Annotated in this window: 54 protein-coding genes, 1 tRNA gene and 6 pseudogenes (1 of these 61 running past the window's edge); 27 read left to right on the top strand and 34 right to left on the bottom strand. The window is 39.1% G+C overall.

The features are described from left to right. Positions 1–37: 37 nt before the first annotated feature. The 4 genes from V8V91_RS26220 to V8V91_RS26235 all read left to right on the top strand — a co-directional run bounded on the left by V8V91_RS26220 (position 38) and on the right by V8V91_RS26235 (position 6,162). On the top strand, positions 38–319 hold the full coding sequence (locus V8V91_RS26220) for a type IIL restriction-modification enzyme MmeI (RefSeq protein WP_373400819.1): 282 nt from the start codon (positions 38–40) through the stop codon (positions 317–319). A 29-nt stretch (positions 320–348) separates the two neighbouring features. Then, positions 349–2,286 carry a DEAD/DEAH box helicase gene (locus V8V91_RS26225; RefSeq protein WP_373397964.1) on the top strand — a complete coding sequence of 646 codons (1,938 nt, stop codon included), beginning with the start codon at positions 349–351 and terminating at the stop codon, positions 2,284–2,286. Next, the gene (locus tag V8V91_RS26230) at positions 2,279–3,514 is read left to right on the top strand and encodes a GIY-YIG nuclease family protein (protein WP_373397965.1); all 1,236 of its coding nucleotides are present in this window, start codon (positions 2,279–2,281) and stop codon (positions 3,512–3,514) included. The genes V8V91_RS26225 and V8V91_RS26230 overlap by 8 nt, the downstream gene beginning before the upstream one ends. A 71-nt stretch (positions 3,515–3,585) precedes the next feature. Further along, a complete protein-coding gene (locus V8V91_RS26235) occupies positions 3,586–6,162 on the top strand; it encodes a UvrD-helicase domain-containing protein (protein ID WP_373397966.1) in 2,577 nt (858 codons plus the stop codon). 146 nt (positions 6,163–6,308) lie between these two features. Here the strand turns inward: V8V91_RS26235 and V8V91_RS26240 are convergent, their stop codons facing one another. Then, positions 6,309–7,115 carry a DUF2971 domain-containing protein gene (locus tag V8V91_RS26240; RefSeq protein ID WP_373397967.1) on the bottom strand — a complete coding sequence of 269 codons (807 nt, stop codon included), beginning with the start codon at positions 7,113–7,115 and terminating at the stop codon, positions 6,309–6,311. A 235-nt stretch (positions 7,116–7,350) separates the two neighbouring features. Then, positions 7,351–7,424, bottom strand: a tRNA-Ile gene (locus V8V91_RS26245). Between the two features lie 173 nt (positions 7,425–7,597). On the opposite strand from V8V91_RS26245, the gene V8V91_RS26250 reads away from it, so the two are divergent. Continuing rightward, on the top strand, positions 7,598–8,227 hold the full coding sequence (locus V8V91_RS26250; RefSeq protein WP_074223641.1) for an HAD family phosphatase: 630 nt from the start codon (positions 7,598–7,600) through the stop codon (positions 8,225–8,227). Between the two features lie 78 nt (positions 8,228–8,305). Next, on the top strand, positions 8,306–9,328 hold the full coding sequence (locus tag V8V91_RS26255) for a site-2 protease family protein (protein ID WP_373397968.1): 1,023 nt from the start codon (positions 8,306–8,308) through the stop codon (positions 9,326–9,328). A 26-nt stretch (positions 9,329–9,354) separates the two neighbouring features. Here V8V91_RS26255 and V8V91_RS26260 read toward each other — a convergent pair whose 3' ends face one another. The 6 genes and pseudogenes from V8V91_RS26260 to V8V91_RS26285 all read right to left on the bottom strand — a co-directional run bounded on the left by V8V91_RS26260 (position 9,355) and on the right by V8V91_RS26285 (position 16,816). Next, positions 9,355–9,651 carry a rhodanese-like domain-containing protein gene (locus V8V91_RS26260; RefSeq protein ID WP_373397969.1) on the bottom strand — a complete coding sequence of 99 codons (297 nt, stop codon included), beginning with the start codon at positions 9,649–9,651 and terminating at the stop codon, positions 9,355–9,357. 4 nt (positions 9,652–9,655) lie between these two features. Beyond that, positions 9,656–11,431, bottom strand: coding sequence for a T9SS type A sorting domain-containing protein (locus V8V91_RS26265; RefSeq protein ID WP_373397970.1), 1,776 nt, complete (start codon positions 11,429–11,431; stop codon positions 9,656–9,658). Positions 11,432–11,489: 58 nt separating this feature from the next. After that, positions 11,490–12,251 (bottom strand): PASTA domain-containing protein, encoded by a 762-nt coding sequence (locus tag V8V91_RS26270; RefSeq protein ID WP_074223645.1) that lies wholly within the window; start codon positions 12,249–12,251, stop codon positions 11,490–11,492. Between the two features lie 125 nt (positions 12,252–12,376). Next, positions 12,377–15,307, bottom strand: coding sequence for a choice-of-anchor J domain-containing protein (locus V8V91_RS26275; RefSeq protein WP_373397971.1), 2,931 nt, complete (start codon positions 15,305–15,307; stop codon positions 12,377–12,379). A 162-nt stretch (positions 15,308–15,469) separates the two neighbouring features. Further along, a complete protein-coding gene (locus V8V91_RS26280) occupies positions 15,470–15,718 on the bottom strand; it encodes a NifU family protein (RefSeq protein ID WP_074223647.1) in 249 nt (82 codons plus the stop codon). 4 nt (positions 15,719–15,722) lie between these two features. Beyond that, positions 15,723–16,816: pseudogene (locus V8V91_RS26285) on the bottom strand (Mrp/NBP35 family ATP-binding protein). A 162-nt stretch (positions 16,817–16,978) separates the two neighbouring features. On the opposite strand from V8V91_RS26285, the pseudogene dnaG reads away from it, so the two are divergent. From dnaG to V8V91_RS26315, 6 genes and pseudogenes are all read left to right on the top strand, one after another. Then, positions 16,979–18,914: pseudogene (dnaG, locus tag V8V91_RS26290) on the top strand (DNA primase). A 63-nt stretch (positions 18,915–18,977) separates the two neighbouring features. Beyond that, positions 18,978–20,210 carry a bifunctional 3,4-dihydroxy-2-butanone-4-phosphate synthase/GTP cyclohydrolase II gene (locus tag V8V91_RS26295; RefSeq protein WP_373397972.1) on the top strand — a complete coding sequence of 411 codons (1,233 nt, stop codon included), beginning with the start codon at positions 18,978–18,980 and terminating at the stop codon, positions 20,208–20,210. An 83-nt stretch (positions 20,211–20,293) separates the two neighbouring features. After that, positions 20,294–20,791, top strand: coding sequence for a hypothetical protein (locus V8V91_RS26300; RefSeq protein WP_373397973.1), 498 nt, complete (start codon positions 20,294–20,296; stop codon positions 20,789–20,791). A 10-nt stretch (positions 20,792–20,801) separates the two neighbouring features. Next, entirely contained in the window at positions 20,802–20,930 is a 129-nt protein-coding gene (locus V8V91_RS26305) for a hypothetical protein (RefSeq protein WP_373397974.1), read from the top strand. Next, positions 20,930–21,709 (top strand): 5'/3'-nucleotidase SurE, encoded by a 780-nt coding sequence (surE, locus tag V8V91_RS26310; RefSeq protein ID WP_074223652.1) that lies wholly within the window; start codon positions 20,930–20,932, stop codon positions 21,707–21,709. The genes V8V91_RS26305 and surE overlap by 1 nt, the downstream gene beginning before the upstream one ends. 212 nt (positions 21,710–21,921) lie before the next feature. Next, positions 21,922–23,877: an ATP-binding protein gene (locus V8V91_RS26315; RefSeq protein ID WP_373397975.1), complete on the top strand. Its 1,956-nt coding sequence runs from the start codon at positions 21,922–21,924 to the stop codon at positions 23,875–23,877. Here the strand turns inward: V8V91_RS26315 and V8V91_RS26320 are convergent. Both V8V91_RS26320 and V8V91_RS26325 read right to left on the bottom strand, forming a co-directional pair. Then, positions 23,827–24,699 (bottom strand): ABC transporter substrate-binding protein, encoded by an 873-nt coding sequence (locus tag V8V91_RS26320; protein ID WP_373397976.1) that lies wholly within the window; start codon positions 24,697–24,699, stop codon positions 23,827–23,829. The two genes, V8V91_RS26315 and V8V91_RS26320, sit on opposite strands and share 51 nt — an antisense overlap. A 137-nt stretch (positions 24,700–24,836) precedes the next feature. Continuing rightward, positions 24,837–24,959 (bottom strand): hypothetical protein, encoded by a 123-nt coding sequence (locus V8V91_RS26325; RefSeq protein WP_373397977.1) that lies wholly within the window; start codon positions 24,957–24,959, stop codon positions 24,837–24,839. A 254-nt stretch (positions 24,960–25,213) separates the two neighbouring features. Here V8V91_RS26325 and fbaA point away from each other — a divergent pair, with 254 nt between their 5' ends. Further along, positions 25,214–26,275: a class II fructose-bisphosphate aldolase gene (gene fbaA, locus V8V91_RS26330; protein ID WP_074223655.1), complete on the top strand. Its 1,062-nt coding sequence runs from the start codon at positions 25,214–25,216 to the stop codon at positions 26,273–26,275. A gap of 56 nt (positions 26,276–26,331) precedes the next feature. Further along, positions 26,332–27,879 (top strand): annotated as a pseudogene (locus tag V8V91_RS26335) (alpha-amylase family glycosyl hydrolase). A gap of 33 nt (positions 27,880–27,912) precedes the next feature. Here the strand turns inward: V8V91_RS26335 and pfkA are convergent. The 4 genes and pseudogenes from pfkA to V8V91_RS26355 form a co-directional block, all read right to left on the bottom strand. After that, positions 27,913–28,898, bottom strand: a pseudogene (gene pfkA / locus V8V91_RS26340) (6-phosphofructokinase). 12 nt (positions 28,899–28,910) lie between these two features. Further along, positions 28,911–29,272 (bottom strand): annotated as a pseudogene (locus tag V8V91_RS26345) (methylglyoxal synthase). Positions 29,273–29,396: 124 nt separating this feature from the next. Beyond that, positions 29,397–30,029 carry a prolyl oligopeptidase family serine peptidase gene (locus V8V91_RS26350; protein WP_373397978.1) on the bottom strand — a complete coding sequence of 211 codons (633 nt, stop codon included), beginning with the start codon at positions 30,027–30,029 and terminating at the stop codon, positions 29,397–29,399. Positions 30,030–30,034: 5 nt separating this feature from the next. Continuing rightward, entirely contained in the window at positions 30,035–31,441 is a 1,407-nt protein-coding gene (locus V8V91_RS26355; protein WP_373397979.1) for a hypothetical protein, read from the bottom strand. 184 nt (positions 31,442–31,625) lie between these two features. On the opposite strand from V8V91_RS26355, the gene mscL reads away from it, so the two are divergent. Beyond that, positions 31,626–32,054 (top strand): large-conductance mechanosensitive channel protein MscL, encoded by a 429-nt coding sequence (gene mscL / locus V8V91_RS26360; RefSeq protein WP_074223661.1) that lies wholly within the window; start codon positions 31,626–31,628, stop codon positions 32,052–32,054. Positions 32,055–32,108: 54 nt separating this feature from the next. On the opposite strand, the gene V8V91_RS26365 is transcribed toward mscL, so the two are convergent. The 17 genes from V8V91_RS26365 to V8V91_RS26445 form a co-directional block, all read right to left on the bottom strand. Next, the gene (locus V8V91_RS26365; protein ID WP_373397980.1) at positions 32,109–32,543 is read right to left on the bottom strand and encodes a hypothetical protein; all 435 of its coding nucleotides are present in this window, start codon (positions 32,541–32,543) and stop codon (positions 32,109–32,111) included. Positions 32,544–32,545: 2 nt separating this feature from the next. Beyond that, on the bottom strand, positions 32,546–32,902 hold the full coding sequence (locus tag V8V91_RS26370; protein WP_373397981.1) for a hypothetical protein: 357 nt from the start codon (positions 32,900–32,902) through the stop codon (positions 32,546–32,548). A gap of 55 nt (positions 32,903–32,957) precedes the next feature. Beyond that, positions 32,958–33,188 (bottom strand): RNA polymerase sigma factor, encoded by a 231-nt coding sequence (locus tag V8V91_RS26375; protein ID WP_373397982.1) that lies wholly within the window; start codon positions 33,186–33,188, stop codon positions 32,958–32,960. Next, the gene (locus tag V8V91_RS26380) at positions 33,164–33,481 is read right to left on the bottom strand and encodes an RNA polymerase sigma factor (RefSeq protein ID WP_373397983.1); all 318 of its coding nucleotides are present in this window, start codon (positions 33,479–33,481) and stop codon (positions 33,164–33,166) included. The genes V8V91_RS26375 and V8V91_RS26380 overlap by 25 nt, the downstream gene beginning before the upstream one ends. A gap of 142 nt (positions 33,482–33,623) precedes the next feature. After that, positions 33,624–34,550: a universal stress protein gene (locus tag V8V91_RS26385; RefSeq protein ID WP_373397984.1), complete on the bottom strand. Its 927-nt coding sequence runs from the start codon at positions 34,548–34,550 to the stop codon at positions 33,624–33,626. 448 nt (positions 34,551–34,998) lie between these two features. Continuing rightward, a complete protein-coding gene (locus V8V91_RS26390; RefSeq protein ID WP_373397985.1) occupies positions 34,999–35,799 on the bottom strand; it encodes a lipopolysaccharide biosynthesis protein in 801 nt (266 codons plus the stop codon). 211 nt (positions 35,800–36,010) lie between these two features. Beyond that, the gene (locus V8V91_RS26395) at positions 36,011–36,478 is read right to left on the bottom strand and encodes a hypothetical protein (RefSeq protein WP_373397986.1); all 468 of its coding nucleotides are present in this window, start codon (positions 36,476–36,478) and stop codon (positions 36,011–36,013) included. A gap of 169 nt (positions 36,479–36,647) precedes the next feature. Beyond that, positions 36,648–37,076, bottom strand: coding sequence for a nucleoside recognition domain-containing protein (locus V8V91_RS26400; RefSeq protein ID WP_373400820.1), 429 nt, complete (start codon positions 37,074–37,076; stop codon positions 36,648–36,650). After that, positions 36,995–37,555, bottom strand: coding sequence for a hypothetical protein (locus tag V8V91_RS26405; protein WP_373397987.1), 561 nt, complete (start codon positions 37,553–37,555; stop codon positions 36,995–36,997). Before V8V91_RS26405 ends, V8V91_RS26400 begins: the two co-directional genes overlap by 82 nt. Beyond that, on the bottom strand, positions 37,555–38,136 hold the full coding sequence (locus V8V91_RS26410) for a nucleoside recognition domain-containing protein (RefSeq protein WP_373397988.1): 582 nt from the start codon (positions 38,134–38,136) through the stop codon (positions 37,555–37,557). The genes V8V91_RS26405 and V8V91_RS26410 overlap by 1 nt, the downstream gene beginning before the upstream one ends. A gap of 202 nt (positions 38,137–38,338) precedes the next feature. After that, a complete protein-coding gene (locus tag V8V91_RS26415; protein WP_373397989.1) occupies positions 38,339–38,770 on the bottom strand; it encodes a FeoB small GTPase domain-containing protein in 432 nt (143 codons plus the stop codon). Between the two features lie 5 nt (positions 38,771–38,775). Further along, positions 38,776–39,003, bottom strand: a complete 228-nt coding sequence (locus V8V91_RS26420) for a ferrous iron transport protein A (protein WP_373397990.1) — start codon at positions 39,001–39,003, stop codon at positions 38,776–38,778. Positions 39,004–39,104: 101 nt separating this feature from the next. Continuing rightward, positions 39,105–39,758 carry a hypothetical protein gene (locus V8V91_RS26425; protein WP_373397991.1) on the bottom strand — a complete coding sequence of 218 codons (654 nt, stop codon included), beginning with the start codon at positions 39,756–39,758 and terminating at the stop codon, positions 39,105–39,107. 45 nt (positions 39,759–39,803) lie between these two features. Beyond that, positions 39,804–40,934: a TonB-dependent receptor gene (locus tag V8V91_RS26430; protein ID WP_373397992.1), complete on the bottom strand. Its 1,131-nt coding sequence runs from the start codon at positions 40,932–40,934 to the stop codon at positions 39,804–39,806. Continuing rightward, complete coding sequence (locus tag V8V91_RS26435) at positions 40,883–41,740, bottom strand: TonB-dependent receptor plug domain-containing protein (protein WP_373397993.1); 858 nt, start codon at positions 41,738–41,740, stop codon at positions 40,883–40,885. Before V8V91_RS26435 ends, V8V91_RS26430 begins: the two co-directional genes overlap by 52 nt. Next, the gene (locus V8V91_RS26440) at positions 41,737–41,919 is read right to left on the bottom strand and encodes a hypothetical protein (protein WP_373397994.1); all 183 of its coding nucleotides are present in this window, start codon (positions 41,917–41,919) and stop codon (positions 41,737–41,739) included. The genes V8V91_RS26435 and V8V91_RS26440 overlap by 4 nt, the downstream gene beginning before the upstream one ends. 432 nt (positions 41,920–42,351) lie before the next feature. Continuing rightward, a complete protein-coding gene (locus V8V91_RS26445; RefSeq protein WP_373397995.1) occupies positions 42,352–43,614 on the bottom strand; it encodes an FAD/NAD(P)-binding oxidoreductase in 1,263 nt (420 codons plus the stop codon). Between the two features lie 264 nt (positions 43,615–43,878). On the opposite strand from V8V91_RS26445, the gene V8V91_RS26450 reads away from it, so the two are divergent. The 9 genes from V8V91_RS26450 (at position 43,879) to V8V91_RS26490 (ending at position 54,114) form a co-directional block, all read left to right on the top strand. Beyond that, positions 43,879–44,124 (top strand): hypothetical protein, encoded by a 246-nt coding sequence (locus tag V8V91_RS26450; protein WP_373397996.1) that lies wholly within the window; start codon positions 43,879–43,881, stop codon positions 44,122–44,124. Positions 44,125–44,141: 17 nt separating this feature from the next. Next, positions 44,142–44,300 carry a hypothetical protein gene (locus V8V91_RS26455; RefSeq protein WP_373397997.1) on the top strand — a complete coding sequence of 53 codons (159 nt, stop codon included), beginning with the start codon at positions 44,142–44,144 and terminating at the stop codon, positions 44,298–44,300. A 137-nt stretch (positions 44,301–44,437) separates the two neighbouring features. Continuing rightward, complete coding sequence (locus V8V91_RS26460) at positions 44,438–46,513, top strand: hypothetical protein (protein ID WP_373397998.1); 2,076 nt, start codon at positions 44,438–44,440, stop codon at positions 46,511–46,513. Continuing rightward, positions 46,510–48,615 carry a hypothetical protein gene (locus V8V91_RS26465; protein ID WP_373397999.1) on the top strand — a complete coding sequence of 702 codons (2,106 nt, stop codon included), beginning with the start codon at positions 46,510–46,512 and terminating at the stop codon, positions 48,613–48,615. Before V8V91_RS26460 ends, V8V91_RS26465 begins: the two co-directional genes overlap by 4 nt. Before the next feature lie 22 nt (positions 48,616–48,637). Beyond that, entirely contained in the window at positions 48,638–49,180 is a 543-nt protein-coding gene (locus tag V8V91_RS26470; RefSeq protein ID WP_373398000.1) for a hypothetical protein, read from the top strand. 22 nt (positions 49,181–49,202) lie between these two features. Next, positions 49,203–50,729, top strand: coding sequence for a hypothetical protein (locus tag V8V91_RS26475; RefSeq protein ID WP_373398001.1), 1,527 nt, complete (start codon positions 49,203–49,205; stop codon positions 50,727–50,729). Beyond that, positions 50,707–52,878 (top strand): hypothetical protein, encoded by a 2,172-nt coding sequence (locus V8V91_RS26480; protein ID WP_373398002.1) that lies wholly within the window; start codon positions 50,707–50,709, stop codon positions 52,876–52,878. The genes V8V91_RS26475 and V8V91_RS26480 overlap by 23 nt, the downstream gene beginning before the upstream one ends. A gap of 5 nt (positions 52,879–52,883) precedes the next feature. Beyond that, positions 52,884–53,321, top strand: coding sequence for a hypothetical protein (locus tag V8V91_RS26485; RefSeq protein ID WP_373398003.1), 438 nt, complete (start codon positions 52,884–52,886; stop codon positions 53,319–53,321). Positions 53,322–53,457: 136 nt separating this feature from the next. Then, on the top strand, positions 53,458–54,114 hold the full coding sequence (locus tag V8V91_RS26490) for a Crp/Fnr family transcriptional regulator (protein ID WP_074223675.1): 657 nt from the start codon (positions 53,458–53,460) through the stop codon (positions 54,112–54,114). Here V8V91_RS26490 and V8V91_RS26495 read toward each other — a convergent pair whose 3' ends face one another. Next, positions 54,115–54,693, bottom strand: coding sequence for a universal stress protein (locus V8V91_RS26495; RefSeq protein ID WP_373398004.1), 579 nt, complete (start codon positions 54,691–54,693; stop codon positions 54,115–54,117). Beyond that, positions 54,584–54,916 carry a universal stress protein gene (locus V8V91_RS26500; RefSeq protein ID WP_373398005.1) on the bottom strand — a complete coding sequence of 111 codons (333 nt, stop codon included), beginning with the start codon at positions 54,914–54,916 and terminating at the stop codon, positions 54,584–54,586. Before V8V91_RS26500 ends, V8V91_RS26495 begins: the two co-directional genes overlap by 110 nt. A 210-nt stretch (positions 54,917–55,126) precedes the next feature. On the opposite strand from V8V91_RS26500, the gene V8V91_RS26505 reads away from it, so the two are divergent. Further along, positions 55,127–55,933 (top strand): sulfite exporter TauE/SafE family protein, encoded by an 807-nt coding sequence (locus V8V91_RS26505; RefSeq protein ID WP_373398006.1) that lies wholly within the window; start codon positions 55,127–55,129, stop codon positions 55,931–55,933. A gap of 71 nt (positions 55,934–56,004) precedes the next feature. Continuing rightward, positions 56,005–56,340, top strand: a complete 336-nt coding sequence (locus V8V91_RS26510; RefSeq protein WP_373398007.1) for a rhodanese-like domain-containing protein — start codon at positions 56,005–56,007, stop codon at positions 56,338–56,340. A gap of 191 nt (positions 56,341–56,531) precedes the next feature. Here V8V91_RS26510 and V8V91_RS26515 read toward each other — a convergent pair whose 3' ends face one another. After that, on the bottom strand, positions 56,532–56,972 hold the full coding sequence (locus tag V8V91_RS26515; protein WP_373398008.1) for a hypothetical protein: 441 nt from the start codon (positions 56,970–56,972) through the stop codon (positions 56,532–56,534). Between the two features lie 284 nt (positions 56,973–57,256). Between V8V91_RS26515 and V8V91_RS26520 the strand changes: the two are divergent. Next, a pseudogene (locus V8V91_RS26520) lies at positions 57,257–57,671 on the top strand (tol-pal system YbgF family protein) (it continues 784 nt past the right edge of the window).

Raw genomic sequence — 57,671 nt, forward strand, 5'->3', positions numbered from 1 at the left:
TTATAACAATTTCCCTTTCCCTAAGATTTCGGAGGAAATGAAAAAAGAAATAACACAATCATCATTAAGAATATTGGAAGAGCGAGAAAAGCACTCTGAAAAAACTCTTGCCCAGCTTTATGACCCTAGTAAAATGCCTGAAGGATTGCTGGGAGCACACAAAGCAAATGATGAAGTGATCGAGCGTTGTTACCGAAGCAAACCATTTGAATCAGATGAGGAGCGACTGGGATATTTATTCAAGCTCTATGAGAAGATGATTGCTGAAGAGCAGACAAGAGGAAGTCTATTCGAAAAGAAGAATAAACGAAAAAAATAAAATATCAGTAAGAAATAAATAATTTTTAAATGCCCAATATTGTAGAAGTTCAATACCATCAAACAGGGAAAAGTACAGTTACAAATACTTACGGAATGCGTGATATGCAAGCCAAAGCATTTGAAGCCCGTGATGCTCAATATCTCCTTTTGAAAGCTCCTCCTGCTTCAGGTAAGTCCCGTGCATTAATGTTTTTGGGATTAGATAAGTTGACTAATCAAGGAATTAAAAAAATCATTGTAGCTGTACCAGAACGATCCATTGGTGGTTCATTTGAACAAACCGATCTAAAGACACACGGTTTTTTTGCTGATTGGGAACCGAATGATCAATACAACCTCTGTACTCCAGGAAGCGATGGCAGCAAAGGAAAAGTAGAGGCATTTCATAATTTCATGAATAAACCCCATGAAAAAATTCTAATCTGTACCCATGCAACCTTGCGTTTCGCTTGTGAAACACTTGATGAATCAGTATTCAATAATACGCTTATTGCAATTGATGAATTTCACCATGTTTCTGCTGATGGTAATAACCGTCTGGGGGATCTTCTTCGGGCAATCATGGATAAATCGACTGCGCATATTGTTGCTATGACAGGATCCTATTTCAGAGGAGATTCTGTCCCGATTTTGACACCTGAGGATGAAGCAAGGTTCACTAAAGTCACCTACAACTATTATCAGCAACTCAATGGATATAAGTATCTGAAATCATTGGGAATAGGCTATCACTTTTACCAAGGTCGATACACTACTGCTATCAGTGAAATCCTTGATACAGATAAAAAAACCATCCTCCACATTCCAAATGTAAACTCCGGAGAATCAACGAAGATGAAACATGACGAGGTTGGTTTTATTTTAGATTCTATTGGAGAGGTGATCAAACAGGATCGAGAAACAGGAGTGATTTTTCTCAAAAGGGCAAAAGATGGGAAAATCCTTAAAGTGGCTGATTTGGTTGAGGACCAGCCCAAGGACCGAGATAAGATTGTAAACTATCTGCGCAATATCAAATCCGTTGATGATATGGATTTAATCATTGCATTAGGTATGGCTAAGGAAGGGTTTGACTGGCCATATTGCGAACACGCACTAACAGTCGGTTATCGGGGATCCTTAACAGAGATCATACAGATTATAGGCCGAGCTACCCGTGACAGTGAAAACAAGTCACATGCACAGTTCACAAACTTGATTGCACAGCCAGATGCTGCAGATGATTTGGTAAAACTATCAGTTAATAATATGCTGAAAGCGATAACAGCGTCTCTATTAATGGAACAGGTTCTAGCACCCAATTGGTCCTTTAAAACAAAACGCTCAGATACTGACAAAGCAAAGCCAGGAGAATTAAAAATCCGTGGGTTAAAGGAGCCCAGTAGTAAGAGGGTAAAGGAAATCATTGAATCAGATTTGAACGACTTGAAAGCTGCAATCTTACAGGATGATCAAATCATGAAGGCAATCTCTGGGCAGGTAGTAGAGCCAGAAGTGATCAACAAGGTACTTACTCCTAAAATCATTCGAATTAAATATCCCGAATTATCTGAAGAAGAGGTGGAGGAAGTAAGACAGCATGTTGTTACTGATTCAGTAATTAAGAAAGCAGAGATTAAAGAACAAGGTGATCAAAGATTTATCAGGATGGCTGATCAGTTCGTTAATCTAGACGATTTGCACATTGACTTGATTGATCAAGTTAACCCATTCCAAAAAGCGTTTGAAGTTCTATCAAAGTCTGTAACCAGCAAGGTGTTGAAAGTTATTCAAGAAACAATTCATGCAACACGGATCAAGATGGATTTTGAAGAAGCCAAGATACTATGGCCGAAAATTCAGGCCTTTGTAAAGACTTATGAAAGGGAACCTCATATCCATTCCAATGATCCCATGGAGAAAAGAATGGCCGAATGCATAATTTATCTCAAAGAGGAAAAGCGTAAAAGAATGGCTAATGGATAAGGATAAGACATTAGATGAAATATTTGAGAATGACCCCTTAGGTCTTTTGAATTTCAAACCCAGGTCTCAATCAATTAGAACATCCGATGAGCGAATGAAATCTTCATTTGATGAGATTAATCAATTTTATAAAACTCATCATAGGGAGCCGCTTCCTAATACAAGCGATATTTCTGAATATCAGTTGTATTCAAGATTGAAAGGGTTCAGAGAAGATCCTTTAAAAGCTGAAATGCTTAAAGAATTGGATGAGTTTGGGTTGTTGCAAGACTCTGAAGAACCAATGGTAGCAGAGCCTAGAGAAACCTTTTTTAAACCTAAGAAGATTAAGTCTATTGATGACATCTTTTCTGACGATCAATTAGACTTATTGGGAGATGATTCTGGTCTATTTGAATTCAATCATACACCCAAGGACTACGAACGAGCCCAGACGGATTATGTAGCAAAGAGAAGGCCATGTAAAGATTTTCAGAACTACGAGGAATTATTCAAATCTGTCCAGGTAGATCTTTCTCATGGTAGAAGGAAACTAGTTCCTTTCAAGCAAGATAATCTGAGAGCTGGAGACTTCTATGTCAATAATGGAATCTTGCTTTATTTGGAGAGTGTAGATTTGGATGAAGGTGTTCAGGAATTCAGTAGCGGGCCAAGATATCGTAAGGATGGAAGAACAAGAACAATTTTTGAAAACGGAACAGAATCAAGTATGCTTTACAGATCCTTGTATAAGGTACTATTGATGAATGGGAAAGCAGTGACCCAGAACTTCGAGAAGGTGAACGAAGGTTTTTCAGAAAACTTCGGTCAAATATCTGGAGAGGATCAAGATGCTGGGTATATCTATGTTTTAAGGTCCCTAAGTCAAGATGAACAAATAAAATCCGTAAGGAACCTCTATAAAATAGGCTTTTCAAAGAATGATGTGAATGAGCGGATAAAAAATGCAGAACAAGAACCAACATATCTGATGGCAAAGGTTGACTATGTAGCTGGTTGGAAATGTTTCAACATGAACACTCAGAAGTTCGAACAATTGATACATACCTTCTTTGGTTCTTCATGCTTGAATGTTGACGTGTTTGATGAAAGAGGCAGGCGATTCACACCAAGGGAGTGGTTTATTGCACCACTACCGGTAATAGAACAAGCAATTGAATTGATTATCAATGGCAAGATTGTGAATTATAGGTATGATGTTGAGAGCGAAATGATTGTAGGGAGATGAACAATAATTTCGGATTTATAACAAAGAAAAAGATTTTTCTCAAAATAATGTTAATCGAATAAATTAAGAAGATGGATTTTATTATTGATAAAAAAGTTAAAACGCAGTTGGCTGGTTTAATGAAAAGAGGAGGACATTATCAGAAAGCAGCAGAAACTGTAAAAAGAGTATTTGGTGATATCGCCCTGAAATCTGAAAATCCATTAGCTAGTTTGAAAACCACGAATCATGGTGAAACTAGAATTAAAAACGTTGTAAAATATGATTTAAATGGGTTTTGCCGGTTAATCACGGTTCAAAAAGATAATACTTGTTTTATCAAATTTTTAGGAGACCACAACGAGTGCCATAGTTGGCTTGAAGGTCACAAAGGTTTCAATATTGGGGTTGATGAAGGTGGAGAACTAAAAGATTTTTATGTCTCAGACGATATAACAAGTCCAGATACAAGAGTAAATAATGAATCTGATTATTCAAATGGTCTTTTAGTATCCAAATTAGGAAACCAATATTTAGAAATCTTATTTGAAGGGTTACCAAACCTTTTAAAGAAAATCTTTGAAGGGTTTGATTCGCTAGTAGAGGAAGATGATATTTTAGAAACATGTGAATTGGCAAGTGACAAGAAAAGATCGGAGTTGCTATTTGATACATTTATTCAATTGAGAGCAGGTGATGTAGATAGCGCCAAAAATCGTATCCTTTATTTTAGAGATGAAATTAAAGTTTTAGATAGCCTTCCCAATGAGGATCTTGGCAAAATCAAGTCAAATGATGAGTATCTAAGATTTGATGATATGGAGCCTGAGGATCTTAAAATATTAATGGATAACAAGAGTTGGCATGAATGGATGTTATTTATGCATCCAGCACAGAGAAGGGTGGTAGAAATGGATTTTTCAGGTCCTGCGAGATTACTGGGAGTTAGTGGTTCAGGCAAAACAGCTATAATAGTGAAAAGAGCTTTAAGGTTGGCTAAGAAATATCCTGGGGAAAAAATATTAGTACTTACATTAAACAGATCCTTAGCAAGCCTAATAAATAATCTAGTAAGTATTTTGTTAGATTGTCAACCAGACAAGGAAGAATTAGAATCACAAATTAAAGTCACTTCTTTTTGGGAATATTGCCGTTTTTTTTTAATAGAAAATGCAGATAGTGAAATGAATAAAAAGATTTATGATGATTTTGTTCATAAGCACAACGATTCTATCGAAGATGAATGGGAAGCCTTTTATCAATGTAAGAACAATAATAATGATGCGGAAGTCCTTTTTAACCTTCATAAATCATTACTAAGTAGGGGTGTTTACCCTCAGTCGTATATAAAGCAGGAATTTGACTGGATAAGAAGTGCATTTTCTCTTGAAGATAGAATAAAGTATTTAGAGATTGAAAGAGAGGGCAGACATATTCCATTAGGAAAAGATAGTAGGGAAGATATTTTAAAAGCTTTAGCTTCTTGGGAAGAATACATGAGTTTTGTAGGTGTGACAGATTATTTAGGCCTTTCACAATCAATTCTTAAACATCTCGATAAAATAAACTCTACTTATAGATGTGTTCTTGTTGATGAAATGCAAGATTTTGGGACAATTGAGTTATTAGTCATTAGAAAACTTTGTGAAGAGAATGAAAATGATCTGTTTTTAAGCGGAGATATAGCTCAGGTGGTCCATACTAAGCATCATAAAATCACCCTAGCGGGAATTAAAATTGCTGGCCAGAACTATTTAAAAATAACTAAAAATTATAGGAATAGTAGAGAGATTCTTGCAGCAGCTTATGATGTTTTTAATAAGAGTGTCGATATTGACTCATACACTACTGGGGATTTTGAAATTCTTCATCCCGAATATGCTAACTTTTCTTCTCCTAAACCTTTTTTACGTAAAACCTCATCCCTTTCAAATGGATTTAATTTTTCATTAACCTACCTCAAAGGTATTTTAGATGAGAAAAAGGATGAAAAAGGTTGTATTGCAATTTGTGGATATTCTTATTATGATGTGTTGGAAATTGGAAGTGCATTAAATATTCCAGTTTTGGATGGTAAAATGGATTTGAGTATGAATTCAATATTTTTATCTGATCTTGAAAATACAAAGGGTTTTGAATTTGATAGAATGATTTTGATTAATTGTAATGAAGGCATAATTCCTAACCCAGACCAGCCAAAAGAGGAATGGTTCAGAGATATATCGAAGCTTTATGTTGCGATGACAAGAGCTAAAAGGGAATTAGTTGTATCTTTTAATGAAAAGGTTTCTTCGGTATTTGATAGGTCGCTGGACTTTTTTACCTCTGACTCCTGGACAGATCACGTAGAAATTAATGCTATTGGAGATTTCGAAATCCCAGAGCCAAAGATTGATATTGGAAGTAATGGGTATCAAAAATTACTTGGCAAAGAGTTTTTATACACGCATAAAGCAATCGGTCTTTCTTCTGAAGCTCAACAGAAACTTATAGATGTTGTTAATGGAACCCATACTACTGATCAAAAGAATAAAATTTTGGCATTCAGATCTATTGGGAATTTAAAAGTTCAAATTGAATCAAGAGCTCGTGACCTACCTCAATTAACGAAGTTATTTGGGCCAGTCGTTTTTCCTGAAATTGAGGATAGATTAAAAGAAGAGTTTTAAGATGAAGATAGAATGTGTTAATTTTAATATGATAATTTACTTTAACTTCTTTTGAAACTCAGAATTTGAAAATTCATTGATTTTATCCTTTTGGACAAGTCCATGAGAAGAAAGGCAGGAGAAAGCAAATAGTTCCTAAATAGTATTCACAAATCAATTCTTTCTTTAACTAATTTTTTTGAACTGTACTCCATCTTTAATTGATAAACCTCTATAGTTGGGTGGTAGGATTTAATTGCAGCTATTATTTGATCTTTATCGTAATCTGATATGTGCGTCCCTAGAATCACTTCCTTTAAACAATCGTTTTTATATAAATGGGGTTTTCCAGCCATTCCTACTTTCGCAATTCTAATTTCAGACTCAAAATTAAGTTGTGGCGATTTTAACATCAACGCAACTATTAACCCATTAGGGCCTTCATCAAATAAGTCAACAATATTTTCATTGTCAGAATAAATTACATTTCCCATCAAACCTCCAGTTGAATTATACAGGTTGTTACTATCGAAGCCTAAACAGAAGCCTTTATGACAATTCCCATAATGAGTCCATAATCCATGATTATTGTATTGACTTGCCAAAGAACAGATCCCAATGTTTTCATTTACCATTTTTTTAAAGGTTGGGATTGCCTCAATCCAATAATCACTATTATGAAAATTAACTTCTTCCATTCTTTTTGAAACTAAAATATTAAGATCAGCTCTAGAAATATTCGGTTTTAGGTTCATAATAGTCTGTTCTAATTTTAGCTTTACATTTTCCTCAGTCATTTGGTCTTCATGATAATGAAATGGAAAAAGGGCATCAAATGGATCGTTTAGCTTTTCTTGCTTTGAAAAAAATAATTGATCATGTGTTAGGATTTTTTTGTGGTATGGGTCAGACCATATTCTATACTTGTAAACTCTTTCTGGTAATATTCCTTCAAAATCAGTATTCTTTGTCATAAGTACCCAATATAAACGTATCTATAAATTTAGTCATAAAATAAGACTTCAGCCTAATCTCTATAAACAGAATAACTAGACAAAGAAAAATAGGAGTTTATTTTACAAAGTATTTTTTATAACAGGTAAGCCTTTCTAATATCTAAAAATAACTCTAAGATGCTGAAATGATGCAAATCGTGTGCAAATAAAAAAGACACTTACGAAATTTTATCGTAAGTGTCTGATTATTAAGTGGGCCCACCTGGGCTCGAACCAGGGACCACCTGATTATGAGTCAGGTGCTCTAACCAACTGAGCTATAGGCCCTAAATATTATTACTTTTACTAACCTAAAGCTCTAACCTCCACGATAGCTATCGGGATGAGCTATAGGCCCTTCAAAATCAAAGCAGGTAATAGCGAGTTCTATTTGTCCTAAACCTTGGTTTTGGGAGTGCAATGTTACATATTTGAAATCAAATTCACAACCTAATTAGTGCATGAAAAACGTTCCTGATGCGGATTTTTTGATTTTTGATCTCGGTAATGTGATCGTAGATATTGACTACCAAAAATCTTTGGATTTAATCAAAAAGGAATTGCCTGATTATCATCATGATAAGGTGGATCAATTTTATTTGACGGAGTTTCATAAAAAATATGAAAAAGGTGAAATTAATTCTGAAAAGTTCAGAGAGGAGGTGAGAGATTATTTCGAAAAAGACTGGAATGATGAAAAGGTAGATGATATCTGGAACTCGCTGCTCAAAAATATCCCTGCCGAACGAATTGATTTGATCTCAAAATTAAAGGACAAATATAGATTGGGGATTTTAAGCAATACCAATGAAATCCATATAGAAGCAGTCTATAACATGCTGAGAAAAGATTTTCAGTTGGATAATTTTGATCCCCTGTTTCAGCATGTGTTTTATAGCCATGAAATGGGAATGTCAAAACCTTCTCCAGAAATTTATCTTAGCATGGTGGAACAATTAGGAACCAAACCTGAACGAGTGGTTTTCTTTGATGATTTGGAAGCAAATGTCAAAGGAGCAAAATCCATTGGTATCCAAGCTGTCCATGTGACTGGACCTCAAATCATATTTGACTATTTAAAGCATGTATAGCAAAAAGGAACTTCTGGTTCACAGTCTATTATTTATTCTCACGTTAATCACAGCCACTCTCGCGGGGGAGAATGGGTGATGAGTAAGTCAGTGTTGGCGACAGGGGAACATTTCCTCACCTTAGATGATTTTTGGAAGGCTACGGCATTTTCCATCCCTTTTATTGGGATTTTATTGATTCATGAGTTGGGTCACTTCTTTACCTCTTTATATCACAAAGTAAGATGTAGTTTACCCTTCTTTATTCCAGTATGGCTTGGTTTTATGGGTATCCCCTCCATTGGAACATTTGGAGCAGTGATCAAGATGAAAGGCTTTGTCAACAGTAGGAAGAAATTCTTTGATATTGGTGTGGCAGGTCCTTTGGCTGGATTTGTTGTAGCGCTGGGTGTATTGATTTACGGCTTTTCTACTTTGCCTCCGGCGGATTATATTTATGAAATCCATCCTGAATACGCTGATGAAAGCTTCCAAGGATATGGGGAGGACGCCATCGATTTTGAACTGGGTAATAACCTGCTTTTTTCTGGGTTGGGGGAAGTTTTTGCAGATCCAGAAAGACTTCCGGAGATGGCAGAAGTAATTCATTATCCTTTTCTGTTTGCGGGATATTTGGCCTTGTTTTTCACTTCACTTAATCTACTGCCAATAGGCCAGTTGGATGGAGGACATGTAATATTTGGTCTTTTTCCAAAGTCCCATCAATATGTCTCTTTGATCGCCTTTACTGGGTTTATAGGATATGCCGGTTTGGGGTTTATTTCCCCTTACTTGCCAGGTGATGATTTGTTGATTCGAATCCCTCTTTATCTGGCATTTCTTTACATCTGCTACAGCAAGTCAGGGCTAACGGTCCAAAACAAGTTGACGATTGTGTTAAGCTTGGCAGCTGTTCAATATGCCATTGCTTTTGTAAAACCTGAATGGGAAGGTTATCAAGGCTGGTTGTTTTTCGGCTTCCTGCTGGGACGAATCATGGGCTTAAAGCACCCAGAAGTCTCGGGTTTGAGAGAAATAAGCACCTCGAGAAAAATTATTGGTTGGATAGCAATCCTAATTTTCCTGATCAGCTTCTCACCCAAACCATTTATGTTTTCATAAAAAAAGCTCCACAAAGGGAGCTTTTTTTAAAGGTTGTTATAAGCCATTATTCCACCAAGTACGTTTCGAACTTTTGTGAAACCTTTGGATTCCAAAAACTTCTTGGCATTCCCACTTCTGGCCCCAGATCTGCAATGCACCACAATCTCTTGATCTTTATACTGATCGATTTCATCTAATCTATGAGGCAAATCTCCTAGGGGTATATTCATAGCCCCAAGGTTGTCATCATCATATTCCCATTCTTCACGAACGTCTATGAATACAAATTTTTCGTTTTTGTCTAACCTAGCTTTAAGGTCTTCTACAGATATATCTTCCATATTTCTATTTAACTAAAATTCTTATTGATTGAGATCCATCTTCCGAAACCACATTGATTACGTAAATTCCAGGATGTTGTCCTGTAAAATTAATAATTTCCCCTTCTTGACTACGTTCTCTTTGTAGAAAAATCTCCCTGCCAAAAGAATCAAATATCCGTAAATCACTGTAACTCCCCTCCAAATTCAGAATAGTTTCCACAGGATTTGGGAAGACTTTTATCAATCTAGCTTCAGGAACGGAGCTTTCTTCAAAGGGAGCATCCACACTGACATGAGGTCGTATCATCATGGCTCCTTGAACTTCCGTATTTTCTTCCCAAGCTCCTAAGACATTATAGTATAACTTGTCTCCTTGGTCATTGGATTTATCAAGTCCTACATGAATAAAATCGTTGGTAAACTGGGCGTAACCAATGTAGAATTCTCCGGATACTTGAATATTCGTGTCCAAGGAATAGTACAAGAATTCCTCTCCGGCTTCTTTTACAGGTATCAAGTCCTCTCTTCTATAAATAGGTCCTTGATCTAAGTCTTTCCAAACTAGAATGTCAATGGCTTGATTTGCCTGATTGGGATTCGTGAAATTGATGGAAATCCCTTTTAAAAAGACCTCCTCCGGAGTATCATATTTCACGGCTAGCATTCCTGATTTTTGATTGATGCCTGCAGCATAATCTGCGGTCCCCCTATCATAAGAAAAATAGTCTTGAACAGGGAAATAGCTCTTAACGGTGTCATTTACACGATAATCAAGGGTCTGAAAAAATGTCGTGTCATTTCCGTCTACCTCAAAATACAAATCATCACCAGTAGTAAGGGAAGTCGTGAACTCTAGGGCAGATGCACCACTCGAGATAGGAGCTTCATCAAATTCATTGCTAGTAAAGCTTCTTCTTTCTTTGGAATTAGGTACTGGGTCAAAGGGGGTATTTTGATTGATTGCCAAGATGTTATTCGTCAAAGTATCCCGCAGCTGAATGGTATATTCCATCGCTCTAAACCTGTTCTCTAAATTGTAAAACTGATTCTCAATTCTACTCCAAAAACCCTCCTGATTACCTTCAATTAATGGGAATGGGTAAGCAGCATAATCTCCTAATTGAACCTGATTTATTTGGGTTAGACTTCTGTCTTTGTAGTTCAAATCAGTGGCTGACCTACCGTCATTGAAATACACATAATCCAAAATCCAGCTATCAAAAGGGCCTACTTGTCTTCCATCCGCTACGAATCGGAACTGGAATGCCTCATGCTGATATTCAGGTCCAACCTGAATGATTTCTTGAGAGAACATGGTTTGGTTTTCTTCAATTCCACCAAATTGATTCCATACAGTGACCCAATTTCCTGATTCATTTAAAAACTGTAAATAGAACTGATCGTTGCTGTCGGGATATTCGGCTTTTCCACCTGCTTGCCAAAAGTAACTCAAGTACAATGAGTTGGAGTTTTGGCCAGATAAATCAAAAACCTTGGAGGTCAATATATCAGTAATACCAATATCCCTTTGGGAGAGGGAATAGGGCTTTCCATTGGCATCCACTCCATTAAACAATACTTGTCCTACAGAGGGCGCATTAATTCCGATAGTTTCTGTATAGGAAGCTCCGTTTACCTCCCAAACCATGGTGTCCAATCCTTGAGAGAAGTCATCCCAAAAAGGAATGGTGTGTGTATCTTGAATTCTTAACTGTTGACGTTCAGCAGTATTTTTCGGGATTTTTACTTGATGGATAGGGGCAAACTCCACAATTTGAGCATGAGACTCTAATTCCAAGCCTAAAAATAGGAGGAAGGCACATGTACAAATAAGGGATAGGCCTTTGCCCATTGATTTAAAAATTTTCTTTAGAGATCCAAAGCTCAATCAATTCTCCGGTTTTTACTTGAGTTCCTGCGGGAGGAATTTGCATAAAGATTTTACCAGGTGCTACGGTATCGTTTTCTGCAAAATTTTTATCTCCTACTCTTAATCCAGAACCTAAGATTAAAAACTCTGCGTCAATTTCGTCCATTCCTGTCAAACTTGGGACTTCTAAGATCTGATTTCCCAATCCGTCACCCACTACTAAGTCAATTCTGGCCCCTTTTGGAATTTCGAATCCTTCAGGTACATCCACACCCCTATATTTTTGCTCCAATACCACATTGATACCAATGTCTGGTACATACACAATGTCCCCTCTTTCTAAGCCCATGTTTGCCAAGATTTCCTGCACATTTTTAAGGGGTGTATTCACCAAGTTAGGCATTTTAAGCATTGGTGCATTTCTGGCATTCAGGGTTAAATAGATTTTTCTTCCAGTTTTAACCTGTGAATTTGCTTCCGGAAATTGCTTGAGAACTGCCAAAGGTTTTTCGTCTGTGCTAAAAGCAGAGTCTACCGATACCTCATACTCTAAACTTGCATCTTCTAAAATACTTTTGCCTTCCTCAAAGGTATATCCGCTCAAGTCAGGAACAGATACAGTTTCACCATGATTGGTGTACATAGGAAGGTAAAGCTTCAGAAATAAGTAACCTAGTAATACAGAAAGCCCGATCACAATAAATAGATTGATCAATACTTTCTTTATGGAATAGTTAAATGAACTCATTTTGAAATGTTACGATAGCTAAAGATACATGGGAAATTGAAACCCTACAACGAAGAGATTCCCAAAAACCAACTTAACCACAGACAAAAAATAAGCCGAAGAATAAACTTCGGCCTGAAAACAAGTTAATTTATTATTAAACGCCTGGTTTCCTGTATGGTAGGGCTGGTGATTTTGATGATGAATACTCCCTTTGAAAATAATTCTGTACTAAAAGAATACGTTTGGTTGAGGGTGCCAGGGTAATCTAAATCCTGGACAACCATACCCGAGGTAGAGATCACTTGAATATTAACCTCTTCAAACTGAGCTAAATTAAATGCAATATTGAATATATCCCGTGCAGGATTAGGGTAGAGTATACTCATTCCTTCCCCAGGAATAACAGGGTCTGGGTTGGCACTTTGGAATAATTCAATATTGTCCAGATAAATCGGACTGTCTTCGCTAGATCCACCAGCTACCACAAAGGCCAGCCTAATTTTAGCATCTGTCAACCCCGCATATTCAGTTAAGTTGACATATTTTCTGGCATAGTCATTCACTGAATTTGGATTGGCTTCTCCAGAAGACACAGTAGAAATCTCTGATCCGGTAATCTGGTATGCGATGGAAAAGTCCTGGCCTCCGTCTGTACTTACCAATACATTGAAGGTGGTAGTACTACTCACTTCCCCTGCCGCTAAATCAAAGAATACACTGGCTTGTTTTCTGCTGCTTAAATCAAATATAGAGGTTCCCAACCAGTAGGTATTTCCTTCTTCTTGATTTTGAAGCCTGGCCACATTGTTTGGTCCTTCTCCAGAATTGATTGGGATAATCTCCCATGCAGTCTGATCCGATTCTGGATTGATGGTTTGATTGATCGGAGTAATACTGGATGAGTTATTGAAATTCTGTCTCCAAGGGGTTAGGATGGTATTATCATCTTCAATAACATAACGGGTTAAGTCATCTGAATTGTCGCCGTTTTGATCAAAATTTGGCTGCCTAACTTCGATCTCAATTTTGTTTTTGCCTGAAACAGTAGATTTTGGAGAAGATAAAGTAAAGCTCTCACCCGGCTCGACAGTGGAACCACTGGCCAAGAAAGTCTGTGTTACTCCATCATTTGTACTCTTGGAAAAGATAAACCTAGAGACCGGTAGATTTCCACTGTTTTGAAGAAGGTATATTTCATTATCCTGTTCACCGTCTGCGATCGGGGAAGGGGTAATCATTTCATTGATGGACAGTTCATACTTGAATTGCTCTGTCGGTAGAATACGGATGTTTCGAATGTATAGATTATTACCGTAGGAGTTTTGATTGATAAACGCGAAGCGTATCGTACCCAGGTCGCTGTATTCACTTAGATTGACAATCTCAGTTCTAAATTGGGAGGAGGTAGATACAAAGAATTCATCTAAGGTAGCTTCTACAGTTTCCAGACTTTGGCCAAATTTCTGATAGGAGGCGTTCGCCAAATCAAAATTATTTCCACAGTCTTGGGAAACGGCCACAATCAATTGATCCTCGAAACCGGATTGATCATAATTTGCGTAGGCGAGTTCAAATACAATTTGAGCATTAGGGTATTCTTCCAAATTAATCAAAGGAGAAATGAAATAGTCTAATTCTCCAGGTGCTTCATAATTGTAATTGGATATAGTAACTAAAGACTGACTTACACCTGAAATTGAACGGGTGGTTTTTTCCCAAGTAAAGCTCTCATCCGGATTGTCAACAGTAAATTGCCCAGGGAAATTCGTCAAATCAAGCGTATAAGGCAACGTGATTTCCTCTTGGATCAATGGCATAGAACTTCTGATGTTATTGGATTCATTCATATCAGGCTGATCATTTGCCTCTATGATCTTGAATTCAACCATTGTTCCAGAAGTCTGTATATTAAATTCATTGAAACTTACTAAGGTAGACTCACCAGTCTCTAAATCGAAGGCCACTCTTTTGCTTTCCAGAAGCGTTCCATTTCTTCTCAACTCTATTCTTCCAGAAGTAAGCCTATTGTTTCCTGCATTTAAAACTTCAATAATCGGGCTCACCGTGGTGGAACAGATGTATTCTGAAGGAGAAATAATTTTGGAAATAGCGAGGTCCAAATCGAGTAATTCAGGCTCTTGAGTGGCTCTATTGTTCACAAGGGTCACTCTTCTGGGACTGTTTTCCAATACCACATTGAATCGCTCCACCTGACCTTGCGTAAATAAATTCATACATGCATCAGGGGTATAATCCATGTAATTTTGTATCATATCCATAGATCCACAACTCGTGCGGGTGAAGTTGGGACTACAGGTATTGTTGGAGGCATCTTGCTCCGGGGTGTCCGCAACGAAATCGTCCACTCCACATCCACCATCACCCCAGATATGTCTTAATCCAAAATAATGCCCGACCTCATGCGTAGCAGTTCTTCCCAAAGAAGCGGATATAGCGCTCCCACCAACACCAAAAAAACGATAATCAATCGTTACCCCATCAGTGATTGCTGAGGTAGGCGGAGAATTTAGCCCTGGTAAGTCGGAGATAGGAAAGGAAGCATATCCTATAAAGGGATTGATCAAAGGAACCACCCAAAGGTTCAAATACTCTTCAGGATTCCACTGGGACAATTGCCCAATAATTGTGGCGTCAGTTTCTGGATTATAAGTGTTTTTAGGACCTTGAATTCTTACGATTCCATCGGTAGGTAATCCATTGGGATCTTGTTTTGCTAAAACAAATTCAATGTTAGCATCTGCCGCGACAGGTAAAAATTCTGACGGAGTATTGACTGCATCCGCATTTAAGCGGCGGAAATCTTCATTTAATATTCTTATTTGCTCTAAAATTTGGCTGGTAGGTACATTGGGTCCTACGCCTTCTGCCTGTCCGTTATGCACAATATGCACCACTACCGGAATCAATCGATGTTCTGAATTGGCCCTGGCAGAAATCTGAGGGTTGGCTTTTCTTGCCTCAATTTTTTGGTCTACCCAGTTTTCAAAGTATTGTTTGGTGCCAAAAAACCGAGTTCTTTTTCTTGTTTGGCTTCTAAAAAAGCATGCGCACACTTTCCAGTATGCGCATGATTGGTATTGTTACTTGTCTGACCGGTTACATCAACGATGTTGAATTGCTGGGCGAATGATATTGAAAACGTAAAAATAGCTCCACAAAGGAGTAAAGTGGCTTTTGAATAAAAGCGAAAACCTTTTTTCATCCAGATTCAAATATTAGGCGACAGTCAGATTGATGGCTTCCACCTTGGTGATTTCAGGGATCGCTCTTTTGATTGCGTCTTCGACACCAGCTTTTAAGGTCATAGAGGACATCGGGCAGGAACCACAAGATCCCATCATTTCAATTCTCAATACCATATCATCGGTTACCTCTACAATTCTCACGTTCCCTCCATCAGCCTCTAAATAGGGTCGAATGGTGTCCAAGGCAAATTCTATTTTACTTTTTAATTCTGCTTCCATTTTTTTAACCTTTAATTTCTACTACCTCAGTTTTAGTATTTGAGGCATTTCTAATGGCTACTTGCCTAGCTACTTCTTCAGCAAGATCCATATAGGCTTCTTTTGTCAACCCATCTTTCATTACAGCTGGATATCCCGTATCCCCACTTTCTCTTATACTCTGTACTATTGGGATTTGACCAAGAAGGGGTACTTCATATTTTGCAGCTAATCTCTTGCCACCTTCTTTACCAAACAAATAATATTTATTATCGGGTAATTCTTCTGGCGTAAAATAAGCCATATTTTCAACAACACCTAAAACGGGAACATTAATTTGTGCCTGTCTAAACATGGATAAGCCTTTGCTTGCATCGGCCAGCGCAACTTTTTGCGGAGTGGTAACAATGACTGCTCCTGTGACTGGAACAGTTTGCACCATGGTCAAATGAATATCGGAAGTACCAGGAGGTAAATCAATCAATAAATAGTCCAACTCGCCCCAATCTACATCTGAAATAAATTGTCTTAATGCTGAACTTGCCATAGGCCCCTCCATACAACAGCACTTTCCAAAGGAGTCAAAAACCCAATGGACATCAACTTTACTCCATATTGGGTAATCGGAATGATGATATTTTTCTCCCCAACTTTTTTGACAGAGGGTTGCTCTCCCTCCACATTGAACATGGTAGGAATAGAAGGTCCGGAAATATCCGCATCAATAAGTCCCACCTTTGCACCTGATTCTGCCAAAGCTACAGCAAGGTTGACAGAAGTAGTTGATTTTCCAACCCCACCTTTACCTGAAGCAATGGCAATGATGTTTTTAACATTTGGAAGAACTGGAGCGGCATCTCTCACAGTGGTAACTTGAGAGGTCATAAAGATGTCCCACTCAATATCCTTTCCAAAGTCCGCCACTAACTCCTCCAGACAATTATTTTTGATTACTTCTTTTAAAGGACAAGCCGGAGTGGTCAATACCACGTTAAAACTGACTTTGTTGCCTTCAATATTTATTTTTTGAATCATTCCCAAAGTGACCAGATCCTTTTTTAAATCAGGATCTTGTACTCTGGAAAGTGTTTTTCGGATCGCTTCCGCAGATAAATGCATCGGATGATTGTTGAATTTTTTTGCAATTTAGGGACTCTCTCTGGCTTAGAAAAGTCAAAAGAGTTACTTCATGCTCGATTAACTTAGGTATTTGGTAAATAGTTCGCACATTTTCGCACCTTTTAATAAATTGAAAGATACCTTTGTCGTATAAATGAACCCATGGGAATCAGTAAGCTCACCACAGATAAAGTAAAAGAAAGAGTAGACATCGTTGAGGTGGTAGGAGATTATGTGCCTTTAAAAAGAAAGGCCAGAATATGTGGGCTTGTTGCCCTTTCCATAATGAAAAGAGCCCCTCTTTTTCAATTTCTCCCGCTAAGCAGATTTATAAGTGCTTTGGGTGTGGAAAAGCAGGAGATCCCATTCAGTTTGTGATGGATATAGAGGGAGTTGGGTTTACAGAGGCGATCCGCCACCTGGCAGGTAAATACGGGATTGAAGTAGAGGAGGATCAAGAGCGTACCCCTGAGCAGGATCAAGCACAAAGCGAACGCGAAAGCCTGTATATCGCTTTGGGTTTTGCCAGAGATTTTTTTGTAAAGAACCTCCAAACTCCAGAAGGAAAATCCATCGGTCTTAGCTATTTTAAAGAAAGGGGATTCTCCCCAGCGATCATTGAGAAATTTGATCTGGGCTATGCCTTAGATGGATGGGACCATTTGTTGAAAGCTGCTAAATCGGCTGGATTCCAAGAGGAGATTTTATTGAAAGCCGGGCTCATCCTTCAAAAAGAGGGAGATGCCAGTAGGGTATATGACCGATTTAGGGGTAGGGTAACATTCACCATTCACAATATCGGGGGAAACCCATTGGTTTTGGAGCCAGAATTCTCACAAAGGATAAAAACCAGCCTAAATACATCAACTCCCCTGAAACTGCGGTTTACCATAAAAGTGATGTGCTATATGGCATGTTTCAGGCAAAGAAGGCCATTCGGGAAAAGGATAATTGCTATCTGGTAGAGGGCTATACAGATGTGGTATCTCTTCATCTTTCAGGGATAGAAAATGTGGTGGCTTCCTCTGGAACTTCCTTGACGGACGGACAAATCAAACTCATCAAGCGATTTACAGATCAAGTGACGGTTCTCTATGATGGAGATTCTGCTGGGATCAAAGCTTCTCTCCGAGGCATTGATCTTCTTTTGGAAGGAGGATTAAATGTGAAAGCGGTGGTGTTCCCGGATGGGGAAGATCCAGATAGTTATTCAAGAAAAGTGGGGAGCCAGGCTTTCCAAGATTATTTGGAGCAAAATTCACGTGACTTTATCGGTTTTAAAATAGGCTTGTATAAAGACGAGTTTGTAAAAAATCCAATTCGGAAAGCAGAAGTAATCCGTGAGGTGATCCAAAGTATAGGGAAAATACCTGATCCTATCATAAGGTCCGTATATGCGAAAGAAGCGGCAACTTTATTGGAAGTTGAAGAAGATGTAATTCATACGGAGTTAAATAAGTCCTTATTAAAAACTCAAAAGGACCATTACAATCAGCAGCAAGATCCGCATATTCCTGAAACTGGGTTTGAAGATTTTCTTCCTACGGAAGAGAAAACTTCTTTTTCTGATATTTTAAAGGTTCAGGAGCGAGAAATGGTCCGCCTACTCATTAATTATGGATGGGAAACTCTGGATCAGGAAGAGCTTCATCTTTGCGATTATTTACTGGCAGAAACGCAGGATCTGGAGTTTGAAACACCTGTATATGAAAAGATACTATTGACCTATCGGCAGATTTTAAGGAGAGGGGAGGTGCCTTCAGTAGAACTTTTTATCAGACAAAAGGATGAAGAAATGCGTCAGGAGATCATTGACTTGGTTACCCCAAGACATGAGGTTTCCAATCATTGGCATGAACGACATCAGATTTTTATCAATACCGAATCCGATAATCTGTCCTTGACTGGATTTAAATCCATCTTGAGGTTGAAGCGGAGGGTAGTTCAAAAAATGATGGAAGAGGCGAAGCAAAAGATAAAATCAGCCGAATCAGACCAAGAAGCAGATGTGAAAATAGATGAATTGCAAAAAATCTATTTTGAGTTAAAAAAGGTTCAGTTAGAAATAGATAAAGAACTTGGAATTGTCATTGGGTAAAACCAAACTTTCTTTGGTTGCAACCTGTTTTGTTAGGAAAGCGTGTAAATTTGCAGTTCCGATATGAATTCAAACCCAAATCTTGTGGAAAATTATCAATTAGATCCCATTGAAGATGCGATCGAAGCAATCAAAAATGGTGAAGTAATCATTGTCGTTGATGATGAGGATAGAGAGAATGAAGGAGACTTTGTATGTGCTGCAGAAAAGATTACTCCAGAGATCGTCAATTTTATGGCGACTCATGGGCGAGGACTTATCTGTGCGCCTCTAATTGAAGATAGATGTGAAAAACTTGGCTTGGATATGATGGTGGGCCAAAACACAGCTGCATTTGAAACACCTTTCACTGTATCAGTTGACTTAATAGGTCATGGATGTACCACAGGTATTTCAGCCTCAGACCGTGCAAAAACCATCAAAGCATTAGTAGATGACAGCATTGATCCGAATGAATTAGGTAAGCCAGGTCATATTTTCCCATTGAAAGCTAAGCGAGGCGGAGTATTAAGAAGAGCAGGTCATACCGAGGCCGCTATTGATTTTGCGAGGTTAGCCGGTTTTTCTCCAGCTGGTGTGTTGGTAGAAATCATGAATGAGGATGGTACCATGGCCAGGTTGAATGATTTGGTGGAAGTTGCCAAAAAATTTAATCTCAAGCTTGTTTCAATTAAGGATTTGATTGCGTACCGATTGAAGAAAGAATCCTTAATCAAGCGGGAAATCGGAGTGGAAATGCCTACTGAATTCGGAAACTTCGATTTAATCGCATTCAAACAGACCAATACAGAAGAAATCCATATGGCCCTGATCAAAGGATCTTGGGAACCTGATGAACCAGTATTGGTCAGGGTACACTCTTCCTGTGTAACAGGTGATATTTTCGGTTCTTGTAGATGTGATTGTGGTCCCCAATTACATGCTGCCATGGATATGGTAGAAAAAGAAGGAAAAGGAGTGGTTTTATATATGAATCAGGAGGGGAGAGGTATCGGCTTGATCAATAAGTTGAAGGCGTATAAGCTTCAAGAACAAGGAATGGATACGGTGCAGGCTAATTTGGCCTTAGGCCTCCCTATGGATAGCAGAGATTATGGTGTTGGAGCTCAAATATTGAGAGATTTAAATATTAGTAAAATCCGGCTGATTTCTAATAATCCCCAAAAAAGAGTGGGTTTGATTGGCTATGGGTTGGAAATTGTGGAGCAAGTCCCTATAGAAATATTACCAAATCCTCACAATGAGCGTTACCTACAAACCAAGAGAGATAAAATGGGACACAACATTTTAAAATAAAAATGTTGTTAAATTAAGTTTTGAAAAGAAAGTAATTCTAACCCAAATTTTAGATTTACGTTAAATAAGGCATGACTATAACAATGAAAAAAGCAATCTTCACCCTGAGCTTAGTTTTCTTTGGCCTTGTGACTGTCATGGCTCAAAATCAATTTCCTTCCCAAGTTTGGCATAAAGGAAATATTTACGGGGCTGACGGGCAGACCTTTTCAGGACTTATCAAATACGATCTGGATAATAACCTCGTTCAACTAAAAAGCGAGAGTATTATAACTTTGACCGCATCCAATGTCTCAAACTTTGAAATATATGATGAGATTTTTGGAGGTGTTAGAACCTTTTATAGTCTCCCATTTAGTTTAAATGGAGATTATGAAACGCCTATCTTCTTTGAAGTTCTTACACAGGGTGATGATATCGCGTTACTTTGTAGAGAGTACATTGCAACAGATTCCAGAAGTATGGGGGCATACGGAGCGATGGGAATGAACCCATTTTGGGGACCTCAAACCATGACTGGATACCGATTAGCCTTTAATTATTATTTTTTAAAAATGGTAGAATCCAAAAATACAACCTGAAGAAAAAGAGTTGTATAATTACCTCACAGGTTATGATGATGAAATAGATTTGTTTATGAGAAAAAACAGATTGGAACATGACAAGAGAGGGGATTTGTTAAGGATTACTGCCTATTACAACGAATTGAATAAAAACTAATGCCTAAGCCACTTATTCTTGTCTCAAATGACGACGGGATCACTTCCAAAGGAATACGAGTTTTAGTATCAGTGATGAAAAGGTTGGGTGAAGTAGTGGTGGTAGCGCCAGACAGTCCCCAATCAGGAATGGGGCATGCCATTACCATTGGTGAGACATTGAGACTGACTGAAGAAGAAATCTTTGAAGATGTAAAAGCCTACAAATCCAGTGGTACACCTGCTGACTGTGTGAAACTGGCAAAGCATTATGTTTTAAAAGATAGAACTCCTGATTTGGTAGTAAGTGGGATCAATCATGGTTCAAATACCTCTATTTCAGTCTTATATTCCGGAACCATGTCAGCAGCTATTGAAGGGGCCTTAGAGGGACTTCCTTCCATCGGTTTTTCATTGTGCGATTACTCTTCCAATGCCGATTTTTCTCATGTGGAGGAATGGGTGGAAAAAATAGCCATACAGGTTTTGGAAAATGGAATTTCCAAAGGGGTGGCTTTAAATGTAAATTTCCCTCCTAAAAGGAATGAAGATATCAAAGGAATAAAAGTATGTAGGCAAGCGGATGCAAAGTGGCAAGAGGAGTTTGATGAGCGATATGATCCAAATGGCAGAAAGTACTTTTGGTTGGCGGGCAACTTCGTGAATTTTGATAAGGGTGAGGATAATGATGAATGGGCTATCGCCAATAATTATGTGTCCATTGTACCCTGTCAGTATGATTTAACTGCACACCATTCGATCAGCCAGATCAATAAGGAATGGGACTGGGATAAGCTTTGATTTCTTTGAAAATCAAGGGGTTTAAAGTATTTATTTAGATGATTTTTTCAGAATTCTGATGGTAAAGTTCTGAGTTCTTTTATTTTTGGGCAGCGAAGAAATAGGGAAATTAAAAAATTGGGTAAAATTGACTACCACGTTATTTATTGAAGGACTGGGTCAAGATTGATAATTTCAGGCGTGAAAAGGAAGCTAGGAGATTTTTTTTTTTTATGATGGTCCTCATACTATCGTTTGAGGGGAAAGCGCAATCATTAGTAAATGTTGATAGCTTAAAATCGGTATTAAAAAATACGGAGGGGAAAGCCCGTGTCGAAACATTAAACTTGCTCGCTACCAATTTGAGAGAATCTGAACAGGAGTCCGCTTTTAATTATGCGTTAGAAGCAGAAGGATTAGCGCATTCTATTGGAGATATCTCAGGTGAAAGTCTGGCTAAGGAAAATATCGGATGGATATATTATAGAAGGGGGCAATATCAAAAGTCCTTTGATTTCTCAAAGGATGCGTATGAGTTAGCCCTTCAGGTTGATAATATGAAAGTCGCAGCGAGGCTTCTTAATTCCATGGGGGCCTTGTATTACGAGCAGCAGAATTTTGATCTGGCAATTGAACAATTCAAAAAAGCATACTTGCTAAGTAAAAGGGAAGGTGACCTCTATACTCAGATCCGAAGTTTGAACAATGTGGCCTATAATTTCAGTCAGAAAAATGAACTGGATTCAGCATTATATTATGCCAAATATGCCATCGAAGTTAATAGAAAGGCAGGCTCACCTTACTTGACTGCATTCGCCAATCGCGTCATCGGTGATATTTATTATTCTACCGGGAATTACGATAGTGCCGCTTCTATATTTGAAAATTCGCTCAATGAAGCAAGACTTCAACATGTGAAAACCACCGAAGCAAGTGTGACTCACAGACTGGGAGCAACCTATTTGAAACTAGGTAAATTAAGTGATGCAGAAAAAGTTTTGCTTGAAGGCGTCCAGGTTTCAGAAGAGAACAAGTTCTTGGATGAGTTGGCTAAAAACCATAAATATTTAGCGCAGGTCTATGAAGAAAAGGGGGATATAAGGAATGCCTATCAACATCAAAGTACCTATGTGGTTTTAAATGATTCTTTAGTGGATAAAGGCAACAGGGATAGAATTGCGCTCCTTCAAGGGATGTTCCAGGAGGATTTGGATAAATCCGAACTAAACCTATTAAAGGAGCAAAATGAAAATCAGGCGCAAAGATTAAAGTTAATCAGAAGAAATTATTACATCATTGCCATTGCCATTGTATTGATATTAGGTCTTTTGATATGGCTCTTCCTATTGAATAGAAACATTAAGAAATACAATGATTTCCTTTTGGAGCAAAAAAGAAAGATTAAGGATCAAAATATAGATCTAGAAGCGAAATCACTTCAGCTTGAAAAAATCAATGAAACCAAGAATAAACTGTTCTCTATTTTGGGCCATGATTTAAAGGCTCCAATAGGACAAGTGAAGTCGGTGGTTGATTTATTGATTCAAGGAATGCTTACCAAGGAGGAATTTGAGGAGTTGTTGAAAGTGCTCAATAAAGATATTAACTCGGTTCACTTTACCCTGAACAATACCTTAAAGTGGTCCATGGCCCAGATGGAAGGTTTTAAGCTTAAAAAAATGCCTTTCAGCTTATATGATTTGGTAGCTTCTAACCTGACTCTAATCGAACCTCAGCTCAAAGAAAAGGAAATAGTAGTTTCTAATTTGATGCAAAAAGTCCAGTTGGTATATGCAGATCAGGATTTGATGGAAGTGGTGGTAAGGAATATTTTAAACAATGCAGTGAAATTCTCAAAAAGGAATGGGACTGTGGAGATTACTACTTCACCGAAAGGTCAGTTCGTAAAATGGTGTGTACAAGACCATGGGATTGGTATTAAAGCATCCCAAATCAAAGAAATTTTAGGAAAAGACTACATAATCACCGATTCCCAAAAGGGAACTGAACAGGAAAAAGGCTCTGGACTTGGCCTTCAGCTTTGCAAGGAATTTGTCCGAATGAATGGGGGCGAAATTTACATCCAGAGCAAAGAGGGGGAAGGCACAAGAATTTGTTTAGACATCCCTCAAGGAGACTTAATCCAAGATTCGAACACCTCTGCTAAAAAGGAAATCTCCCAAGCTTAATTCCTTTTTCAATATCCCTAAGTCAACCATGTTTTGCATGGCCTTCAGCAGTTCCTGCTTAGAAACTTCTCCTTTGGTGGCCCATTCGGTTTGGGTTAACCATTGCTTCACATCTTCCGGATTCAATTCATATTGATCTGCAATTTCCGAAACCGTAGACTTCGACTCTTGAAGATGAGCTGATTCTTCATATACCAAATCCCTGAGTTGTAGTATAACATCTCCGAAGGCCTCCAAAGCTTCGTCGGATGCAACCATAACGAAACATGGCCAAGGGCTTGAAACTTCTCCAATTCGTTTTAATTCATGAGAATCTACCCATGGTTTGGTAGTATATTTTTCCCATAAAAACATTTCAGGCTTCTCGGGCACCATCGCTTCCAATGCTCCAGGTAAATTTCCAATAATGGAAAAGGATAGGCTTTCCTTCTCCCAATTTTCCCTTTTTGCCAAAACATAGGACATTAATTGGGAACCGGAACCCATTCTACTTATTAAAAAAGAAGGTTCCTGAATCTCCGATAATTGGTTAATTGGGGATTTTCCATGAATATGTATTCCCCAAACCAAAGGTGACTTTACATGAAAGCCCACCATTTTTGCCGGACTACCATTTTCAAAATCTTGGAAAAAGCTTTCAGTTAGAATTAAGGCTACCTCTGTTTCCCCATTTCGGATGGCTTTGTTCATCTGACCAGATCCTCTGGATTCATCTGTCCATGTCACTTCAATCCCTTTGGAGGCAAATGGTTGTCTAGCGATTACATTTTTCCAAGGCAGATTAAAGTGTTCGGGGACTCCTGTGATTCTTAAGGTTTTCATGGGGATCAGAATTTGATTCGGTAAAAGTATAAAAGCCAACCCTAAAATTGATTCGACTCATCAAAAAATGGAAAATTTAATCAAGAGTGGCTTGCCCGTCTTGGATAGAAAGGTTACTAAGTCCAGCAAGGATTATTTTAACCAACTAATAGTTTGGTGTAAATGACCGTCTCCCCAAAAATCAGTTTTTCAAGAAAGTTGACTCCTCCTATCCATCTTGTATTTACTGCTATAGAAGAAAAAATCAAAGCATGGTTCATGGAACCAGCCCTTTAGAGTTTATACTTCTCACGCATTCAAAACCGAATTTTCCTTCTTCTTTTTCAAAATGAAGCTTTAAACACTTTACTATTTGAAAGAAGGGATGGGGAAATCGCTGAATCTTCGGTCTATATGACAATTTAGATTTAGATGTAAGGGATATTATTGATGGTATTTATATCTTTGAGCCGATTGAAGACAAATAAGTGCTGGAAACACACTTTTTTATGAAATAACCAAACCTAATTCAGATATGAAATTTAAACCTGGAGTAAAATACGGTGAAGAACTGAAAGATCTTTATGCTTACGCCAAAGAGAATGAGTTTGCAATGCCTGCTGTCAATGTAATTAACACCAATTCAGTGAATGCGGTGATGGAAACAGCAAAAAAGGTAAACTCACCTGTGATCATTCAATTTTCGAATGGTGGAGCACAGTTTTTTGCGGGTAAAGGACTAAGCAATGATGGCCAAAAGGCAAGTATTGCCGGTGGGGTTTCCGGGGCTCATCACGTGCACCAAATGGCTGAGGCTTATGGGGTTCCTGTCATTTTGCATACAGATCACGCTGCGAAAAAATTATTGCCCTGGATCGACGGGATGTTGGAAGCTGGAAAAGCATACTATGCTACCCATAAAAGACCGCTTTTCAGTTCACATATGCTTGACCTTTCGGAGGAGCCATTGGAAGAAAACGTTGAGATTTCTTGCAAGTACTTTAAAGAGTTTGCCAAGCTGGATATGGCGATTGAAATTGAATTGGGTGTGACTGGTGGTGAAGAGGACGGTGTGGATAATACCGACATAGATTCTTCAAAACTCTATACTCAACCAGAAGAAGTGGCTTATGCCTACGAAAACCTGAAGAAAATCGGTGATTTATTTACCATCGCTGCGGCATTTGGAAATGTTCACGGTGTCTACAAGCCTGGTAATGTGAGTTTAAAGCCTATTATCTTGAAGAATTCTCAGGATTTCATCAATGAGAAATATGGAACTACTGGTAAGCCATTGAATTTTGTGTTCCATGGTGGTTCTGGATCTTCTGTAGAAGAAATCAGAGAGGCTAATTCCTATGGTTCTATCAAAATGAATATCGATACCGATATGCAATGGGCATTCTGGGAAGGTATTCTTGCTTATTACAAAAAGAATGAAGGATATCTTCAGACTCAATTAGGGAATCCTGAAGGAGCTGATAGCCCGAATAAAAAATATTACGATCCAAGAAATTGGTTGCGTAAAGGCGAAGAGAACTTCGTGAAAAGATTAGAGCTAGCTTTCGATATGCTAAATGCAGTAGGAAGAAATTAATCGAATTCATCAAAAAAGTCACTTCAATTCAAGTGACTTTTTTATGTCTTATTCCAATGAAAATATCCAACATAATCCTCGTCTTGATGGGAGTAACCCTACTTACATCTTGTGAATCCCAAGTTCCCCCAAATGTTGTGAATTATTGGCCAAAAGCAGGGATTACTTATGAAATCTTTGTCCAGTCATTTTTTGATACCAATGGAGATGGGATAGGTGACCTAAATGGGGTCACTCAAAAGTTGGACTATGTTTCAGATTTGGGAGCCAATGCGATTTGGCTGATGCCGATCATGCCTTCTCCCAGTTACCATAAGTATGATGTGACAGATTATAAGGCAATTCATCCCGATTACGGGACTTTAGGGGATTTTAAGAACTTGTTAGAGGAAGCTCATAAAAGGGATTTGAAGGTGGTGATTGACTTGATTATCAACCATACCAGTAGCGAACATCCTTGGTTTTTGGAATCAAAAAAGGCAGGGATAACCCGTATCGGGATTATTATGTTTGGGCTCAAAAAGATACGATCGCGGACTTTATTGAAAAGAAAAAGGTCACGTTGGATTCGGACAATATCAGGCAGTGGCATGATCCAGGAGATGGGGAGGATTTTTATTATGGTTTTTTTATGGTGGAATGCCGGATTTGAATTTCGACAATGAACAAGTAAGGAAGGAGATTTTGAAATAGGGAAGTTTTGGTTGGAAGAAATAGGGGTGGATGGTTTTCGACTAGATGCCGCCAAACATATATACCCGGATGAGCGGGCAAAAGACAATCATGAATTCTGGAAAGAATTTAGGTCTGAAATGACCAAAATCAATCCAGACTTGTATTTGGTAGGAGAGGTGTATGATCAAAAAGAGGTGGTGGCTCCTTTTCTTCCTGGATTGCCGGCCCTATTTAATTTTGACTTTCATTATACCTTGATTGAATCCCTGAATAAAGAAGATGGGAAACTATTGGTAGACAAAGAAAAGAGTGTGTTGGACTACTATGAACGTATTACTTCAGATTTTATTGATGCAACCATATCTTCCAACCATGACCAACCCAGGCTCTTAAATGAGCTGAAATCAGATCAGGCAAAGTACAAACAGGCAATCGCTATTTTGATGAGCATGCCAGGAGCTCCTTACTTGTATTATGGAGAGGAAATAGGGATGTTGGGTTTGAAGCCTGACGAACATATACGAGAGCCATTTTTATGGGAAAGACAAGCGGAGGATAAGGGAAGAGCAACTTGGATCAAACCCATTTACTCTACAGATTCAACGGTAACGCCACTTGCAATTCAAATGAAAGATGAATCCAGTTATTTTCATCACTATCAGGAACTTATCCATTTAAGGAATTCTACTCCAGCCTTGGCTATAGGAAGTTTAGAAAAGTCCACAGAAAATTACCCTAAATCAATCATGGCATTCAATAGGGTGTTGGGAGACCAAAATTTAATGGTGATTCACAATGTGGGGAAAAAGCCTGTTCAATTGCCTATTCCAAATGATTTTCAAACGGTTGTTTATGAATTGGGAAGCGTAAAGTGGAAAGGAAATGAGCTAAGTCTTGGCAAAAACGCCTCAGTGGTACTATCAAAATAAAAGGGACTCTTTTGGAGTCCCTATCATATTTATTTACGTAGAAAGAATTTTTGCGATTCTAAAATCTTCCTCATCCACCGATTTATCGTCTACAATTGCTTTTTTAATTGGCGTGTAAACCACCTTGTTATTGATCAAACCAGCCATGACATCGTATTTGCCTTGCAATAGACCTTCAACAGCTGCAACCCCTAATTTGGATGCAAGCAAACGGTCAAAGGAAGAAGGGGCTCCCCCTCTTTGCAGGTGACCCAGGATGGTCACTTTGATGTCATAAGATGGAAGGAATTTCTTTACTTTTTCAGCGATTTCACCTGCTCCACCACTTTTACCACCTTCTGCTACAATCACGATGTTGGAGGATTTTTTGGCTTTGGATCTAATCTTTAATTTGTCCACCAAATGGTCAATTGGCATCTTCTTTTCAGGAATCAAAATAGCGGCAGCAGCACTACCAATACCCGCATTGATGGCAATAAATCCAGCATCTCTACCCATTACTTCCACAAAGAATAGACGGTCATGGGAGGTGGCAGTATCTCTGATCTTGTCAATCGCTTCAATGGCCGTATTACAGGCAGTATCGAAACCAATGGTAGAATCCGTTCCTGATAGGTCATTGTCTATCGTGCCCGGTAATCCAATGGAAGGGATTCCAAATTCTTGGAAAAACAAGTGCGCCCCTGTTAAAGACCCATCTCCACCAATCACTACCAAGGCGTCAATTCCATGAGACTTGATATTCTCATACGCTTTTTTCTTCCTTCTGGAGTTCTGAATTCTGCACTTCTGGCTGATTTCAAGAAAGTGCCTCCTCGTTCCAAAACGTGGGTGATGTATTTGGAATCAAGTTTTTTTATGTCATTTTGAATGAGACCTTCGTATCCACGATAAATCCCATACATCTCCAAGTTATAGTAAAAACCTGCCCTTACAGCAGCTCTTATTGCAGCGTTCATTCCAGGTGAGTCGCCCCCGGAGGTCAATACGCCTATTTTCTTGATAGTCTTAGGTTCCATTAAAGGTTTGGGTTAAAGGCTTTTAAACATTAGTTCTGCAGAAGCAGGATTGGTAGCCAAAGGAATATTGTGCACGTCACATATTCTCATCAGCATTTGTACATCAGGTTCATGGGGATGCTTATCCAATGGGTCTCTAAAAAAGATGACCATATCTAACTCCTTTTGGGCGGCCATGGCTGCTATTTGGGCATCACCTCCAATTGGGCCAGATAGCAGTTTCTCTACGTTAAAGCCAGATTTTTCGATGTGAGATCCCGTTGTACCCGTAGCAACAAGTTGTACGTCAACCATTTCGAGTTTTTCTCGAAACCTACTTAAAAATGTACCATGTCGGCTTTCTTTCCGTCATGGGCGATTAGGGCAATTTTCATGTACAGGTATTAACAGGTTTGAAGCCAAAGTTAGAAAAAAATCTTTTTTCCAACTTTGACGAAATTAAATAAACGTGAAATATTAAACTTTTAGCGACTTCTTTTGAAATTCTTTTTCTCAGGGTTAAGGCACAATTTTTTCCAAGTGAAACAGGAATGTATATTCCATTGCCAATTCTTTGAGCGCATTAAATCTTCCTGAAGCTCCGCCATGTCCAGCATCCATATTGGTATGCAATAACAACAGGTTATTATCGGTCTTTAATTCACGAAGTTTTGCCACCCATTTGGTAGGCTCCCAATATTGTACCTGGCTATCATGAAGACCAGACGTGACCAATAAATTGGGATAATCTTTTGCCGAAACATTATCATAAGGAGAATAGGATAGCATGTAATCGTAATATTCCTTGTCTTTCGGATTTCCCCATTCCTGAAACTCTCCGGTAGTTAATGGAATACTTTCATCCAACATAGTAGAGACCACATCCACAAATGGCACACTCGCGATGAGTCCATGGAAAAGATCCGGTCTCATGTTCATTACCGCTCCCATCAATAAACCTCCCGCACTTCCTCCCATGGCATATAAATGCGGAGTAGAAGTATACTTCTCCTCAATCAGGTGTTCTGCACAGGCTATGAAATCGGTAAATGTATTTTTCTTTTTCAGCATCTTTCCGTCTTCGTACCAATGCCGTCCCATATCTTCTCCACCTCTAATGTGTGCTATCGCAAATACAAACCCTCTGTCCAAAAGGCTTAATCTGCTAGATGAAAAATAGGCTTCCGTACTAAAACCATACGAACCATAAGCATACAATAAGAGTGGACTCGATCCGTCTGGTCTAAAAGCTCTTTTTTATAAACAAGAGAAATAGGGACCATGACTCCATCAGGAGCTTTCGCCCAGATCCTGGCGGAATGATAGTGGCTTTGGTCATAGCCTCCGACTACTTCTTGTTGCTTCAAAAGCGTTTTAGTCTGCAAAGCCATGTGATAATCGTAAATGCTTGAAGGGGATACCAGGGAGTTATATCCAAATCTGAGCGTTTCCGTGTTGAATTCGGGATTGGTACTGATCCAGGCAGTATACGTTTCATCGTCAAATTCAAGCTGATGTCCAGGACTCCCATCCCAAGGTTTTATCATTATCTGTACTAAGCCATTGCTTCTTTCCTGAGTGACCAGGTAATGAGAAAATAACTCGAAGTCTTCCAATAGCACATGCTCCCGATGGGGAATTACATCTTCCCAATGTTCTATAGAGGGAGAGGAGATGGGGGCTTTTACCACCTTGAAGTTTTGTGCTTGATCATTGGTTCTGATCCAAAAATAATCGTCATAATGATCTGCAGCGTATTCCAGGTGTGGGATCCGTGGTTGCAGTAATTGAAAATCTCCATTTGGCTGATCCGATTTAATAAATCGAATTTCAGAGGAAATGGTGCTTTCTGAATGAATAAAGATGTATTCTTCGGATTTGGTACTGACTACATGGCAAGAAAACTCTTCGTCTGTTTCCTCAAATACTAGTCGATCCTCTTCTACAGGAGTGCCAAGAACATGTCGGTATATTTGATGGGCACGTAGGGTTTCTGGATCTTGCTTGGAGTAGAAGATGGTTTGATTATCTGAGGCCCAAGTTAAGTTTCCAGTCACATGGGGAATGGTATCTTCGAGGAGTTCACCGGTACTTAGGTCCTTGAAATAAATGGTATAAATTCTTCTTCCTACCTCATCTGCGGCAAAGGCCAATAGGTGCTGGTTTGGAGAACTGGAGGTGCCACCCACTTGGTAGAAGCTCTTGCCTTCAGCAAGTTTATTGACATCCAATAGAATCTCTTCTGGATGATCTAAAGAAGTGGCTTTTCTGCAATAGATGGGGTATTCAGACCCTTTTTCATATCGGGCATACCAATAATATCCGGATTTAAAATAGGGTACACTTTGATCATCTTCCTTGATCCTTCCTTTGATTTCTTCAAAAAGCGCTTTTTGAAATTCTTCTGTATGCTTCAGGTTTTCTTTTAGAAAGGCATTTTCCTCATTCAGGTATTCAATTACTGCTGGATTTTCCCGTTCTCTCATCCAAAAGTAATTGTCTATTCGTTGGTGACCATGAGTTTCTAAAATCTCTGGCTTTTTGGCTGCAATGGGTGACTTCATATCTTGATTTACTAAGCTGCAATGTTAATGAAAAAATGGGGTAGCAGGTTCCATTTTTGTATAAGTATGCACCGAAAAGAAGATGGTCTAATAAAAAAAGTGATTAGTATTTTATTCAAGTACTTGTTTACAAGGAGAATAATTAAAATATTCAGTCTAATTATCAACCATTAACCTTTTATATATGGGAATGCTTAAAGAATTCAAAGACTTTGCCGTCAAAGGCAATGTGGTCGATCTGGCCGTTGCAGTCATCATAGGTGGTGCCTTTGGAAAGATCGTTACCTCTTTTGTAAATGATATTGTCATGCCTCCGATAGGCTTGATGATAGGAGGGGTCAATTTCAAGAATTTGGCTGTTGTTTTGAAAGAAGCGGTCGTAGATGATGCAGGGGAAGTAGTTACTGCAGCTGTCACTTTAAATTACGGAGCTTTTATTCAAAATGTAGTGGACTTTACCATCATTGCTTTTGTGATTTTTCTGGCAGTGAAAGCCATTAACAACATGAAAAAGAAAGAAGCTGCAGCACCGCCACCTCCGCCACCAGCACCTCCAAAATCTGAAGTATTGCTAGAGGAAATTAGAGACCTTCTGAAAAATAAGGAAAAGTAATCCTTCCAATAAAAAGCCCCAAACCTACATCTTGTTAGTTTGGGGCTATTTTATTTATCGTCCTTCCCGTCTTTGTCTTTGGTATATATGCCGGGCAAAATCCCTTGAAAGACCATTCAATAGAAATAGTTGATTGTAACTGATGACTGAGGAAGCCTTACTCACGAATTTTTTCTCTTCGTTGAGTAATTGTTGTTGAAGCTCAAATCGCTTCTCTACTCTGCTTTTTGCCTCCTCCTCTGAGATCGGCTGATCTCTCCGATCATTAAGTTCAGCCATTTGACGAATCATGGCTTCTCTTTTATCACTGAATTCATTGTAGATGGGCCAAAACTTTTCAGCTTGCTCTGAATTCAAATCCAAGCGCGTGGTAATAAAGGCCACCTTTGCAGCTTTTAATTTCTCGGGATCATATCGTTCTCCACCTCTCTGGGCATAGACAGCTCCAACTAATAAGGTGAATAATAGGACTAGTGTATATTTTTTCATGTTTAATACCAGATTTCTTCCTGCTCGGATGAAGCATCCTCTATAAATGGATTTTCATCTTGAATAATTTCATTTAATATCTCCTCTGGGTTGTCTGACATACTGAGTACATCTTCTGCCGACCAATACTGACTATCGATATAAAGATCGATTTCCTGCTCCATGATCAATTGTTCTGAAGTAGCATCCATTTTAGAGTATTGCCAGACTCCTAACCCTGCGATCAAGATCACAGAAGCAGCCCATTTCATCCAAGGATCACTTTCCTTTTTGTTGGCTTTCCATAAGATCTGATCTGGAAGCTTTTCAAAGTATCCATCAGGTGACTTTAAATCTTTTATTTTTGGCAGTGTTTGCATACTAATTATTAGACTTAAAATTGGGTCAATGGTTTATTCTTCTAATACGCTTTGTTCAATTTTTTACCGCATGGTGGTAGCTAGCTTTTAAAGCTCCTATGCTGGTCCCGGTTATTTCAGCGATTTGATCATAGGTCAAATCTTCCTGGTTTTTTAGTTGGAAAACCAGTCGTTGCTTTTCAGGGAGGGATTGCATTGCCCGTTGTAATTTCATCTGTATTTGATCCCCATCAAAATGATCTGGGTGGCTCAAATAGGATTCTATTTTTTCTTGATAATCATCCATAGATAAGAAAAAACGCTTTTTTTCTTATCTAAAAATGTCAACGTTTCATTGGTTGCAATTCTATAAAGCCAGGTGAATAGACTCGATTGTCCCTGAAATTTATCAATATGATGTAAGGCCTTGATAAAGGTGTTTTGGGTTAAATCATCCGCGTCTTCATGAATCAAAACCATTCTTCGGATGACATGGTATACCTTTTTCTGATACGTCTGGATCAATTGCCGGAAACCCATATCCCTGCTTACAGGGCTTTGAATCAAATGTAGGATTTCCTGATCTTTAGTATTCATCATTAAGACTTTGACCCTAAAAGCCGAGCGAGGTTTAATAGAATATCAAAAATTAGTTTTTAAACTGCTATTCACAAAAAAACCTCCAGCAAGATCGTTGTAGATTTTTCTTACTGAAGGTTTAAAAAAGAAGTTGGTTTGAATGTTAGATTTCTAATATGTAGTCAAGAATTCCAGCATTTTTCCCTTTCGGTCTTGTCACCAAAAGAGGCATACTATCGTTGTACTGGATTAATCTTTCGGCCATACTTCCTATAAATAGGGCAGTAGCAGCAGTCCTTCCTTTAGCCCCGATGATGATGCCATCAGCTTTGATTTCCAGGGCCTTGGATACGATTTCTTCCACAGGGTCATCATTGTCATCCTTGGTATAAATCGGAGTGATCTTAATCCCTTTGGTATCTATTTTTCTGATGAATTTCTTGTAGTTTATTTCAGCATGCAGCTGCATGATTTGGGAGAATTCTTCATATGTCTTCCCTGTATAATGATAGCCTGAAGGAACTGAATATACGTTTTGGCAAATAATCTCCAGATTATCTTTTCCGAATTTATCGGCTACCATTATGGCTTCTTCCAGTGCATCCTTAGAGTATTCTGAGAAATCACTGGGCACCAAAAGCTTGGTTAATTTGGGGAGGGATCCTTCTGGAATAATCAGGAGTGAACAACTTGCCCTTCTTGCCAGTCTAAGTGACGCAACCCCTGTACCTGGTAGATTAATTTTTCTACCTATAATAATCATATCCGCAGATTTCTCTTCTGCGAGCTTAAGGATTTTCTTGGAGAGAGAACCTTCTTTTACTACATAACTGAATGATACCCCTTTGGTATCCTTGTAGTTTTCTTTCACGACTGCTTCCATCGCTTCCTTTCTCTCATTGATCATGTTTTCAACAAGATTTGGGAACTCTTCTAGGACTTCTTTTGGAACAGTAAGGTTCTTAATGACATTCACAAAATAAATTTTCTTGGTCTGATTGACTTTCGAGATAAATTCTGCGTATTGAACCAACGTTTGATCCAATGGACTTTGATCAAGACAGACGATTAACTTTTTTATCAGATACATAATTCTCCAAAAGGTTTTGAGAGTACAAATTTAGTTGGTTTCAAAAGAATGTGTAATGAAATTATAGAATAAAATTTTGAAATTTTCATTATTTCAATTTTAAAAATGCTTGTGGCGGTACACAAGTATATGATTGTTAGGTTCGAAGAGAACTAATTTTGAAAAAATAAAGAAAATTTAAACTACCGTTTGTCAATTGTTTCGGGAATTAAAACCGATTCATTTAAACCTCCCCATTTTTATCCCGTATATTTGTAGCGGTCCGGGTCGTCGACATGTTCAAACTTCACAATTAACAAAATCACCGAGTGAAGCCCTCTCCAAAAACAGGCCTCACCTCTGTTCTGAATTTCAGGACGGGGCCTCGTCTCTTCGGAGTCAGGATAACAGTGGAAGTTTGCGGTTTCAAGGCAGCTCAAATCTTGTCTACTAGGAGGTTTGTAACACTCTAAGATCCGGACTTTTTATTTTTCATTTTCTCTAGGATCCATCTCCATTCCTCTTTTCCTGCTCCAAACACAAAGGAAAAAAACAGATACCCAATCAATACACATCCTGAAGTCAAGACCATCTCCAACATCGGTCCTTGTCCAAATTTTAGGAAATACATCGGAAGATAGGCCGCTATTCCCACTGCCAATATCTTAAGCGTTTCTAACGAGAAAGGATCAAATTGTAGTTTGATTTTTAGGAAGATATATTTCACCAAATTAAACAGAAGCATGACCAAGGCAGAGGCAATTGCAGCACCTTCAATACCATAAATCGGGATCAACCAATAATTAAGTCCAATAATGGTCATACTCATGAGGATGGTGGCCACTAAATTGAATCTGTAATATTTTGAAAAAACCAGCACCTCGCTATTGACTGAAAATACTACGTCAAATAGTTTTCCCAAACCAATAAGGAACACCACATACTTTCCAGCCTCATAAATTTCTTTATTCGGGATCAAAAAATATAAACTGTCAATATTGGCCCAAATCCCTATAAACAATATGAGGCAGATGTATAACTGTCGGTTGGAAACTTGTTTGTAGAGAAGATTAATTTCTTGAAAATTACCTTTGGTGAAATGGGCTGCGATCACTGGCATGACGACCTGCGAAATGGCCCTTCTGGGTAGTTCTATCACCAAAGCCATACTAAATGCAATGGTGTAAATAGCATTCGCTTCCAAACTCACCATGGAGCTAACCATGATGCTGTCAATTTTCATGATGAGGGTAGATGCTGCAGTAGCCAAAAAGTGATTAGACTAAATCTTAGAAATGAACTTCTAAATCCCTTTGGAAAATTGCTCCATCGAAAATCAAACTTCAAAACACCTAGCCAGAGCAAATAAATCAATACTCCTGAGGTGGAAATCCCATATACCAATACGAGTCCATACATCACAAACTCAAATCCTATCCAACCTAGAAAATAGGTTCCTACTAAGATTCCAGTTAGTAATCTTAAAAATACTTCCCTAAAAAAGTGGGTACTGCTACTTTTAAATAAGACCGGGCATAGGAGTCAAAAATGCTACTCAAAAGGGAGAAGAGCGTGATCAATAACACCACTTGCAGGAAGTCGATTACCTGCGGGGAATTGGTTGCGAATAAGGCAATGAGTTGAGTTTTGAAAAGGAGGAATAAGGAGCAAACTAAAAAGAAACCACCTAACGCAAGCAGAATGCTAAAGCTTAGGAAAGCGGAATGATTTGATTTGAGCTTCGGAAAATAACGGGTAATCCCATGTCCCAAGCCCAACTGGGCAAAAGGAACAAACAATAAGCCTAAATCCTGAATGGTTCGGAATGTTCCTAATTGGGATGCTTCCAATGCATACGGAAATAACCATAACACATTAAAATAGCCGATGACTACTCCAATGTATGAGAAAAGTGCTGTTTGAATACTCTGCTTGGCTATTTTGCCCATGAGCTTAAAAGTATCAAAAAAACTTAAAAATTGGGCGAAGAAAGAAAGGGTTTAGTTTTTGGCGCACTTTTCACAGCCCGGCTCTTTTTTGGTTTTTCCAAAGAATTTTCTTCCCAAAAAGAAGAGGGCTCCTACCACTAATAATCCAACCAATAGTTCCTGTACCATATTATGAAAAGATATTATAAGTGACTAGGGCGGCTACGTATGCCAAAACAGTCATATACACTGTTTGAATTAACGGCCATTTCCAACCTTTGGTTTCTCTGTATACCACGGCAACAGTACTCATACATTGCATCGCAAATACATAGAATACCATTAAAGAAAAGGCAGTTGCCTTATTGAATACTTTGTCTCCTGTGGCCGGGTTGATTTGCTGGTTTAGCTTTTCCCGGATGGTTAATTCATCTTCCACATCCGCTCCAATACTATAAATGGTGGCAATAGTGGATACGAAGACTTCTCTTGCAGCGAAGGAAGTGATCAGGGCAATTCCAATTTTCCAATCATAGCCTAAAGGTTTGATGACCGGCTCAATTCCCTTCCCATAATTCCAATGAAGGAACTCTCTAGCAGTTGAGAAGAAATTTCTGATTCAATCAACTCATGTTGGTCTTCTGGAGCTTGTGCTAATCGTTCTTCACCAGCTGTCCTGATTTCATCCATTTTGGAAGGAGGTCCATAAGATGCTAAGACCCAAAGGACCACAGAAATTGCCAAGATTACCTTACCAGCCTCCGTGACAAAGGTTCTGGATTTGTTGTACATGGTAAGTAGTACATCTTTCCAACGAGGGGTTCTATAGGTTGGTAATTCCACCATCAAGAAGCTTTTCTCTTCAGATTTAAGAATCAATTTCAGAGAAAATGCAGTAACCAAAACGCCCAAAATTCCCAAAAGATAAAGTCCCAAAAGGGTAAGGGCCTGAAGGTTAATGAACCCAAAGTTTTCATTGGGCACTACCAATCCGATTAGGATAATGTAAACTGGTAACCGAGCAGAGCAACTCATCAGTGGAGTTACCAAAATCGTGATGATTTTCTCCTTCCAATTTCCAATGTTTCGAGCAGCCATTACTCCAGGGATGGCGCATGCAACCCCGAAACAAGTGGAACTATACTTTTGCCATGTAGGCCAAATGGACGCATCCATCTATCCATCAAGAATACCACACGGGACATGTATCCTGTATCCTCAAGAATTGCCAGAAAGCCAAATAACAAGGCGATCTGGGGAATAAAGATGACTACTCCTCCAATCCCTGGTACGATCCCTTCTGAGATTAAACTAGTCAATGGGCCAGGAGGGAGAACGCTGTTTACCCACCCGCTGATTTCTGCAAATAAACCATCGATCAAGTCCATGGGGACAGAAGCCCAAGTGAAAATGGTTTGGAAAATCAACAGGAGAATGCCAATGAAGATCGCGTACCCAAACACAGGGTGTAGAAAAATTTTATCCAGAGTCGAAGCAGGTTTTTTTGCTTCTTTTTTAACCACACAGGATTCTACTAGACTGGTGATCTTTCTATAACGCAAGGTGGTCTCTTCCAGCTGAGCACTTTCAAGGTCAAATTTTTGGTCTGCAATCAAAGATTGAATCCAAAGTCGATCTTCTGGATTGATGGAACGGTCTTTCGGACCAAATCGAAGCATTTGATAAGCTCGATAGTCATTTTTAAGATCAAACTTCTCTTTAATTGGCTGAATTAAAGACTGGGGAATTACTTCAGAAATATCGAGGTAAGAGGAGTCTACACTGAAATTCTTCTCATGAATTAAGGTCTTGATTTGTTCAAGGCCTTTAATTCCCCTGGCATCTGTGCTAAGAATAGGAACTCCCAGAGATTTGTAAATCTCATAACTTCGGATTTCGGGTTTTCTTAGCTGCTAAGTCAGCCATGTTCAATATGATTGCAAGTTGAACTCCCAAATCAATGAGTTGGGTAGCTAAAAATAATCCTCTTGAAAGTTGACAAGAATCTATGACCATCAACACATAGTCTGGTCTTTTCTCTTTGTCAATATGGTTTAATACTCGATGAGCAATAATTTCGTCCTCGGAATTGGGATAAAGGCTGTAGGTACCTGGAAGATCTAAAATTTCGTAGGTAGCACCTTCATAATTCATCCACCCGGTTTTCTTGTCAACTGTAACTCCAGGATAGTTGCCTATTTTTTGGTTTAAACCAGTTAATTGGTTGAAAATCGTAGATTTTCCAACATTAGGATTGCCTATTAAGGCTATTTTTGGAGTTCGAGTGGTAGATCGAATAGTTGACTCAGACATGAATGTTATAGCAATTGAACCTCAATCAAGGCCGCTTCAGATTTTCTGAGCGCCAAAAGGGTTTCGTCCATTTGGAAAGCCATGGGTCCTCCCATAGGAGCTGCGTGATTTAAGGTTATGGTTTTACCGGGCAGAAAGCCAAGTTCCATCAAATTAATTTTGAGCGGTGAAGCGGAGATCTGTCTAATAATAGCAGATCTGGATTCGGTCATGGTATCAGCGGTAATATGCATAGGTTTTAGTGGGTGATAACCCATGTCGCAAAAATAGAACTATTTGGAATGAATCTAAAGAAAAATAAATAAGATTTTTGTCAGTTTTTCGAAGGGTGAACCTACTTAATACTTAAAACGACTTCATTTAACACTTTTTCTACTTGGTTTTCTAAAAAAAATCGAACACTGAAAGTGATAACTGTCTCTTTTTCAGGGTTTTTTGTAAAGTAAAGTTTGAAGGGTTCGTAACTGTATATTTCTTGTTTTTCGGTGAAAAAATCTTCTATGTTTTTTGGACTAACGGTGAAATCAGAACTTATTTCGAAATAATCATTGAGGATTTCGCCAACTTGGAGTACAGTTCCATCTCCAAGTGTCACCTCATTGGAATTGTAAATTTCCAAATACAACAATGCATTCGTCGATTTAGGAGGAACAGGTGAACAGGCATATACCAGTCCTGGAAAAGCGCCTTTGGAGACTTGGGCGGCCTCGGAAACAAATTCAAATTCCTCGACTTTTATGGATTTATAAACTTCATTATAAGGTAGGAAAAGCTCATCGGATACCTCAACTCCATTTGAGTTGTAGCTTGCGGATGAAAAAGAAATGATATTAAAACTTCTGACTTGAGGTGCAGGGCCACAGCCACAGGGATTTGTACAAACCACATCACAGGAAATTGGCAAAAGTGCCAACACCAAAAATACAAGAAGGGTCGTGATGGAATTTTTAAAGAAGTTCCCATTTCCTCTGTGTTGAATTATCATCAAAGATCTATAATTCAATGGAAATGGGAAATTTTCAATGGGATAAGTTTAAAAAGAAGCTTTTAAAGACAGGGTAAAATTCCTTCCCGATGCCGCTAAACCTGAACTATAGGGTCTATATCGTTTATCTCCTATATTTTCAATTCCTGCCATGAGATCCAAGGATTTCAGAAGTTGGTAAGTCCCCTGAAGATTGAAGGTGGTCCAGGAAGGAGAGTAGGGGTTGCCATTTTCATCTGATGCATACAAATGTGGTTTTCCAATTTCATCCATTGGCATATCTTCAAATGCAACTTCTCCGCTATACATGGTGCTAAACTCAATTTTCAATTTGTTTTTGGAATAGGTCAATCGGGTTAATCCAAATAACGGAGCAGCATGTCTGGAGGGGCTTGTACTTTCATCATCCAACTCCTCTTTTCCTTTTTGCCAATTGATTTTTGAATAAACTAGCCAGTTTTGAGAAGGAGACCATTCTACACCTGCCTGCATACCAAAGATCTTGGCAGATGCAGCGTTTTGAATCGCTAAAACCTTACTTGGCACGCCTTCATAGGGTATGCTGTCTTGTCCATTCAATTGAAAGGGTCTTCTAACCATAGCATGATCTAGGTAAGTATAAAAGACAGAGGCGTCAATTTTCAGGAAGTTTCCCCAATGCTTATTGAGGTTGATTTCGGCATTGTAAACGTATTCTGGCTTTAAGTCTGGGTTTGGAACTATGATTGCACCTGGCTCCGAATCAAAAAATTTACCAAGGTCATCTACATTCGGCGCTCTGAATCCAGTGGATACCTGAGGGGAAACCGTCCAGGTAGAAGAAGGGTTCAGAATTAACCCCAAAAGACCGGTGAGAGCACCGTTATTGTTACTTGTTTTTTGATAAGGGAGAGGGAAGAATGCTGCATTGGAAGCAAAGTCCGCAGAAAGAAAAACCTGATTGTAACGAAGCCCTGTTTGAAGTTTTAATTTTTCCGAAAGGTGTGCATGGTAGGTTCCATAAGCTGCCAAAGACGTCCATTCTGATGTCGGGTACCTTGCAGAAGCAGACATAGTTTCTCCTGATTGAATGTTGGTTTCAACTCCTGTGGATGCTACACCATTGTATACCGTTTCAACTCCATAGCTTAAGAAGCTTTCTTGGTTGATGTTTTTACCCAATCGGCATTCAGAGACCATGCATTTACTTTTTCAACCCGGTCAAATAAACCGGAGTTATTAAACCTTCTGTTGATGCGACTTTCTTCGAAGTATTGTTGGGCCAATTTGATGCTCATTTGATCGTAGAGCTTTCCATTTCCAAGCTGGTTCAGCGTCAATTGGTTCATCATCCATACTTGAGGGCCGTAATTCCATATCGCATACCTGGGCTTATCCAATGAACCTTGAATTAAACGATCATATCGAGGAATATCTGAAAGACAACGGGAGTAATGAAAGCCATATTCCCAATCCGTTTTATGGGAGGGATTAAAGCTGATTTTTTGCATTAAATTAAGTTGGGTATACCCGCTTGTTTTCTGAATTAATGGATCAGGGTTTTCTAAAACAAGATCCCCATCGGCTGAAGGAATGACATACCATGATCTTGAATAATCATCTGGGCCATGTTTACCCATTTTTAAATCCCCATAATCAAAATGGGATACACTGGTTAAAAATGCCCATTTTTCTGTCGCAAGAGAAATGTCCCCATGAAATGTCTTTTCATGATTGGAGGAGGCAAATCGGCCAAATAGATTTCCATTGATGGAAAGACCAGAATCAGAAAAGTTAGGTTTCAATGTTTCAAATGCCATGACACCTCCCAACGCATCGCTTCCAAACATGACTGAGCCCGGACCAAATAGCACTTCGGTATTTTGGATGGCCAAGGGGTCTATAGAAATGACATTATGGAGATTTCCGCCTCGAAATATGGCTGTATTTACCCGGACTCCATCTACGGCATAAAGTAGACGATTGGCAGAGAAACCTCTGATCATGGGACTACCACCGCCCTGTTGATTTTTTGGATGAAAACGTCTCCATTGCTGCCTATCCAGTCTGCGGTAGTGGAAGGGGACCGCAATTGGAAGTTATCCTTATTAAGAACTGTGATTTTGCCTGGAATATCTTGGTTACTTTGACGCCATCTACTACCTGTCACGATTGCTTGTTCCATCTGTATTAACCCGGGACTTAAAAAAACTTGATAGTCTGAGTTTTTAAATCTTCCACTGAAAAAGATACAGATTCAAACCCTAAAAGCTGAAAATGTATTTCTGCTTGTTCAGAAAAAATAGCGAGGTCAATCTGCCCTTTTGAATTCGTGATGGCACTTAAATAAGGTTCATTTCCAAACACCAAAACCCCTGGAATGACTTGGTTGCTGCTTTTTCGTAAACAGTAAGCACTTGTCCGAAGGAAAGAGTACAGGAGAAAAAGATGAATGAAATTAATAATAAGTAGATCTTCCTCATAAATGGATAATAGGTACCGGAAGATGAAAGTAAAAGATAGGATTTAGATTAAATATTGCTTTGGGTAAAATGGCAATAAGTTGTTTTGGAAGGTATGATAGAAAAAAACCGGTCTTTTTTAAGACCGTTTTGCGTTAAGCTTTTCCTTTAAGCATCAGATTCCAATACATAAAAGGTAGGCCGTATTTCTTCAAGAGCCACATCGAATACTGCTCTTTAGTGGTATCTACAAATTTTGAAATCAAAGGGTCACTGTCCCTTACATTGTCATATTTAAATTCTGCAAGTACCATTTTGGAATATCCGGTTACCAAAGGACAAGAAGAATAACCGTTGTAAGACGCTGATCCCACATGATTGGTATGGATCAATTTCAACAAATTTTCAACTAAGACCGGGGCTTGTTTTCGAATTGCGGCCCCTGTTTTGGCTGTTGGTAAAGCTGCAACATCACCTAGGGAAAAGATATTCGGAAACCGAAGATGTTGTAAAGTATTCTTATCCACATCTATCCAACCTTTATTCGGACCTTCTTGAATGGAGACAATGGAATCCCTAATAAATTTTGGAGCTCCTTGAGGAGGGGCTAGGTGAAGGAAGTCAAATGCAAGTTTAATTTCATCTTCTCCTACCAATTCCTCACCAATGGTATTGCCTTCCACTTCTTTGGAAGCATCTCCTTTCGGTTTGATGTATTTGAACGTGATTTCCTTTTTATCGGGATCAATCTTTACAGGCGCATAAAACGGCTTGAATATGATTTCCCGGTCATGTATTATTTGATTGAGCGTATTGGCAAAATCAGGAACTCCAAATATGACTGTTCCTGGAGTTGCAAATATGACATTGGTTTTGTCCCTTACTCCGGAGCGACGGAAATATTCTTCAGCTAAATACATGATTTTTTGAGGAGCTCCACCACATTTGATAGGAGTGGTTGGCTGGGTAAATACCGCATTTCCGCCTTTAAATTTTTGTAATTGCTCCCAGGTGTACTCCGGGTCGGTATAATTACTACAAACAATTCCCTTTTCCATCGCTTCAGGAAGTCCGGGAAGCAGTTCGGGCATCATGACCAAACCTGGAGCAACTACTAAATATTCATAGGTGATCTTTCCTGAATCTTGAGTGGAAACTGAATGGTTATTGGGGTCAATTTCTGTTGCATAATCTTTAATCCAATCTACCCCTTTCGGTATATAATCAGCTTCCCTTCGCTCGGTATCTTTGAAATTAAAAGTTCCTGCTCCTACCAAGGTCCAAGCGGGTTGGTAATAATGTTTCTCAGATGGTTCAATGATTGCCATCGATAAGGATTTATCTTTTCTCTTAAGTTGAGCAGCCACAGTGATCCCTGCAGTTCCCCCTCCTATAATTAAAATCTGATAATGCTTCATGGGTTAGTGAATTGATATTCATAAATTTAACTAAGCATGGTGTAGTAAAAGGTGATATTTATCACATTTTAAAAATTTGTAGTACAAATCAACACCTTAAAAAATAGGTCAAAATTACAGGAGTTTTAACTGGTATTTTTGGGGTAAAATTTTTAAATTAAGAATCTGTTTTTCAAGAGGTTAACTCCTGAGTGTTTATTTTTTTAAGCCTTTCTTTTTATCCCTTGAAAAATGCATTAAGTCTTACTTTTAATCCTTTTTATCATGGAAAAAGACCAGCTGGAATCGCTATTGTCCAATGTTTTTGGTCATTTGAATGCAGAAAAATCTTCAGAGAAAAAACAATGGGATGAAGGAATACCACTATTGGCAAAATCTTTACTGATTCAGGATAGCCAAGAAATTCAAGAAGAGTCATTCAGTTTTGAGAATTCCGAACTTTTTTTCAGGAAAGAATTCCCAAGAAAAAGATTGAGCTCATTAGGAAAGAGGCTGATAAAGCAACAGTAAAGGAAGACGATCCTCGTTTGAAGGCATTTGTAAGGGAAGTTCCTGTCAAAAGCACACAGATTAGGGCGAGTACGCCCAAATGGGCAGCAGGTGCGAAGGTGGTCAAATCGATTGGACCTTTGAAAAGGGTGGATGGAAGGGTAGTAATAATTGATTTTTTAGGGTTACCAAGTTAGTAGGGATATATCAGCAAAACAGTAATCTTCCTGTTCTTCTATTTAAAGCAACTTTTAAGGAGTCGAAAGTAAAAAAGATCAATGCTGCTCCTATTGAGGTCACAAAAAACTATGATGTTGCGGCGGGTAGTTTTTATGTGCGTGCGGATATGCTTGCCAACAATGCGCCAAATTCCCGCTATGTAGGATTTTTGGTGAAAGACGGAAGAATTCAATTAAGTGCAGACCCTGTTTTACAAGGAGAGAAGCTTATTTTGGCTGCCACTACTTCTGTCCAGGTAAGTCTGGATTTAGATCAGGCACCGAATCCCGCCAATGCGAAAAGCAAACATGGAAAAGATGCATTCGAGGCGAAGATCAATACGCCTACCAAACTTAATTTTTCGTTCACAGGTGCCTCCAAAATTCAATTAAAAGAAATAAGTGACGCTCAATGTATTGTTTATGGAGAAAAGGCTTCCTTCAAAAGGTCTAATAAAGTACCAAAGTATAATTCCCAACTTTCAAGATTACTCATCCCATTTGATTGTTCGGAGTCAGAATTTGCTCCAAAAAAGCAGAAAAGTCCTATGGTGGAATTTTCTGGAAGTGCACCTATTCAAGATTCTTGGTGGGCAATTCCTGCTGCGGAGTTAGATATCGCAGCCCCTTTGGAGGTGGCAGGATCCGGAGGGATTCTTCAACTTCTCCAATCAGGGATCAAACTAAAATGGCAAGGACTGCAGGCCAGGAAGCTCTTATTAGAGAATCCGTTTCTATTGGTGGATGTAGGAAGAATCGGGATCACAGATATGTTTTCCAATGGGGAAGGAGCATTTCAGGAAATCGATCATTGGAAAGACGATTTAAATGAACATGGAACATCCATCTCTTTGAGCCTTAAGAAGGATGCTCTGTTTTTATATAATTCCCTGGCTGAAGGAACTGAAATGATTGCCGGCTTGGTCAATTCTGAAATCAAGGTGGATAGGCCATTGCAAGTCAATGGATTGCCTGTTTCTGTGAAAACGAAAAATTCAGCTTTGATATTGGCAGGAAGCGATGCCAAGAAATTGATCTACCTATTCGATGATAATATACTTTGGGACAATAAGTTACCCTTTAGTAAAGTTCCTGATTTTAAAAGTATCGCTATCGCACTGGAAAATGCCCTATTTACCATATCTCCTGTAAATGGAGCTTTGGTATTCGGAGAGTGTTCAGAGGACTGGAAAAAAATCCTTAAAAGTCAGACATTCTTGGTGTTTGGCATGTTGAGTTACATGCCTACTTTACCTGATCCTTATGTCGCCAACCTAGGATTATTTGCAGGACAATTCGGAGATAAAAGGAAAGGAATTGATGGGATCAAGAGTTGGCTGGTTTGTCAAATCAGTCAAGAACCTCAAGATGAAAAATCAGATGCTGTAGCAGTCAAATTCCATTTTGGTCCTGCCAATACCTCTACTTCCGGTCAAGGGGATATTGCCATGGCTGTAAGCACGGTTTCCATGAATCAAGTGAAATCAGAGGCTGTAGCAGGTACCTTAAAAGCCGTGAATACTGCTGCTGCAAGTGATAATGGATTGCCTCCCTATGAAGATCAATTGGATCCCTTCATGAGGCCATATGATACGGAGTATTTTGCCTTACTGGATGTGAGTTCAAATGCCAATCAGTTGGGGGTAAGTATGGGATTCCCCAGAAGGGATCGGGTAACTACGGGGATAGCTCATTCAGTTTCAGAATCTGAAGCAACGATTTCCCAATCTGGTCAATTGATTTCTGTGGAGGGAATGGAAGTCATTGCTCCTGGAGCGATGACCCGCTTATTCATGATGCCTCAGGTAGCATGGGAACCAATTTTCAATTTAACTCCTCCGGGAAAAGCCAAGCCGGGAGATCCTCCGGTTTTGTTCAACTACTATCCCAACGATGGGGGTCCAACTAGGATTTTGAATAATCATCCGGAAAGGATAGCCATTTCACCAAAACCTTTGGTTGAATTTATCCTGGATAAATATCAGAAAAAGGAAACTTCAGTGGATGCACAGTTTACCCTTTCATTTGGAATGAAAGCCTTGGCAGAGTTGAGTCATACCAATGCCAAAGAGACCATCAAGCCTGAATTGGCTAATGTCCGGCCAAATTTCCCGAATCAAATGGAAGGAGGGATTCAAATCAGAGCAACAGCTGGAAATTATGGTAAAAGGATCCTTCTGAACCTAAAATGAATGACTCACCCATGTTTGCAGGATTTACTGTTCAGTTAAATAATGTGCTGGGGATGAATGGTGTAGCTACTGGAGCTTCTACTTTAGGTCAAAGTGTTACGGAGATTTTTAATGGTGAATTCTTCGTCAACCAAGGCAATCCCACCCAATTACTTTCTAGGGGCGTTCCGGTAAGCAAAATTGATTTTTCAGGATATGGAGCCAGTATGTTTAGTAATTGGCTGAGCCCTTCTGCTGCCATCGCCCAAACAAGCCAAGCAAGATTTGATGTGATGCTTGGAAGGACAGGACACGAAGTAATTCAAGTGAAAAGCATCGTGTATCCTTGGGGGATTCGTGTGGTAAGAACCATCACTATTTTTCGGACAAGTTCAGGCTTTGTATTTAGAACGGATAGTGGTTGGCAACCTGAATCAGATGGGATTTTTGATTTTAGGGCTAAATACATTGACGAATCGTTCCCTGGAAAATTGGAGGAGAAAGAGCGATATGAATTGCACCCCGGTACACTTAGGGGGCTTTTTAATATTTCCAATATTCAAGAAGATGGGTCGGTAGCGGACTTTGTGACTTCCAATCAGATCCAAGTTGGGAAAAAATACATCAATGAAAGTGGAGATGTCATTGTCAACAGTGATACTTCAGATGGCTTAAGCTACCTGGATCAACAAGTCAAATGTGTGGCAGTTTACTTCGATGCAGATGTGGAGATTGAGAATTTGGTGCAAGGGCATAAGAATGGAAGGACTCCTGCTAAAAAGATCTTAGGATATGTTCAGTTGTCCCCTCCAGGGATTCCCTTGACCCCAAAGCAGCTCAATGCCTTGTTGGGATTACAAGGAGGTTTGATCGGAGGGGATGTGGATTGTGTGATGGATGTAGGTGGCACAGGTCAGTTGATGCAAATCAATCGATTTGATATTTCACCCTCAGAAAAACCAGGAAATGAATTTGGGAATCCAATTTTTGTCGCCTCTACAAGGGGATCGGTTATTCTTCCCAAAGATGGAAGTTGGAGTATGGTGCAGCATGAAACAGGTACCGGAGAAGTGACTCCTTTACCTCCTCATGTTCCCATCCCATTAATTCGAATCGGAAAATGGGTAGCAGAAAAAGTCGTCAGCAATTCAGATGTCAATAATAATCTGCTTCGGTTGGCACATCCTATGGAGATTTTAAGAGACCCGGTAGAAGCGACTTTTAATTATGGGTTCTTACAAAGTACCTCCACTCAAAAAGCACTCTTTTTGACTCCTAGTTATAAGAAAGGAGTTTCCAAGTTATTGAGTAAAACTCCTCCGATCTTCTCAGACGCATACAAATTGATGAATGGAAGCAGTATTTTCCCCAACGTGGGAGATGCTTACTCCAATTACGGGAAGGCCATGGCTTTGTTGGAAGGAGTGGATGACCAAGGGAATAAGGTCAAGGCATTTATTGAAAATGCGGCCACTGATGGAGGAAGGAAAGTACTGGAGTTGATGGAGATTACGGCTAAAGAAGAAGCTGGGAAAATTGTTGATAAAGGATTTAAACTCTTATCAGGAGAAGCAAATCAAGCGCTGAATAAAGCATTGGCATTTGATGTCCCCAATTTTGACCCATTGTATTTGGTGAATATGGATTCATTGAAAATCTATATAGAATACAAAGCGACTCAAGGAGCCCCGGGAAATAAGCAGTATGTGGATTCCAAGTTGAATTTCGATGTCGATTCATTTGCAAATGACTTAGCGGACACCTGGAAGAGTAAGGTAAATAATGTTGGAATGGTGGTTGACCTCGGGTCATTTGAACGATTGATAACCATCAAGGGGAATTTTGACGCTGGGAAGGGAAAAGAAACAGGGTATGCTGGAGACAAGGATAATCCCGGACCTTTGGATGGGATTCCATTACCTGAAGTGGAATTTAGCCCAGCCTTGGAACCTGTTATCGAATTGCTACAGATGTTGGCAGCCTTGAGCACCGGTGATTATGGTGCAGTCATGAGAAAAGGTCTACAAATAGCCATGAGTAATGCTGGAGAAATCTGGGAATATAAGTTTGAGGCATCCAAAGAAATTCCGTTGATTCGCTTCCCCCGAAGACTCCGTATATAATTCACCTCAATGTCCATTAAGATTGGAAGCAGGTTTGGCACTTGGGGTTTATTTCAACGCAGCTTTAAAAGTAACCACAGATCCTAAACAATTACTTCCTACTGCGGGCGGATTTATCCAGTTCAATGGTGGCTTGGAAGTCATGTGTGTAACTGTTGGAGCAGCAACGATTTATGCCGTGGGTTCTGTAGAGGTAAAAATCGCTTGTGATACCAAAATAGGCCCGAGCCTCATGATGAAATTTGGTTTTGGAGCCAATATTTCTGTAGGACTTCCTGTGGTCGGTAATGTCAGCGTCACCTATATGGTAGGTTGCGAAATGTATGCCGATGCCAATGTCATTGAAGTAACTGCTTTCATGCTTTTCAAAGGACATGCGAATCTGTTGGGTGGAGTGGTAAGTGTTACCATTTACATTGAAGCGAGCGGGACTGTAAAGAGAATTTCTAGCCCAGAGAGAACAGATTGCACTGCTTCGGTGACTTTTGGTTTAGACATAAGTATTTGCTTCATCATTAACATCAGCTTTGAAGAGACTTGGCAAGAAAGTCGACAGATAGCCTAATTTTTTATTAAAAACTCGAATTATGGAACCTAAAAGATTGATATCCTTAATGACTTTTCCTCAGCGGTTTGATGGGAATACGCTGACTTTAAACATTGTCGTAGTGCCAAGGAATACAAACCCCTTTTCCACTTGGTCCACCGGCCTCCCCAATCCAGCCAATGTGCCAGGGTTTGCAAATTTTCAACCGGAGTTTAGTCTGTCTATTGTCAGAGGTTCGGAAGATTTTCCTTTGAGTAATGCGACTGCTCCGAGTAGAATTCCAATTGTACAAGCGGTAAATGTGATACCGGCTTCCAATAAGGCAGATATTATTCAAAAAGTGGCCGATGCCATGCCTTTACCAATCACGGATAACACGGATAAATTACCCGCCCCGGTACCAGTAGAAAATAGTATTAAAAAATACTTGCCGTTTTCCTATCGTGATCGTTTCAATTTCACCCAGCCTAGACACCCCAATGCCGTGACGGATGATGGATACCATTGCGCCGTTCGGGATAAAATTCCAACAATCAATTACCAACCTAGGACGGAGTTAAGTTGGGGAAAAGTATTTGCCAATATTTTAAGACAACCCCTCTTGGCGAAGGCCTGCGGGATGATTTATGAGGTACAACTTCAAGTGCAGGCAGATTGGTTTGAGGATGGGGGATATATCTATGCAGATATGGTTAATAACCCTTATGCAGAGGCCCAGGCCGGATTGCTTGAACATGCTGATGGACCTTTGATCAAGCGATATGCTGCAAAAATCCCAACACTAACGATGGGAGAAAGCCGACCTGTATTTGCCCCGGTTTTATTTCCTGTTTTATATAAGAAAGTATCTGACGCAAGTGAACCTGTGCCATTGGGGCCTTGGGATGAATTATTCATGGAGGCTCAGACTTATAATGATGGCTTTGCTAAAATCGTGCATGCCAACCAACCGGTCAGTGGTAATTTATTGGAGGAAACCCAAGATGAATTACCTCCTCAATCCGATTCTGGTATTCGTCTGGGTTGGGATGATGAACAGATTCTTGTTTGGTACTTGCGGCAAATGATTGAAAATCCTTCTGATCCGGGTTCCAATGAACGGATTGATGCTCCTTTAGGAGTCATGGGATACCATATAGATGTAAGGCAAGCTAGCCCGGGTAATGATTGGGAAAGTTTGAATAGCATTGAAATCAATGAATCTGAAAATATTTTTTCAGGCCAACTTGACTCAAGTTCAACCGAGCTTCCCTACCAAGTCTATCCCAATAAAATCAGTGGTCCAAACAGCGACCATTATTGGTTACCGATGTATTATGCCCATTGGATTGGAAAAAATTTGGTAACTGAGGATCAAGATGCCTTGGAAATCTACAGAAACCATGAGGAAAATGGGGGCATTCAAGATGAGGTGCAGGATAAAAAAGTAGTGCAGAATAAGACCTTGATTCCTACTCCATTGACCACTCAGCTTCGATATGGTAATACCTATGAATTCAGGATTCGAATGACTGATATTTCAGGTGGAGGTCCGAATTTGGACGATGAACCCAAATGCTGCACCTAGTCCCGAAACCAGCGTTTCTTTCAAGAGGTTTGTAAATCCTGCGATGTTGAGAATTGAGAAACCGATAGAGATCAGAAGTAATCTAAGGACTTATTTCAATGCGTTGGATGACGATGAAACACAATTTGACCCGAATCCAAGTTTTTCAATCCAGCGACCATTGTTGGAATACCCTGCTGTAGTCTTTACCAATAAATACCAGTCAATAGGTCAGGATCCAGTGGCACTTTTGAAAGCCTTGCCATTCCAGGAGGATGGATTAAAGCCTGCTTTGCCTGATCCTGATGTTACGCATGTCAAGATCCGTGTGGAGGTAAAATCATTAAGAATGGATACCCAGTTAAGCCAAAAGGGAGATGATAGTTTCATCACCTTGTATGAAACAAACAGGTTTTTTCCTGAGGATTTTGAGGGTGCACTCACTATTCCCATGGAATTCATAGATGTTCCGGTATTGAATTTAGGAGAGCCTGCCAACCCGTTTTTAAGGGATGATTTATTGATAGACGACCTCAACGGAATGGAAGGGTTGATCCTACCGACGGGAAGACATATCCGGATATCCATGAGAGCAGTGGCAGTCAGTGAAGGAGCTCCTGAAAGTTATTTTGGCTTTATTGATGAAGAGGAGGATAAGGATAGTCGCTATGGTAAAAACCAACAGTTTATGTTGTATAAAGAGCCTAGCACTGAAGATGATTTATTGCAACCTTTTGAAGCAATTGCTCCAGTTCAGGCGTTGTTTTTAAAACCTGATTCAGTTCCCACGGTTAAAGGTGATATTTATAAATCCTTGATAAGGAGGAATTCAGAAGAGCAGCAATCAGGTGTGGTAGAAAGATTGGCCGATGCCTTGGGGGTGAGGGCCAAAGGCTTAACCTTGGTGGCCCCTAAAGGAGAACGAATTGCTTTTGGATGTAATTCAAGGATCAGACATACCCTTGCGCCAGACGGAAGTTCTATTACGTTTGCTACTAAAGCAGATTTATATAATCATTGGATTGCTACCTTAAGTTATAAGATCAACAGAGACTGGGCCTGGGATTCCCTGGAAGATGTGGGGTTTGTGATCGAAAGGGCTTATAAATTCCGAAAGGATTCCGAGTCTGAGACAAGAGTCAATACTTATTTGGGAGATATTGAAATCAAGCATACGGTTTCCTTCGAAGCCTTGCAGGCAGATAGCTTTGATCGTGTCAATAGGAATTATACGAGAATCATTTACATTGATGCCCTAGACCCCAAAAATGAGCTCAAACGGCCCAATGGTGAGCTAAGGTTTCCAGATGAAATCTGGGCAGAATATAAAATCAAGCCCCATGTAAAATCAGGGCATCCAGAACCTGCCATCATTGAAACGGATCAGTTGACGCTTCCTACTGTTTTACCTCCTGCACAAGTCCCAAAATTAGTCAGTGTAGGGATTGCCTTTTCCCCTTATGAAAGATCGGATGATTATAGCTCTTCTGAGGCGAGGAAAAGGTATCTATGGGTTGAATTTGATCAACCTGTGGAGAATCCTGATGACACCTATTATTGTCGTGTATTGGGCAATGCTCCGGATCAACTGTTGGCCAGTAATGAGGGGGATCAGTTTGTTCCTCCGGAAGAAGCACCCATTAGTTTGGATCCGGAATTAACCAGACAGATCATTCCGGGACAAAGTGATGATAAAGCAGGAATTGCTGCGATGCAACCCATGACCGCTGCTAGTGATAGTGATCGACATTATATTCTTCCTATTCCCTCAGGAATGCATGCCGAAAGTCCTGAAATGTTTGGGTTTTTTACCTATGAATTCAGGGTGGGACATGGTCATTGGCCAGATAGAGAAGATAACCTTTGGTCAACTGCTCAAGGAAGGTTTGGAAGGCCATTGAGGGTAACAGGTGTACAACATCCTGCCCCTACGCTACTTTGCTCTTTGAACCGGAGTAAAAATCACTTATATGTCAGCGCCCCGTATGCGAAAGCAGTGCATAATGGTAAGAATGTAACTTCAAAACCTCCTAGGACCAGCCTTTGGACATTGGTATATGCGCAAGTTTTCCAAGCCGATGGGAGGGATTTTAGAAACATTTTATTAGGTGAGATTGAGATGAAGATCGGTGTGAGAGTGAATACGGATCCAAAAGAATTGAAAAAATAAATGACTTGACACAGCAGGTTTATTTCAAACCGACCATTGGTGATTATACCAAAGGAAGTGTCAGCATCAATCCTAACCTGATTAAAACTGGAAATTTAATTGCCTCAATAAAAGATGAGCATCCTGTGGGAACTGCAGTCGTCACCTCTCAGGATATTGCTGATAAGCTAAAGCAATTAGGCTTGCCTGAAGATAGTCCTTTGAGTGTGTTGGTAGTGGAGGTTTTTGGGAATATTACCAATATCCATGACCACTTGAATCAGTCCAGAAGTCAAAGATCAGGAGAGGTGTCAGGAAGGTTTGCTGAGGGTTTGAAAGCTAAAAAAGCCGCAACTAACTTAGTTTCAACCATTAGACCTTTGAGTAGGGGCTTGGGACATTTTAGGATATTGAGGACTTCACCCCTTACTAAAGTTCCGTTTGTCTGTTGTCCGACCTGTTAATGGATGACTGGAACATTGAAAGCTCCTGGAACTTTTTCAGGAGCTTTTTTTATTGAAATGTTTATTAAAGCAATAAAAAGTGATTTTTATCACCTAATTGGTTTCCACTACTTCTTAAATTTGATTTTTATGCATTATGAATCTAGAAGAGCTTAAATCGTACTTACCCAATTTTACAGACCCCAAACTGCTTCAAGCGATTTTGGATAAAGGTCAAATTATTCATTTGGCAGCGGGTAAGGTTCTTATGGAACCCGGTCAATTCGTAAAAATGGTACCCATAGTGTTGGAAGGATCTATCAAAATCCTAAGAATGGACGAGGAAGGGAAAGAACTGTTTTTGTATTATTTGGATGCCGGTGAAACCTGTGCCTTGTCATTGACCTGTTGTGCAGCTTCAAAACCAAGTGAGATAAGAGCAATAGTAGAAGAAGATACCACGTTGGTTGGAATTCCGATTGCAGTTCATGAACAATGGACGGATGAATTCAGGCAATGGAAAGATTTTGTGTCCAATACCTACCAAAGTAGATTTCAGGAAATGCTGGTTGCTTTAGATGCTGTGGCCTTCAAACGAATGGACGAACGCTTGATGCGATATATTGTGACTAAAATGAAACAACATAAAGCCAATGAACTTCATACCACACATCAAGAAATCGCCAATGAATTGGGAACCTCCCGTGAAGTAATTTCGAGATTATTAAAGCAATTGGAGAAGAAAAAGTGGATTGAACTGGGTAGGAATGTGATCTATATCCGTGATGATTTTGAAGAGTTGATTAGTAAATAATCAAGTCATGATAAGGAGAGGAACATGTGTATGATAGGCCATTTGTAAAGATTTACTCTTCGTGAGGATTTGTTCCCAAAGGTTTTTATGATGATGGCACATGACTAGAATGGTGTCATCATTTTTAGAAAGGTATTGTTCCAGGCCATTGATCAAGTCTTCCGAATAAAACGTATGAAGCTTCACAGGAATCTCTGGATAGTTTTTTGTTACAAAAGCCTCTAACCCGAGCACGCAAAGTTCTTCTTTAAAATTCCTTTGCAATTGAATATGAAGAAATTCTAATTGTAAATTCCAGTTCTTACTTAACGAGATTACCCATTCTATAAAAGGCTCCTCATGTTCTGCAAACTCCAAGGCAAGAGTAACTTTTTCAATATGCTCGATTTTAGCCTCGCTGGGCACCAAAAGTACAGGACAGACCGAATTTTTTACAACTTCAACCGATTTGCTTCCAAATAATTTCTGTTCAATCCCACTTGCTCCATGCGTTCCTAAGACGATTAAATCTGCATTGATTTCTTCGGCTGTTTTGGCAGTCATGATAGAAACCGTTCCCTCTTTGATGAGATAGTCCATCTGGACTCCTTTTTTTAGTATCTTCAATCAGCCCTTGTATGTATTTTTCAGCATCTCTATGCATACCATCTATGACTATAGCTGCTTGGGCAGCAAAATCATAAATTGCTTCAATGACATGCAAGATGGTAATCGTTGCATTTTTCTTTTTTGCTAAGATGATCGCAAAGTCAAAGGTTTTTTTCGAGTTTTCGGAAAAATCTAAAGGCAGTAAAATTCTCATGGTAACCCGTTTTTTTTATAATTTACAAAAAATGGATCTTCGGGATCCTATTCGAATTATTTTCTTTTTCACATTCTTTGTAGTTTCTGTTTGCACCCTTTTCCCTGGCTATCTGAACTTATTTTTATTTTCCAATCAAGTGTAACATTTGTCACTACTTCCCGCTACCGGCTAACGTACTTTTGTGGTGTTAATTCTGAATAAAAAATTATGGATTTAGTAAATATTATAGGATTTGCATCCGCAGTAATCATCGGGGTCTCCCTAGGACTTATTGGGGGAGGAGGATCAATATTAACGGTTCCTGTACTAGTATATATCTTAGGTGTAGAACCAGTATTGGCGACAGCTTATTCGCTATTTGTGGTGGGTAGTACTTCATTGGTAGGCTCCTTTACCTATATGAAAAAGAACTTGGTGGATTATAAAACCGCTTTGGTTTTTGCAGTCCCTTCATTTATTGCAGTCTTTTTAACAAGAAAATTCTTGGTTCCAGCTTTGCCAGATCCCTTATTTTCTATTGGAGGGTTTGAATTGGCTAAAAGTGTAGGGATTATGGTGTTTTTCTCGATCATCATGCTGGCAGCATCCTATTCAATGATCAAAGAAAAAAAGACAAATAAAGAAGAAGGAAATGGAGAGGTGAAGTTCAACTTCCCCATGATCGCATTAGAAGGGTCGGTAGTTGGACTGGTGACAGGTATAGTGGGTGCCGGGGGAGGATTTTTGATCATTCCTGCCTTGGTGATACTTGCCAAATTACCAATGAAAATGGCCGTGGGGACTTCTCTTCTAATTATTTCTGCCAAATCGTTAATCGGATTTCTTGGAGACGTAGCTAATCAAACCATCGATTGGAAGATGCTGATCATCTTTACAGCATTGTCTATCATTGGGATCTTTATCGGAAGCTCATTGTCCAAAAAGATCAATGAAAAAGCACTGAAAAAAGGATTTGGATGGTTTGTGCTTGGAATGGGAATTTACATTATATCCAAAGAACTAATCTTCGTATAGTTTAGTCCTATGTGACTTTTGATACTGATAGTCAATAAGTTTTAAAACACTTTTGCACCAAAATTAATCCTATGAATAATTCTTCCAGTACTGTGTCCAAGAACTATAGAGAAATTGCTTTCGGTGAATTTCATGATTTAGCAATAATGCCTCATACCATAGTAGTGGACGTAAGATCAGCTGGTGAGTTTGAAGGAGGAAAAATTAGAGGGGCAATTAATCTGGATGTATCCTCAAGTGATTTCATGAATCTAATTCAAAATCTATCGAAGGATATTACGTATTTGATTTACTGTAGAAGTGGAAATAGAAGTGGAATGGCCTGTGCAATCATGAATGAAATGGGTTTTAAAGAAGTTATTAATCTTAAACAGGGATTATTATTGTGGCCATTTGAATTGGTCTAACTAATCATAGTTATTATTAAAAAAAGAGTCTAATTAGGCTCTTTTTTTGTTTTCAGCTGGAATTAACTAGGATGTAATGATCGTTTAAGAAAGTGATAGCGCTTTGACATCTAGAAAGAAATGGAAAGTAATACATTGATGTCTAGAAGTATATGGGTTGTTTTAATCGAACTTTTTTAGCCTTAAATTCCTTATCCTTTGTAAACTAAAATATAAAAGATGAGCCAGATTAGCAGGGGAAAGTAATAGGAAATAAGTACGACAATCGAGCATTCTCCCAACCCTCTATTACTGATCATATGAAATCCATAAAGCCATAGTATCCCATAAAAAATTTCAAAAATATTGACGGTTCCCAAAGCGTAGTGGTATTGGGCAGCCACATTTTCAGACCCTAATAAGGATAATAGTGAAAATGGACGGTACTCGTCAATTTCTTGAAAAGTGACGGAAGAGGAAGGGTTTAGGTAAACAAGAAGTCTAATCAGTTCTGGGAAAATAAAAATTACCTCAGCGACTAAAGCAAATTTCCATAGTTCTTTATAAGGTACTTTGTATCCCAAGAAAAAGCTCCAAGCCAAAATAAAAAGGAGATGGCAGTGAACTTCCAAAGAAGCGCGAAAGGTGTCCAAATGTAATTAAGGGCATTGAAAATATGGAAAATCATAAAGTCTCCACGGCTTTCCAAGGCATCATAATCTGGGATTGATTCCAGGATTAACGTATTGGTTAAATACCTAATGGATAAGAATAAAATTACCAAAATGAAAAAATATATTCTTTTGTCGAAATCTATTGTCTCTTTAAGACGTTGTGCTTCTATGGAAAGTGGTTTTGCCATTTTTTGATGATTCTCATCCAAATCTAAAAGATTGTTTGGGATTCCATCTAATTTTGCAATGTCATTCATTGAAACATGTTTAAAAAAATTATAGCCCTTAGTCTATTTTCAGTTTTGCTATTCAGCAAAGTAAATGCCTTTAGCCAGTCTACCTTAGCCGATACATTCAAGGTAGAGCAGTCCCGGTATTTGCTTCTTGATAAAGGTTTGCAGTTTAGAATAACCAAATCAATCAATAGCATGTATGATTTCAATTTTCCTGTAGCTGAACGAGATTTCGCAGTGTTGGCGTACCAATACCCGGATCATCCCTTGCCTGATTTTTTGATGGCTCTTGGTTATTGGTGGAGAATAGAAGTAGATGTTACCAATGAGAAATACGACGATATCTTCATTCAGTATTTAGATCGGGCAATTGAAAAGGCTGAAGCCATTTATGAGGAAGATGAAACCAATAAAGAAGCTGCATTTTTTTGGCAGCGGGTTATGG

The organism is Algoriphagus halophilus (assembly GCF_041729275.1).
GTDB lineage: Bacteria > Bacteroidota > Bacteroidia > Cytophagales > Cyclobacteriaceae > Algoriphagus > Algoriphagus halophilus_A.

Coding starts and splice junctions, on each gene's coding strand:
- V8V91_RS26220 (WP_373400819.1), top strand. CDS start 38: ATGAAAAAAGAAATAACACAATCATCATTAAGAATATTGGAAGAGCGA.
- V8V91_RS26225 (WP_373397964.1), top strand. CDS start 349: ATGCCCAATATTGTAGAAGTTCAATACCATCAAACAGGGAAAAGTACA.
- V8V91_RS26230 (WP_373397965.1), top strand. CDS start 2,279: ATGGATAAGGATAAGACATTAGATGAAATATTTGAGAATGACCCCTTA.
- V8V91_RS26235 (WP_373397966.1), top strand. CDS start 3,586: ATGGATTTTATTATTGATAAAAAAGTTAAAACGCAGTTGGCTGGTTTA.
- V8V91_RS26240 (WP_373397967.1), bottom strand. CDS start 7,115: ATGACAAAGAATACTGATTTTGAAGGAATATTACCAGAAAGAGTTTAC.
- V8V91_RS26250 (WP_074223641.1), top strand. CDS start 7,598: ATGAAAAACGTTCCTGATGCGGATTTTTTGATTTTTGATCTCGGTAAT.
- V8V91_RS26255 (WP_373397968.1), top strand. CDS start 8,306: ATGAGTAAGTCAGTGTTGGCGACAGGGGAACATTTCCTCACCTTAGAT.
- V8V91_RS26260 (WP_373397969.1), bottom strand. CDS start 9,651: ATGGAAGATATATCTGTAGAAGACCTTAAAGCTAGGTTAGACAAAAAC.
- V8V91_RS26270 (WP_074223645.1), bottom strand. CDS start 12,251: ATGAGTTCATTTAACTATTCCATAAAGAAAGTATTGATCAATCTATTT.
- V8V91_RS26280 (WP_074223647.1), bottom strand. CDS start 15,718: ATGGAAGCAGAATTAAAAAGTAAAATAGAATTTGCCTTGGACACCATT.
- V8V91_RS26295 (WP_373397972.1), top strand. CDS start 18,978: ATGAATTCAAACCCAAATCTTGTGGAAAATTATCAATTAGATCCCATT.
- V8V91_RS26300 (WP_373397973.1), top strand. CDS start 20,294: ATGAAAAAAGCAATCTTCACCCTGAGCTTAGTTTTCTTTGGCCTTGTG.
- surE (WP_074223652.1), top strand. CDS start 20,930: ATGCCTAAGCCACTTATTCTTGTCTCAAATGACGACGGGATCACTTCC.
- V8V91_RS26315 (WP_373397975.1), top strand. CDS start 21,922: ATGATGGTCCTCATACTATCGTTTGAGGGGAAAGCGCAATCATTAGTA.
- V8V91_RS26320 (WP_373397976.1), bottom strand. CDS start 24,699: ATGAAAACCTTAAGAATCACAGGAGTCCCCGAACACTTTAATCTGCCT.
- V8V91_RS26325 (WP_373397977.1), bottom strand. CDS start 24,959: ATGAACCATGCTTTGATTTTTTCTTCTATAGCAGTAAATACAAGATGG.
- fbaA (WP_074223655.1), top strand. CDS start 25,214: ATGAAATTTAAACCTGGAGTAAAATACGGTGAAGAACTGAAAGATCTT.
- V8V91_RS26355 (WP_373397979.1), bottom strand. CDS start 31,441: ATGAAGTCACCCATTGCAGCCAAAAAGCCAGAGATTTTAGAAACTCAT.
- mscL (WP_074223661.1), top strand. CDS start 31,626: ATGGGAATGCTTAAAGAATTCAAAGACTTTGCCGTCAAAGGCAATGTG.
- V8V91_RS26365 (WP_373397980.1), bottom strand. CDS start 32,543: ATGAAAAAATATACACTAGTCCTATTATTCACCTTATTAGTTGGAGCT.
- V8V91_RS26370 (WP_373397981.1), bottom strand. CDS start 32,902: ATGCAAACACTGCCAAAAATAAAAGATTTAAAGTCACCTGATGGATAC.
- V8V91_RS26375 (WP_373397982.1), bottom strand. CDS start 33,188: ATGGATGATTATCAAGAAAAAATAGAATCCTATTTGAGCCACCCAGAT.
- V8V91_RS26380 (WP_373397983.1), bottom strand. CDS start 33,481: ATGATGAATACTAAAGATCAGGAAATCCTACATTTGATTCAAAGCCCT.
- V8V91_RS26385 (WP_373397984.1), bottom strand. CDS start 34,550: ATGTATCTGATAAAAAAGTTAATCGTCTGTCTTGATCAAAGTCCATTG.
- V8V91_RS26395 (WP_373397986.1), bottom strand. CDS start 36,478: ATGGGCAAAATAGCCAAGCAGAGTATTCAAACAGCACTTTTCTCATAC.
- V8V91_RS26405 (WP_373397987.1), bottom strand. CDS start 37,555: ATGGCTGCTCGAAACATTGGAAATTGGAAGGAGAAAATCATCACGATT.
- V8V91_RS26410 (WP_373397988.1), bottom strand. CDS start 38,136: ATGCTTCGATTTGGTCCGAAAGACCGTTCCATCAATCCAGAAGATCGA.
- V8V91_RS26415 (WP_373397989.1), bottom strand. CDS start 38,770: ATGTCTGAGTCAACTATTCGATCTACCACTCGAACTCCAAAAATAGCC.
- V8V91_RS26420 (WP_373397990.1), bottom strand. CDS start 39,003: ATGCATATTACCGCTGATACCATGACCGAATCCAGATCTGCTATTATT.
- V8V91_RS26430 (WP_373397992.1), bottom strand. CDS start 40,934: ATGGTCTCTGAATGCCGATTGGGTAAAAACATCAACCAAGAAAGCTTC.
- V8V91_RS26435 (WP_373397993.1), bottom strand. CDS start 41,740: ATGATCAGAGGTTTCTCTGCCAATCGTCTACTTTATGCCGTAGATGGA.
- V8V91_RS26440 (WP_373397994.1), bottom strand. CDS start 41,919: ATGGAACAAGCAATCGTGACAGGTAGTAGATGGCGTCAAAGTAACCAA.
- V8V91_RS26445 (WP_373397995.1), bottom strand. CDS start 43,614: ATGAAGCATTATCAGATTTTAATTATAGGAGGGGGAACTGCAGGGATC.
- V8V91_RS26450 (WP_373397996.1), top strand. CDS start 43,879: ATGGAAAAAGACCAGCTGGAATCGCTATTGTCCAATGTTTTTGGTCAT.
- V8V91_RS26465 (WP_373397999.1), top strand. CDS start 46,510: ATGAATGACTCACCCATGTTTGCAGGATTTACTGTTCAGTTAAATAAT.
- V8V91_RS26475 (WP_373398001.1), top strand. CDS start 49,203: ATGGAACCTAAAAGATTGATATCCTTAATGACTTTTCCTCAGCGGTTT.
- V8V91_RS26480 (WP_373398002.1), top strand. CDS start 50,707: ATGAACCCAAATGCTGCACCTAGTCCCGAAACCAGCGTTTCTTTCAAG.
- V8V91_RS26490 (WP_074223675.1), top strand. CDS start 53,458: ATGAATCTAGAAGAGCTTAAATCGTACTTACCCAATTTTACAGACCCC.
- V8V91_RS26495 (WP_373398004.1), bottom strand. CDS start 54,693: ATGGACTATCTCATCAAAGAGGGAACGGTTTCTATCATGACTGCCAAA.
- V8V91_RS26500 (WP_373398005.1), bottom strand. CDS start 54,916: ATGAGAATTTTACTGCCTTTAGATTTTTCCGAAAACTCGAAAAAAACC.
- V8V91_RS26505 (WP_373398006.1), top strand. CDS start 55,127: ATGGATTTAGTAAATATTATAGGATTTGCATCCGCAGTAATCATCGGG.
- V8V91_RS26510 (WP_373398007.1), top strand. CDS start 56,005: ATGAATAATTCTTCCAGTACTGTGTCCAAGAACTATAGAGAAATTGCT.